Raw genomic sequence first — 56568 nt, forward strand, 5'->3', positions numbered from 1 at the left:
TAGAGCAGGTACATCTTGGCCCCGTGCAGCACGCCTTTGCGGCCCGCCCCGATGCTCAGGCTGTGCAGGCCCGAGGCTTGGCCGTGGCCGGCGGCCTCCACCCCAATCAGCCGGGGACGATTTTCCTGATAAGCAAAGGGCGCAAACACCCCAATGGCGTTGGAGCCCCCGCCCACGCAGGCCAGGATGACATCCGGGTTCTCGCGGCCCTCTTTCTCCAGGAGCTGGGCCTTAATCTCCTCCCCCACCACGCTCTGGAAGTCGCGGGCCATGGCGGGGTAGGGGTGCGGCCCCACCACCGAGCCGATGATGTAGAAGCTGTCGCGCACGTTGGTCACCCAGTCGCGGATGGCCTCGTTGGTGGCGTCCTTGAGGGTGCGGGTGCCGCTCTCCACGGGGCGTACCTCGGCCCCCAGGAGCTTCATGCGAAAGACGTTCAGGGCCTGCCGGCGCACATCCTCGGCCCCCTGGTAGACCACGCACTCCAGGCCCATCAGGGCTGCCACGGTGGCCACCGAGACGCCGTGCTGGCCCGCGCCGGTCTCGGCGATCACCCGCTTCTTGCCCATGCGCTTGCACAGTAGGGCCTGGCCCAGGGTGTTGTTGATCTTGTGGGCCCCGGTGTGGTTCAGGTCTTCGCGCTTGAGGTAGATCCTGGCCCCGCCCAGGTGCCGGGTCAGGTTCTCGGCGAAGTAGAGGGGGCTGGGCCGGCCCACGTACTCGCGCAGGTAGTAGGCGTACTCGGCCAGGAACTCGGGGTCTTGCTTGTAGTGCAGGTAGGCCTCGGTGAGCTCCTCCAGGGCCGGGATCAGGGTCTCGGGCACGTAGCGCCCGCCGAAGTCGCCGTAGCGGCCTCGAGCATCGGGTAGAGGGTAGCTGGGTAGCTGCATAGGTTCCTCACAAAAATTTTGGGTAGGGGTCAAAAGAAAAACTCGAGGTCGTGACCTCGAGGAAAGCCCAGACGCGTGGGAAAGACCCACCGCGCTCAGGCCCGGCGACGCCACCAGCGCTGGTGGTGCCACTTGTAGCTGCGGGGGGTGCGGGGTCGCATCTGCCCAAAGGGTAGCAAGCACCGGGGCTTCCGTCAAGGTTCCAAAGAGCGCTTTCTGCAAGCAGGTCGGGGTGTTAGAGTAGGTGCGCAATGGAACCTTACGAACACTATCTCGATTCACTCGCCAGGGTCGCCGTGCATGTGGGGCTGGGCCTCCAGGAAGGCCAGGAGCTGCTGATTACCGCGCCCATCGAGGCGGTACCGTTGGTGCGGAAGATCACCGAGTACGCCTACAAGGCCGGGAGCCCCCTGGTCAGCGTGCTCTACGACGACGAGGCCGCCCACCTACTGCGCTTCCAGCACGCCCCCGATGCTTCCTTCGACAAAGCGCCCCAGTGGCTCTATAACGGCATGGCCGAGGCCTTTCAGGCCGGGACGGCCCGCCTGCACATCGCCGGCAGCGACCCTAACCTGCTGGGGGGCCAGCCCCCCGAAAAGGTGGCCCGGGCCAGCCGGGCCCGCTCCCTGGCCTACCGGCGGGTGCTCGAGCTCATCACCACCCACCACATCAACTGGAGCATCGTGGCCTATCCGCACCCGGCCTGGGCCCGCGCAGTGTTTCCGGGGCTACCCGAGCAAGAGGCCGTACAAAAGCTATGGGAGGCCATTTTCAAGGCCTCGAGGCTCGATACCCCCGACCCCGTAGCCACCTGGAAAGCCCACAACCAGCGCCTGGCCGAGCGCGTGGCCTACCTGAACCAGAAGCGCTACCACGCCCTGCACTTCAAAGGCCCCGGCACCGACCTGCTGGTGGGCCTGGCCGAGGATCACCTCTGGGCCGGCGGGGCCGTGCAGGCCAAAAACGGCGCGGTCTGCAACCCCAACATCCCCACCGAGGAGGTGTTTACCGCCCCTCACAAAGACCGCGTCGAGGGCGTGGTGCGCAGCACCAAACCGCTTTCCTACCAGGGGAGCCTGCTCGAGGATATCGAGGTGCGCTTTGAGAAAGGCCGCGTGGTGGAGGCCACCGCCAAAAGCGGGGCCGACGTGCTGAACCGGGTGCTGCAAACCGACGAAGGAGCCCGCCGCCTGGGCGAGGTGGCCCTGGTGCCGCACTCCTCCCCCATCGCGCAAAGCGGCCTGCTGTTCTACAACACCCTCTTCGACGAGAACGCGGCCAGCCACATCGCCTTAGGCCAGGCCTACAGCGAGTGCATCCAGGGGGGTAGCCAGCTCAGCCCCGAAGCGCTCGAGGCCAAAGGGGCCAACCGCAGCCTGATTCACATCGACTGGATGATCGGCTCAGGGGAGATCGATGTGGACGGCATCACCGCCTCGGGGCAGGCCGAGCCGCTGATGCGCAAGGGCGAGTGGGTTTAGGCGCTGGTTTGCTCGAGGTAGCGCGCCCAGGCCGCCAAAGCGTGGGTTAGGGCATAACCCCGGTTAGTCAAAAAACGAATGGCGCGGGGCTTCTCACCCCTGTGGCGGCTGGGGTAGCGCTCCAACAGGGCCAGCGCCTCTTCGACCGGGTCTTTCTGGGCCGTTTGCACGGCCAACACCTGGTCTACAATCTCGCTCGAGACACCCTTAGACAAAAGGGCCCGGCGCAGCTTGGCCGCGCCCCACCGGCCCGAATACAACCGAACATAACCTTCGGCGTAGCTATGGTCATCGAGGTAACCCCGTTGCTTGAGGCGCCCAAGGGTTTCCTCCACCACTTCTGGCGGGGCTCTACGGGATAGTTTTTGGCGCAGGGCTGTCTCCGAGTAAGCCCGGGCGCCCAGCAACCGCAGCGCATACAAAAACAACCCATCGGGATTCTCTTGCTTCATCTGTTCGATTATGCCCCAAGCAGGGCGATAGCGGATTCGGTTGTTCGATAACGGAAGGGAGTGCGCTAGGATTCAAAAAGATAACCTCTGGAGTTTTTTGCTTTGACCGATGACTGTCAGCAGTGAAGGACTCAGGCCGATCGAAGGGGGTAGAAAAGCATTTTCGGTAGTAGCGTTTGGGCTTGTCAAAGTGAACGTATCACACTTGACGCTCGGGCGTGAACCCTAGACACTAGACTGAGCCATTTATGGCTCGCCAGGCTCCGTATGCGCGTCTTTGCCATCGCCGATATACATCTGTCCAAAGCCTTCCCCAAGCCGATGAACATCTTTGGGCCGGAATGGGATGGGCATCCCGAGGCTGTGTTCGAAGAGTGGCAAAAAGTAGTAGGTGAGGACGACCTGGTAATCGTGGCTGGGGATATCTCCTGGGCTATGAAGCTGCCCGAAGCCATGCTCGATTTAGCCGACCTGGCCAAGCTTCCGGGTATTAAGGTGCTTCTGCGCGGGAACCACGACTACTGGTGGCCCTCCATCAGCCGCCTGCGACAGGTGCTGCCCCCCCGCATGCACGCTTTGCAGCACGACTCGCTGGTCATCGGCAATCTAGCCATCGCCGGGAGCCGCGGCTGGGACACCCCCGGCAGCTATAACTTCACCCCAGAGGACGAGAAAATCTACAAGCGGGAAATAGAACGGCTGGGGCTTTCACTCAAAACCCTGCAGGGGCACGACTACCAGTACCTGGTGCTGGCCCTGCACTACCCCCCTTTCGGCCCCACCGGCGGCCCCACCGGCTTCACCGAGCTTATTGAACGCTACCGGCCCACCTGCGTGGTGTACGGACACCTGCACGGAGCCGACCCAGAAAAACTGCCCAAACACTGGAACGGCATTCCCCTGCACTTTGTTTCGGCCGACGTGGTACGGTTCAGACCCCAGCTCATCCTCGATACGCCTCATCAAACCCATACCCACCAGCCCACACGCTGAAAGCCGGCATCTGGAGTATCATCCAGGCATGATTACCGCGTTTGTCCTAATCCAGACCAGCCGTGAGTCCACCGCCGAAACCGCCGAGGCGGTGGCCGAGATCCCTGGGGTGGCCGAGGTGTACTCGGTGACGGGTGAGTGGGATCTAGTAGCGATTCTACGCTTCAAAGACTTCGAACAGCTCGACGACATCGTAACCCTGGGACTGCGCAAACTAAAAGGCATCGAACGCACCCAGACCCTCCTGGCCTTTAGAGCCTACTCGCGCAAGCTGCTCGAGCAAGGCTTCAATATCGGCGGCGAAGGTCTGTAGATATCCCATGTTCCGCTTCTTCATGCTGATCCAGCTCGGGCTTATGCTGGTCGGTTCTATCTGGATGGGGCTGGCCGGTTACCCCATCGTAAAGAACCCCGATCCTCTACGTGATAGCCTGGTTTTTCTGCTGCTTTTTTTGGGGCTGATGGGCCTCGAGCGGTTGTTCTCCCTACTTTTCCCCCAAAGCTTCCGGGCCGCCGAGGCCCTGCACGGCCAGCTCGGAACCTTGATGCGCGCCCAGGGTATGAATCATCATCAAGCCCTGCTGCTGGCTGTGGCTTCCGGGGTGGGCGAAGAGCTGTTTTTTCGGGGGGCCTTGCAGAACGCCCTGTGGGGCGGTTGGCTGGGGGTGTTCCTTCAAGCCCTGGTGTTCACCGCGCTGCACCCAGTGCCCGATCGCAGAGCCTGGAGCTATCCGCTGTTCATCTTTTTGGGCGGTCTGGGCTTCGGTACAGCCTATCTGCTCACCGGAAGCCTGATCCCTGGCATACTGGCGCATTATCTGCACAACGCCCGGGGCTTCTATCAACTGCTGGATCAGCCCAAGGCCGACGGTCAAATTTAGAGCAGCCCCTGGAGCCCTCAAGCCAGTGATAGGCGCTGCACACCATCGTACAAAACACAAAAACCACTATTCTGATATGCTTTTAGAGCTATGGCATACCAAAAAATCACGGTTCCCGCTGGCGAGAAAATTACCATCCAAGACGGCAAGCTGCAGGTACCCGACGAGCCCATCATCGGCTTTATTGAAGGCGACGGCACCGGCCCGGACATATGGCGAGCCGCGCAGCCGGTGCTGGATGCGGCGGTCGCCAAGGCCTATGGGGGCAGGCGCAAAATAGCCTGGGCCGAAATTTATGCTGGTGAGAAGGCCAACCAGGTCTATGGTGAACCCATCTGGCTACCGGAAGAAACCCTCGATTTCATCCGCGAATACCTGGTAGCCATCAAAGGCCCGCTCACCACGCCGGTCGGGGGCGGGATTCGCTCCATTAATGTGGCTTTGCGCCAGGAGCTCGACCTGTACGCTTGCGTACGCCCGGTGCAGTGGTTCGAAGGGGTGCCCAGCCCGGTGCGCCACCCCGAGCTGGTCAACATGGTGATTTTCCGGGAAAATACCGAGGACATCTACGCCGGCATCGAGTTTCCCAAGGACAGCCCCGAGGTTAAGCGGTTCCTCGAGTGGTTCGAGGCCGAGTTTCCCAAATCCTACGGCAAAATTCGTTTCCCCCAAACCGCTGGTATCGGTATCAAGCCGGTATCGGAGGAGGGCACCCACCGCCTGGTCGAGGCTGCTATCAACTACGCCATCGACAACGACCTACCCTCGGTCACCCTGGTGCACAAGGGCAACATTATGAAGTACACCGAAGGTGCCTTCCGCGACTGGGGGTATGCCCTGGCCAAGCGCAAGTTTGGTGCCGTAGACCTCGACGGAGGCCCCTGGCAAACCATCACCAACCCCAAGACGGGCCGGCAAATTATCATCAAGGACATGATTGCAGACAATTTCCTGCAGCAAATCCTGCTGCGGCCGGCCGAGTACAGCGTGATTGCCACCCTTAACCTCAACGGCGACTACATCTCCGACGCCCTGGCTGCCCAAGTAGGGGGCATTGGCATCGCGCCCGGCTCCAATGTCAACTATTACACCGGGCACGCGGTGTTTGAGGCCACCCACGGCACCGCCCCCAAGTACGCCGGAAAAGACCAGGTTAACCCCAGCTCGGTGATTCTCTCCGGCGAGATGATGCTGCGCTACATGGGCTGGACGGAAGCCGCCGACTTAATTATCCACGCCATGACCAAGACCATTGCGCAGGGCCGGGTTACCTACGACTTCCATCGCCTGATGGTGGCCGAAGGCCGCAACGCAACGCTGCTCAAATGCAGCGAGTTCGGTCAGGCCCTGATCGAAAATATGTAATACCAGATTCGGTTAGTTCGGCGCCGGAAGGCGGCGAACTAACCCGACCGAAGGGAGTGCTCTAGGATTCAAAAAGATAGCCTCTGGAGGTCTTTGCTTTGGATGACTATCTTTTTGAATCCGGTATAACATTCCCAAGGCTTTTCCACCTTTTTGGATCCCAGCGCACACCCTTTGGTTGGGTTAGTCCGGTGCCAAACGAATCCAACCTGCTACCGCCCAGGCCGCGCCCGCCGGATAGTCCGGTGGGCTTTGCGTTACAGCCACACCAAAAAGCACGCCCCGATGCTTTATAATGCCTCCATAAACACCTTTCGTCAGCGGCATTGTGGGGGGGTTCAATGGTACAGATTCTTTTGGTGCTGGGCCTGCTTTTAATGGTGTACAACACCTACACCGGCCTGCAGGTCAAGGGCCAGGCGCCGGGTGGCATCATCGGGGAGCGGCTGACCCAGCTCAATGCACTGGTTATCTTCTTTACACTGGGGTATCTGCTGGTGGGTATCCTGACCTGGAACCGCCCAGCTGATACCCTGCTGGCCATCATGGCTTTGATACTGCTCTTCGGGGCGATCTTTGTCTTCCTGGTGCTTCGGTTGGTGCAGGCCATATTGAAGGCGCTCGAGGGCTAATGCACTTCTATCGCCAGACCAGCAAGGCCCTGGACATCTTCCTCAGTCGGGAGGAGCGGTTGGTCTATACCCTCTGTCGAGAAGCGGTCAGCGATCTGGTTCTGGCCCAGCGCACCCAGCTCGCCCCGGAGACACTGCAACAATTGCTGGCCCACCTGCTCGAGCAAGGCCTGATTGAAGAGGTGGGCGCAAACCAGGAACCCGCCCGCCCGCCCGCAGATCCACCCGATCAGCTGGCCATAATCAAAGCCCGACTGCTCACCATCCTTCAGGAGGAGCTTGGGGAGCGGGCCTCCCAGTTTGCATTGGAGGTCGAGCGCAAAGAGGACATAAAGGTGCTGGAAGAGTGGAGCCGCAGGCTGGTGCTCAAACTCCGGCTCACCATGAGCCAGAAGGCCGCGGACGCGCTCGAGGCCCGTCTACAGTCGCTTTTTAGCTAGCCCTCACCGGCGCGTCTCAAAGCTCTAGATGCACCCCCTGCAGGCGGCGGGTCATCACCTGTGCATACTCGATCCAGTCGGCCAGGGCCTGGTTGACCGACTGGCGCATCAGGAACTCCCCAGGCGATAGGCGCCTTAAGAGCAGGAATGGTGGGTTGCTGAGGCTCTCGAGCACCCTTTGCAGGTGGTCGGCCTCGAGGTTCAGCTCCCGCGCCATGGGCATCAGGTCGGCCAGCAGAAAGACCTGCTGGGGTGAGTAATCGGCCAGCAAGGTAAGAACCGCAGAGAAGTGGCTGCGCTCCCGCAGCACGCCAGAAATTTCACGCTCAAGCGACTGAATGGCTTCCAGGTCGATGCGCCCCTCCCGCAGCAGCCGCTCGACGTCCAGCGGCCCCAGCGGAAAGGCGGCGCGCAGCTTGGTCAGGCGCTGCAAGGCCTCGGGCGAGACGTAGCCCAGACCGGAGGGCCGCAGGGCGGCGATCTCAGCCAAGGCCTCGGCTTTGGAAGACTCCCCGGCCACCATCGCCGCATACTGCACCCGCCCCTGCTGGCGGTAGGACAGAAGCTCTTTAGCTTCCATCTCGCCAAATTTGGCCAGGGCCAGCAAGAATGTTCGACGGCCCAGGGCCGCCCTAAACACCCAGGGTGCGGCGCTCGACTCGCGAGAAAAACCCAGGGCCTCGAGGTCGGCAGAAAACGCCGGCACCTCGCTGGAGAGTGGCTTGTGGGGGTAAATGAGCTCTCTGGGATAGGGCGTAACCCGTACCCGCTTTTCGGGCTTATCGGGTGAAGGCTCAGGGGGTTGGGGTTTCGGACGCTCGAGCTCGGTCGGGCGGGGCCGGGCCGGTCTGGCCGCCGTGGTCAGGGCTTCCAGCACAATCTCACTGCCCTCGAGGTGCAGCACGATTTTGTCGTTGACCCCCAGGCGGCGCTTCGCATAGTAAGGGGCCAGGCCCTCGAGGCGGTTCTGCGCCCAGTTGATGGGGGCCTCGTAGATTTCACCTTCTTCGTCTCGCAGGGCAATACGCTCTTTGCCCTGCAAAAAAACCCGCAGGGGCTGGGTTAGGCTCATGGTTCCGGTATTCAGGCAGGTGCTGGTGAGAACGTAACGCGCAATCATAAGGTTCCTAACGGGCCATGAAGGCTAGTTGGCTGGTCGGAGCGGGATGGCCTGCGGTGAGCATGTAGTACATTTCATGGGCCACCTGAAGGGTGGTCTCCACATCGCCCATCGCACGATGGCGGGCGGGAATGGGCCCCAGGTCGAAGGCCCAGGCCAGGGAGTCCAAGCCCCGCTTGGTCAGCCCCGGCAGGGCCTTACGGGCCCAGTGTATCGTGTCCACTACCGGATTATCCAGGCGATAACCCAGGCGTTGGAGGCGTGGCTGCAAAAAACCCAGGTCGAAACTTGCGTTCTGGATGATCAGGGTGGCATTATCCAGCAGCGGCCAGGCTTCCTCCAGCACCGTATAGATATCGGCGGCACCTTGCACATCCTGGTTACGAATGCCGGTCAGTCGGCTGATAAAAGGGGGAATCGGGGCCCCCGGATTGACCAGCCGCTCAAACACGGTGCGGCGGCCGTTCTCGAGGCGCACCAGCGCCAGCTCGATGATTTCGTGATCCTTGGGGGATAGGCCGGTGGTCTCGATATCCAGCACCACCACTGCTTCGCCCTGGGCCGGAAAACTGTATTTCCACTCCCACAGGCCCACCCCTCCGGGCGAGCGCTCAAAGCGTCCATCCAGCAGGTCGCTTATTAGTTCGTTGAGCCAGGCGCCTTTGGGCCAGCTCTGTAAAGCCAGCACCTGCTCAAGCAGCACCTGCTCGGGAAGATGAAAGCCGGCGCTGCGCAGGTGGCGGGCGAGTCGGGTCGAAAGGCGGTAGTGGGTTGGACTCATGAGCCGGGGCATCGGTAGGCACGAAACCTCGAGGGTGTGAAAAAGACCAGTTCAGGCGCTTGAAAAAAACTTTGAGTTCACGGGATAATCCGAGGTCTCGGAGGGAGTATACCGCAGTTTACACGGATATGACAGGGTTTGATAGACGTTAAAGCAATAACATTAAGCAGCCCCTCGAGGGCCTTATATAGCCGCGCGGGCGAAGGCTCGTTCAGTGGCCTGCTCAAAAGCGTTGGCTGCTACAAATATCTGCTCATCGTGCAGGGCCTTGCCAATAAGCTGCACCCCCACCGGCAGGTGGCCTTCAAAACCCGCTGGGATGCTCATGGCCGGCAGCCCAGCCAGGTTGACCGCCACGGTATCGATGTCGGCGAGGTACATCGAGAGGGGGTCGGTGGTTTTTTCGCCCAAGCGGAAGGCGGGAAATGGGCTGGTGGGGGTCAGTAGCAGGTCGGCCTGGCTAAAGGCCCGGTCGAAGTCGGCCTTGATCCGGGCCCGGGCCCGCAAGGCCTTGCCGTAGTAGGCCTCGTAGTAACCCGAGGAGAGCACAAAAGTGCCCATCAGAATACGCCGCTGCACCTCCGGGCCAAAGCCGTGTTCGCGGCTTTGCATCATGGTGGTGGTGCTGTCCTCGCCAGGCACCCGCAGGCCGTATAAAGTTCCGTCGTAGCGGGCAAGGTTTGAACTGATTTCCGCCGTGTTGACAATGTAGTAGGCAGCCAGGGCGTATTCCAGCGAGGGCAGGCTCACCTCCACAAACCGCACCCCCTGGGCTTCCATAACCGACCGGAAACGCTCGAGGGCTTCCAGCACACCCGGTGAGTTGCCCACGGCCAGGGCCTCTTTGACCAGGCCAATGGTGAGACCCCGGCTCGAGGCCTGCAAGGCGGCAGCAAACTGCGCCTGTATCTCCAGGCTGGTGCTATCCATAGGATCGTAGCCGCTTACCACATCGCTCAGCAAGGCCAGATCCTGCACCGTGCGGGCCATGGTACCCACCTGATCGAGGCTGCTGGCCGTGGCCACCACCCCGTAGCGTGAGATGCGGCCATAGGTGGGTTTGAAGCCATACACCCCACACAGCGCAGCCGGCTGGCGCACGCTTCCGCCGGTATCGGTTCCCAGCGCCAATGGAACCATGCCGGCGGCCACCGCAGCCGCCGAGCCCCCCGAGGTGCCCCCGGGAACCCGTTCGGTGTCCCAGGGGTTGCGGGTAGGGCCAAAGGCCGAGTACTCGGTGGAAGAACCCATGGCGAACTCATCCATGTTGGCCTTGGCTACCACCACCGCCCCGGCCTGGCGCAGTTTTTCCACCACGGTTGCGCTGTAAGGCGGCACAAAATCCGCTAGCATCCTGGAGCCGCAGGTCGTCGCCAGATCCTGGGTGCAGATGTTGTCCTTCAGTACAACTGGAACCCCAGCCAGGGGTAGGTGCTCACCGCGAGCCAGCCGCTGCTCCACCAGGGCGGCTTCTTGCTCGGCCTGGGGATTCAGGCGAATCAAAGCATGAAGCCGGGGCTCGAGCTGGGCAATCCGCTGCAAAGATGCAGATACCACCTCTTGCGGCGAAACCTGGCCCGACTGGATATTTTTCACAATTTCGTGCGCCAGCATACCGCCCCATGATAAAGCCCAGCCGGCCGATGTGGGATACCGCGCCTCAGGGGCCCACCAAAGACCGATCCAGGAAGTCCACGGTGCTCTGGGCCACCCGCTGCCACCCCTCTTCGGCCGGAATGCCGGCCGGCTGATCCCCCCGTTGGGGGCCGTAGGCCCCAAAACCGGCGTGGTTGAGGCCGGGAATGGTCTCAGTTTGGGTATTCTTAGGAAACTTGGCCAGACTGGCCTCGAGCTGCTCTTTTCGAATGACCGCGTCGCGCTCACCAAACAGGGCCAGGGTGGGCGTGGCCTTGTCCGAAAGGTCGTTTTGCGGATAGGCTGCCCACATCACCAGCGCCCTAACCTCCGGGTTGCTCTGGGCAAAGTTGGAGGCCACCACCCCCCCCAGGCTATGCCCGCCCACCGCCCAGGGGAGCTGGGGGGCCTCGGCCATGGCCTGGCGGGCCTTGCCCTGCTCGGTGACGGCCAGATTAAAGCGCACCCGCAGCAAAGCCACCCGATAACCTTTTTGTGCAATTTTACGCAGAGGCGGGGCATAGGCCTGGGGCTCAACCAACCCCCCAGGGTAAAAGGCCAGCCCCCCTTTGACCACCCCCTGGGGCATGAACACCCAACCATAGGGCCTGTCCTGCACCAGAACCTGGCTGTCCGAGACCAGGGCCTCGAGCGCCGCTTGCGCGGGCGGATAGGGGGCCAGGGCACGCCGGGTGTACCAAACCGTAGCAGAGGCAAAAAGCAGCAACCCACCCAAAAAAACCAGCCAAAAGACGCGTTGTTTGTTCATAATTCAGGCACCGGCTTCCTATATTTACCAGATTCGGTTAGTTCGGTGCCAAACCAACCCAACCAAAGGGATGCGCTTTCTTCACCGAGCATAGCGAGGGGTGTGCGCTAGGAGCCTCCGGATGACTATCTTTAGCCCCCTCGAGGCCGCAAATCCTTTAGTCTCCGATGGCCGGGCTGGCGGCGAGGCGCTGCTCCTGGCGCAGTTTTTCGTAGCGCCGCCGCTCGAACAGATAGAAGGCCGCCGGCACCACGTAGAGCGTCAGCAGCATGGAGACCGAAACCCCGCCCAGGATGATGATACCCAGCGGACGGCGGAACTCCGAGCCTTCACCCGCCGCGGCGATGAGGGGAATGGAGATCATCAGCACCGTGAGGGTGGTCATCAAGATGGGGCGCAGGCGCAGCCGCCCAGCCTCAACCAGTGCGTCATACAGCGACTTTTCACGGGCTTCACGCACCGCAAAGTCCAGGAGCAGGATGGCGTTCTTGGTAACCAGGCCGATCAAAATCACCACCCCCAGCACCGAAACCACATCCAGGCCGCTTCGGAAGAAGTACAGGAACCAGAAAGCCCCCACCAGGGCCAGCGGTACCGGGAGCAGCAGGTACAGGGGGTAGCGGAAGGTGTTGAACTGGCTCGAGATCACCAGGAAGTTGAGCAGCAAAGCCAGGCCAAAAGCAATGGGCGCACTGCGGGCCAGGTCCCCCACAAAAGCGGTAGAGCCCTGGGTTTCCAGCCGCACCCCATCGGTAAAGACCCCGGCTTTCTCCAGCTCCTGCTGCACCAGGTTGGCAAGCTGGAAGGTGCCGATCTCCGAGTCGGGCGCCCGGTTGGCGTTGATGCCAGCCGAGAAGGCCTGGTTGGTGCGCGAGAGCTGGGCAGGGGTCTGGCGGCTTTCAAACTGCCCCAGGCTGCCCATGGGCAGGGTGCTGCGCAGGGCGGGTGCCGCAACCGGCAATGAGAGCAGGCTGGACTGATCGGGGACAAAGCGGGGATCGGCCCGAACCACGATGGGAATATCGTCCCCGCCGGCGCGAAGGCTGCCCGCCTCGGTACCAGCATTGTAGATGCGCAGGGTCTGGGCCAGGTCGCTGGGGGTAAGGCCGGTGCCGACGAGTTTGTTGGGATCGGGGATCAGCACCCGCTCGGTTGCGGTCTCCTCCAGGCTGCTGCGCACATCTATCAGGTAAGGCAGCCTGCGCATGACCTCGAGCACCTGGCGGTTCTTCTCGGCCAGCAAGGTGGGGTTGGGTGCGGTCAGGGTAAACTGCAGATCGGCGGCCCCACCCGGCCCCCCCTCCGGCACCGTCACGCGCAGCTCGGCTTCGGGGCGATCTGCAAGCAGGCCCTGCAAGGCCTCCCGGTAGATGGGCAGCAGATCGTACACGTACGGCCGCTCGTCTCTATTCACCAGCTCCACCACAATACGGGCCCGCTCAGGGTTGCCGCCCCCGAGGATGTTTTGTGAGCTGCCCACCGTGTTGAGCACTGCCCGCACCTCGGAGCGCGCCTGCAACCAGGATTCCAGCCGCCGCGAAAGGGCGTCGGTTTCCGATAGAGCGGTGCCCTTGGGAAGCGCCAGATCGATGTTGATCTGCCCATTGTCGTTTTTCGGGGTGAAGTTGAAGGGAATTTTGGGGGCCACATAGCCGATGCTCAGGAAAAAGCCCAGCCCCACCAGCAGCACCAGGCCGCTCCGCTTAAGCGCCGCAGCCAGACTGCGCGCGTAGAACTCCCTTAAAGCCAGGAAAACCCCCTCCGACACCCCGTGCAAGCTGCCTGCAATGGCACCGGCCAGACCGAAAACCACCGAAAAAAGCCAGCGCAATGGAGCCAGCAAAAGGGTCAGGGGGGTTATCAGGATATTGAACCAGCGACGCGGGGCGCTCAGGTCGGGCTGGCGGTAGACGTGCAGCCGCAGCCCCCAGCGCAAATCCTCCCCCAGACCCAGCAACCGCTGGCCGAGCTGGCGCCAGGTGGGGGGTTCGGGATCGGGGAAGTAGGCCAGGCGCACCGTAAGGAAGAAGAGGGCCTCGAGCCAGCTCACCGCGATGGCTGCGGCCAGCACAATGCCGAACTGTCGGAAGAACTCGCCGATAATTCCCGGCAGAAAACTGATGGGCAAAAAAACCGCCAGGAGCGAAAGGGTGGCCGCCGAGACCGCCGACAGCACCTCGGTGGAGCCCTTGAGCACCGCCTGTAGGTTGTCGTAGCCCATGCGACGGTAGCGCTCGATGTTCTCCGATAGCACGATGGAGTCGTCTACTACGATGCCCACCGCCACAATAAGGGCCAGCAAGCTGATGATGTTGAAAGTAAAGCCCAGCAGGCCAAATACAATCAGCGCCCCCGACATGGTGATGGGGATGGCCAGCACCACACTGAAGACCGAGTTGAGCTTGCCCAGGAAGATCAGGGTGATAAAGGAGACGATGGCGGCTACCAGCAGCACCTCGCGGAAGGTGTCGTTGACGGTGTTTTCGATGAAGGTGGTGGTGTCGCCCACAATGCGGGCCTGATACCCCTGGGGCAGACGGGCCTCTTGCAGGGTGCGCTTGATACCCTGGGCCACCGCCACAGCGTTGGAGTCCGGGGTTTTGCGCACAGCCAGCGGAATCACAGGCTGACCGTTGAGCCGGGTCAGCCGGGTGGGCTCGGCCTGGGCATCCCGCACCACCCCCAGGTCGTTCACCTGGAGGCCGCGGGCCGGGTCAACCAGAATCCGACCGACATCCTCGGGGGTGGTGGGCGTGTTGCGCAGGGTGAAGAGCAGGCGCTGTCCCTGGTCGCTCTGGGTTCCAGCGGGAATGGCCAGGGCCGAAGCCTGAATGGCCGCCACCACCTGGCCCGGAGATAGGTTGTAGGCAGCCACCTTGTAAGGATCGAGCAGCACCTGTATCTGCCGATCAGGCGCGCCCTGCACCTGCACATCGGCCACCCCGGTGACCAGCTGCAAGCGGGGCTTTAGCACGTCGTTGGCATACTTAGCCACCTCCCGCAGATCACGCCCATCGGCCGATAGCGCGATAAAGAGAATCGGCGAAGCCGCAGGGTCGAAGCGCTGCACCACCGGGGCCTCAGCCTCGCGCGGCAACTGCCCACGCACCGCCGCCACACGTTGTGAGACATCGGTGGCCACCCGGTTGATGTCCTGGCCGAACTCAAAGGAAATCACCACCTGTGAGAAGCCCTCACCGGAGATGGAAGCCACCTGATCGAGTCCCGCCAGCGTGGAAACGGCATCCTCGATGGGGCGGCTGATCTGCTGCTCGACCTCTTCAGGCCCGGCCCCAGGGTAGGCGGTGGTCACGGCCACCACCGGAATTTCGAAACGGGGCAGCAGATCCACCCCCACCCGGCTGCCGGAGATGAGTCCAAAAAGCACCATCGCCAAAAAGACGGCGGTGGAGAAGACAAAGCGCCTGACAAAAAAGGCGATTACTGGATTAACCGGTTTGTCGTCGATCGGGCGTTCTGGCTGGCTCATACCCACCTCTGCGCTAAGCGACCCAGGGGCGCTTCGAAGCCCTTCACTGCACCACCTCTACCGCATCTCCATCGCTCAGACTCGAGGGCACCGGGAAGACCACCGGCTGGCTGCCCAGCCCATCCACCGCCACCTGGGTGCCGGTATCGCCCAACACCCGCACCGGGGTTCGCACAGCCTTGCCGTCCTGCACTACAAACACGAAAGTGTTGCGGCCTTCGGTGCGCAAAGCCCCAGCGGGCAGCAAAACGCCCTGGGCCAGGGTCAGGGTGTAGCGCACCTGGCCGCTGGCACCTGGCGGCAGCGCACCCTCAACCCGGGCGGTCAGCTCGACGAGCCGGTCGGTGCCAGGCACCTTGCTGCTTTTGATCAGGGTAGCGGGGTAGCTGCGTCCTGCGTAAATCAGTTCGACCTGGCGGCCCATCGGTAGGCTGGCGGCCTCCTCGGGGGGCAGGCGGAAGCTGGCCTCGAGCCTCGAGGTATCGGCCAGCCTGAAAGCCCGCTGACCGGCACTCACAAACTCGCCCGGGTTCACGAATATCTCGGCCACCACACCCGCAAAGGGGGCTTTCACCTCGGTATCGGCCACCGCCCGCCGGGCCTGGTTGAGCTGGTTCTGGGCCTGTTGCACCTGCAGCCGCAGCAAGGCCAGATCCTCGCTGGAAGCCCGCTGGGCACGGGCCAGGTTCTCACGGGCGTTGTCGAAGGCGGCCTTGGCCTGGTTGTAGGCAGCCTCGAGGCCAACAAGCTCCACCTGGGCAATGGCCCCAGCCTGGAAGAGCTGCTGGCCTTCCCGGTAGCGCCGCTCGGCCACCTGGAGGTTGGCCTGGGCCGATTCCAGGCTGGCCTGCAGGGGGGCCAGGGAGCCCGCGGTCGAGCGCTGGGCCCGCTCGAGGTTCACCTGGGCCTGCTGCAAGGCCAGCTCGGCGTTGCGCAGCGCGATCTGGGCATTGGCCGGGTCGAGGCGCAGCACCACCTGCCCCTGAGCCACCCGGCTGCCCTCACTTACCGCTATCTGCAAAACTTTACCCGAGGCCGTCGCGCCCACCTGGCTCTCACGGGCTGGGGAAAGGATGGCCCCGGTCGTGCGCACCGTGCTAAGCACCCCACGCGCCGGCTGCACCACCCGCACCTTGATGCTGCGGGCAACCGCTTCTTCGGCAGTAGGATTTTCGCTATTTGCCGCCCGGCGCGGGCCACACCCGGCCAGCAACAGCGCAGCCACCCCCAACCACAGCCAGATCTTGTTGCCAGGCCGGGCCATTAGCGACCTCCGGCCAGCAGGCTGTAGTAGGCCCGGAAGTAGTTCCCCAGGGCCTGCTGGGCGGCCAGCTCAGCCTGGATAAAGGAAAGCTCGGTCTGAAGGTAGGCCACCTGGCTGATCAGGCCCGCATCCAGGCGCTTTTTATCGTTGGCCAGGGTTTCGCGGGCGTTGGCCAGGGCCGACTGCTGCACCGATAGGGCGCGGGCTGCGGCCTGCAAGTTTTGCAAGAGCGAGTCGTACTGCAGGGCCAGGCCACGCTCAATTTCCCGGGCACCAGCCACCGCCTGCTCGGCCCGCGACCTGGCCGCATCAATCTCGGCCCGGGCCGCGTAGCTGGGGTCGAGCAGCTCAACCTGTAGCTGGGCCAGCTCAACCCGCTGACGGGCCTGCAGCACATCGGGGTTCTTGCCCAGAAGCCCCTGTACCACACTGGCCTCGGGCATGGCCGGGGGGTTGGGCAGAGGGGCCAGGGCCTCAAAAGCCCCCACCAGGCTCCTCAGCGAGGCCTGGGCCAGGGCCAGGCCGTTCTCAGCCCGGTTGAGGTTGCTGCGCGCCTCCTCCAGGCGGTTCTGGGCATTGCGCACATCCAGCGCCGTACCGGAGCCGTTGCGCTGGCGAATCTGGGCTACTTCCAGGCCGCGGGCCGCAACCTCGAGGGCCTTCTGGGCCAGGCGTACCTGCACCTGGGCCTCGAGCACCTGGGCATAGGCCCCCACAATGCTGCTCTGGGCCTGAACCACAGCGCGCTCGTAGCTGGCCTGGGCTAAAGCGGCGCGCTGTTCAGCCTGCACACGACTGGGGCGGGTTAGCAGGGGGTCGGACAGCACCCTTTGCAGGTTGGCAGTGGCATCGTCGAGTTCGGCCCTGGCCGCCACCACCGGGGCCTGCGCGGTGGCTTTAGCCAACGCCGCCTCGAGGGTCAGGGTCTGGGCCTGGGCCAGGGCTAGGGAGAACAGTAGGGTCAGCGGTGTAACAAAACGGGTGGCAACGGCCATTTTCATCGGTTCACCTCACTAAGGGGCAGGGCATAGAAACGGTAAATGTCCAAAATGCGCTGGGAGCGGTTCAACTCGGCCTGCTCGACCCCCAGCCGGGCCTGGGCCAGGGCCAGCTCGGCCTGCAACGAGGCCAGCGGGCTCGCGAGCCCCAACCGCTCGCGCTCGCGGGCTTCGGCCAAACTACGCTCGGCATCGGCGCGGGCCTGTAGGGCGTTGGCCAGGTTTTGCTCGGCGGTTTGCAGGGCCGAGCGCAGCAGGTCTTCCTGTAGTTTGCTGCTGCGACGGGCCGCCTCCAGGGCCTGCCGGGCCGCGTCTACCTGCTTCTGGGCGGCCTCGAGGGCATCCACCACCCCAAAGGCGATGTTGGCCGAGAGCCCAATCTGCAGAGTTCCCACAATCCGATCCTGCGGGGCGCTGCGGCCCGGCACCTGGTTGGTGTAGCTGAGCGAGGGCTGCAGGGTGCGGGAGTTAATCGAGATAGTTAGGGCATCGCTATCAGAGGTGTTGCGGGTGTAGCTGCCCTGCACCACCGGCAGCACCCCCCGCAGGGCCCGGTCGTAGGCGATCTGGGCGTTGGCAAGCTGCAGCTCAGCCTGCCGTACCTGGGGCGGGGTGCCCCCGCTGGGCACAGCCAGCCGGGGCGGGGCAGCGCTCTCCTGGCCGATCAGATCGAAGAGGGTTTGCTGGGCCAGGGCCAGGTTGCGCTCAGCCTCGGAGAGCTGGAGGGCCGCCTGCCGCAGGCTGGCCTCCGCCTGGCGCAGCTCGCTCTGGCTGGCGGCTCCACGGCTTGCGCGCAGCCGGGTGGCCTCGAGGCTGGCCTGGGCCAGCCGCACCCCCAGCCGGGCCACCTCGAGGCCCTGCTCGGCCAGGCGCACCCGCCAGGCCGCCTCCACCGCCTGGGCCTCGAGCTGGGTACGGGCCTGGCGCAACCCCAGGGCGGCCTGCTCAACCCCCAGGGCTGCCTGGTTGGCGGCATCCGATACATCGCCAAAAGGAAAGGGGGTAAAGGTCAGGCCCAGGGTAACCTGCCGGCCATCGGTGGGTAGAGTGGCGCACTGTGGGTTAAAGGGGTTGGGGCAGGTGGGCGCACCGGGGGGCGGTGTCACCTCAAAAAACGAGAGCCCGCCCTGAAGCTGAAAGCTTACCGGGCTCAGGGTGGCCCGAAGCTGGGCCTGGGCTGCCTCGAGGCCCAGGCGGGCTTGCAACAGCGAGGGGTGGTTTTCCAGCGGCGCAAAAAAACCCTGCGCCCATCCGGGGCCCACCCCTACCAACGCCGCCCCCATGAGAGCTAGCAGAAGTCTTTGTTTCCGGCCTGAGGGTTTACTCATAGTCCATCTCCTGCTCATGCTCCCAGGAAGCCAGGCCCTTGCCTGGGCTTAGATCGATGATCTTGCGGTAACTTTGGGTGATCATGGAAAGCTCCTCTGGGCTGAGCCGCCCAAATCGCTCACGTGAAAACGTCCGCCAGCGCTCGCGCATCTGCTCCAGAAAATCTTTCCCCGAATCGGTCAGCAGAATACGCACCTTGCGCTTGTCGCTGGCATCCAGCTCACGCCGCACCAGACCGCGCTCCTCCAGGCTCGCCAAAAGCTGGGACACCCCCGGCGGGGAGGCATCCATCACAAAGGCCAGGCTCGAGGGCTGGTCAATCCCCTCCGAGATGCACATCAGCGCAAAGGCTTGCATCAGGGAAACCCCCAGCCCCTCAAAGGCTTTCTGCTGGTCAAGCCGCATCTGCCACACCACATGGGTGGTCAGCCGCCAGAGCTCGTCCAGCTTTTCGTCTAAAATATTCATACCCATGAAATATTAGACCTACTAATAGGTCAGGAAAGCAGTCTTCGCTACAGTTTTCACAAAAGGCTCAAATTATTCGTCAGGACATGGTAAGCTACGGGCAAATGGGGGAAAAAATCTTCGAAGAGCGGGAGCTCATTTTGGAGCTCTTTCCTGGAACCTCCCCGGAGCTTTGGCCTCCGGGGGAAATCCTTTATTACCGGGATCAAGAGGCACGGGTGCATATCGAGGAAAACCCGCTGCACCTGATTCTAGAGCCCCTCGAGCCCACCGGTAGCACCACGCCCATTGTCTGCGCGGCCTGCCACCGCCATATCTCACGAAACGCTGCGCAGTTCTTCCGCTTTGGGGTGGGCCAGGATGCCCGACACTTCCGGTACGTGGCCCTCTGCCGGGACACGGAAAGCTGCTCGGGGATAGCACCGCCAGCGCGTTTGAGGGAAATCCTGCTGCGGGGTATACTACCTTAGCGCTAATGGAAGACCCCTTTTGGACGGGGTAAAAGCAACTTCATAAAGGCTCGGCCATCCGCCGGGCCTCTTCCAAAGCCGGGTTGGCTCATGTGCATCTCAGATCGGTAACGCAGCATCAATAGCGATTGTGAACAGGCGCAAAACGCCAAAATTCAAAAACCTTCAGGAGGCCGGATGGCACGCGAAGTTAAGTTGACAAAATCGGGATACGAACGACTGGTGGCTGAACTCGAGCAGGAACGGGCCCGGCTACAGGATGCCACACGCATATTGCAGGAGCTGATGGAGTCCTCCGACGATTACGACGACTCGGGCTTGGAGGACGCCAAGCGCGAGAAAGCTCGCATTGAAGCCCGCATCGATTCGCTCACCGACACCCTCTCCCGTGCGCAGATCATGGAAGAGGAGGGCACCAAGGTAAGCCAGGTAACGCTGGGGGCCATTGTGACCCTGAGATCGAAGGAGGGCGAGATCATGGAGGTGCAGGTGGTGGCCCCAGCCGAAGCCAGCGTGCTCGAGCGCCCCATGAAAATCTCCGACGAAAGCCCCATGGGCCGGGCCCTTTTGGGTCAGAAGGTGGGGGCCAGGGTGTTGCTGGAAACCCCCAAGGGCAAAAAAGAATTCAAAATAGAATCCATTCAGCACTAGCCATTCCAGGCTCGAGCCTCGGTAGTACCCGCTACTGGGGCTTTTTTTGCTGCGCTTTGCGAATTGGCCCGGTGCAGCTTAGACTCTAAAAGCTGGATGTGCGTATGCCTGAGTACAGCGAACAGACCCAACAACGCCTAGCCAACCTCGAGGCCCTCGAGCAAGCCGGCTTCGAGCGCTTTCCCTATCGCTTCCCTAAAACCCACGATGCCGCCCAGATTCTGGCCGCCCACGCCGGGGCCGCCCCCCAGCAGGAGTGGCCCGAGGAAGAGGTGCGCGTAGCGGGCCGCCTGATGACCTTCCGCCACATGGGTAAGGCCAGCTTTGCTCATCTGCAAGACCAGAGCGGGCGCATTCAACTCTACCTGGCCCGCGACATTACCGAGCGCTACGACCTGATCAAAAAGCTCGACATCGGCGATATTTTGGGGGTCGAAGGAACCGTTTTTACCACCAAAACCGGCGAGATAACCATCAAGGTTCGAAGGTTTGTACCCCTGGTCAAGTCGCTCCACCCCCTGCCCGACAAATGGCACGGCATCCGCGATGTGGAAACCCGCTACCGCCAGCGCTACCTCGACCTGATCCAAAACCCCGAGGTGCGGGAGGTGTTTCGCATCCGCAGCCGTATGGTGCGCTACATCCGCGATTTCTTCGACCAGCGGGGCTTTTTGGAGGTTGAAGGCCCCACCCTCCAGGCCATTGCCGGTGGCACCGAGGCCAAGCCCTTCAAAACCTTCCACAACGCGCTCGACCACGAGTTCAACCTGCGCATTGCCCTCGAGCTGCATCTCAAGCGCCTGCTGGTAGGCGGCTTTGAAAAGGTATATGAAATTGGCCGCAACTACCGCAACGAGGGCATCTCGGTCAAACACAACCCCGAGTTCACCATGCTGGAAGCTTACTGGGCCTATGCCGACTACACCGACATGATGGCCCTGGTTGAAGACCTGCTCTCGGGGCTGGTGCAGCACCTTTTTGGAACCACCCAGGTGCGCTACGGTGAGCACCAGATCGATTTTGCCAAGCCCTTCCGACGCATCGATTTTGTCACATCCCTCAAAGAACAAGCCGGCCTCGACTTCGACCCCACCGACCTCGAGCGCCTCCGTACCTGGGCCGATCAGAAGCACCCCGAGCTGCGCAGCGTACCCAGCTACAAGTTGCTGGACAAGCTGTTTGGGCACTATGTGGAGCACACCCTGATTCAGCCTACCTTTGTGGTGGATGTGCCCCTCGCTATCAGCCCCCTGGTCAAACGCCACCGCGACCCCAACAAACCCAACCTCACCGAGCGCGCCGACCTGTTTGTGGCAGGCTTCGAGCTCTCCCCTATTTACTCCGAGCTAAACGATGCCCTCGATCAGCGCGCCCGTTTCCAGGAACAAGCCAAGCGTCGCGAAGCCGGCGACGATGAAGAGCCCGAGATTGACGAGGATTTTCTGCTGGCCCTCGAGTACGGCATGCCCCCCGCCGCCGGGATGGGCCTGGGCATAGACCGGCTGGCTATGGTGCTCACCAATCAAGAAAGCATCCGCGATGTGATTCTCTTTCCCTTGCTCAAACCGCGCAAGGAAGCCCCCAACCCTGGCGAGTCTACAGACCAGGACTAACCCCCATTCGTTTCTGTCTGCACTCGAGCTCTCGCCCGAGTGCAACACATACGTAAAAAACCGCATAAAAGGATTCTTGCGAGTTTCAATCCTCACTCGAGCTCTCGCCCGAGTGCGACGCTGCCCACCTGCACCTTCACATAAGCCCCGGGCAAGGTTTCAATCCTCACTCGAGCTCTCGCCCGAGTGCGACATCATCCGCCAGGTAGGAACCAGCCCAATATCCGCGTTTCAATCCTCACTCGAGCTCTCGCCCGAGTGCGACTGATCCCTGGAGGACCATCACAACGGCGCCGGTCAAGTTTCAATCCTCACTCGAGCTCTCGCCCGAGTGCGACCGAGCACCTCCCGGACATCCGGGCGGTTGACGGTGTTTCAATCCTCACTCGAGCTCTCGCCCGAGTGCGACACCCTACGGGATATGCGGGGCGCTGGCAATGGATTGGCGTTTCAATCCTCACTCGAGCTCTCGCCCGAGTGCGACAAGCATCCTGACCCAACACATTGCTAATCAGGCGGTGTTTCAATCCTCACTCGAGCTCTCGCCCGAGTGCGACCTGTGGCTGTATCGGTTAGCGTCATCGCATCAGCCGTGTTTCAATCCTCACTCGAGCTCTCGCCCGAGTGCGACTTCTGGAGAGCAGGGACATAGCGGTCCAGGTGGACGTTTCAATCCTCACTCGAGCTTTCGCCCGAGTGCAACGCCTTTTTGCCTTCCGAGGATCATCCCTGTCCTTGGGTTTCAATCCTCACTCGAGCTTTCGCCCGAGTGCAACTGGAGAACAGCCTGGCGGCCTCTTGGGCCCCCTTGTTTCAATCCTCACTCGAGCTTTCGCCCGAGTGCAACGGGCTTCATTGCCCTGGAGGAGGTTGAAAGGGAGGTCCTAGTTTCAATCCTCACTCGAGCTTTCGCCCGAGTGCAACGATTGTAGTGTTGTTGTAAGAGTATATGTTGATAAGTTTCAATCCTCACTCGAGCTTTCGCCCGAGTGCAACTAAAAGAAATCTCTCCTGTTGGAGAGGTCGAGATTGTTTCAATCCTCACTCGAGCTTTCGCCCGAGTGCAACGTTGTAGCAGTCACGCCTATTAGTGAAGGTTATCAGTTTCAATCCTCACTCGAGCTTTCGCCCGAGTGCAACCCGCCTCCGAAAGGTTGGCGTAGGCAAAGGAGCAGTTTCAATCCTCACTCGAGCTTTCGCCCGAGTGCAACCTGCTGCGCAAGCCCCGGAGCTATGCCGAGGTCTACGTTTCAATCCTCACTCGAGCTTTCGCCCGAGTGCAACATTCCTTCATGCCGGCACCTCGTGCAATTCTCCGTTTCAATCCTCACTCGAGCTTTCGCCCGAGTGCAACGCGCAGTGACGGTAATAGTTCGCCCATCCACGAATGTTTCAATCCTCACTCGAGCTTTCGCCCGAGTGCAACGCCCCTGGGGCCCGCGGCCCCTTCGCCCCATCACGGTTTCAATCCTCACTCGAGCTTTCGCCCGAGTGCAACTAATATCTAAAACCTCAAAAACATCAATAGAATATTGTTTCAATCCTCACTCGAGCTTTCGCCCGAGTGCAACGGCCTCATTCTAGCGTGCGTGCAGGACGGGGCTCAAGAGGCCGTTTGCGCGAACCCCCCCAAAAAAGCTTCCGACGCAGGGTGGGGGAAGGTGGAGGGAAAGCGGGTTTTCAATGTCCCCTAGCCAGTTTCTCGGCTTGCGCGAACCCCCCTGGGTTTTGGCACTTGCTTGGGGTTCGCGCAAAGCAAGTGCCAGGGTGGCTTAGACCACCAGTGGATCGTCAAAATCAGTGTACCTGTCCTGACCGTGCACGCGCAAACAACGCTCGCGACCACCGGGCAGGGTGTAGATGCGCAGGCTGTCTTTGTCCGGGTCGATCACTTTGAGCAGCTTGGCCTCCATGTCTTCTAGCTGGGCCCGCGAGACGCGGCACTCGAAGACCGACATCTGCACCCGCTGACCGAAGTTTTTGCAAATCTTGGCAACACGGGCCAGGCGCGCCTGACCGTCTGCGGAGGTCACGTTTACGTCGTAGGTAACCAGAATATCCAGCCGTTCCATGCCTATCGCCCCACAAAAGGCAGGTACTGCGGAAGATCGCCCCGCAAATAGCGGGCCAGCAGGCGGGCCTGGATATGGGGTAGCAGGCCCACCGGTACGGGTTCTTTGAACAAAGGGTGTTGAACGGTCTCCAGCCGGCGCGTCTGGAAGGCCACAATCACCACCTTTCGGCCTTCCTCGTTCAGCAAAACGGCCCCACCGGGTCGCGTCTCGAAGTGCTCGGGGGCCAGCTGCTTGCGGTTCAAAAGCGACAGGGCCAGCCGGTCGGCCCACCAGGCCCGGAACTCCTCCATCAGGTCGAGGGCCAGGGCATTGCGCCCCGGGCGCAGGGCGTGCAAAAAGCCGGCCTGGGGGTCGAGCCCCACCCCCTCGAGGGCCGCGGTGCACTGGATGGTGAGCAGGGCGTACACGAAGCTGAGCAGGGCGTTCACCGGGTCGCGCGGCGGGCGCTTGTTGCGGCCGTCGAAGCGGAACTCGCCCGAGAGCAAAAGGTCGCCAAAGGCCGCAAAGTAGGCGCTGGCCGCGTTGCCCTCCAGGCCCCGCACCTCGTCCACCGAGCGGGCCTGCGGAAGCTGGCGCAGCGCGGCCTCGTGCTCGCGGAGGGCCAGGGCCAGGGCCTCGGTCTCGCCGCGTTCCCGCACCGCCCGCTGCAAAACCAGTCGGGCGTTTTTGAGCTTGCCCTCCACAAAGCGCTGGGCCAGGTAGAGGCTGCTCGAGGGGTTGTCCAGCGCGCGGTACTGGGCCTGCCGTAGCAGCACATTGCCCGAAACCGGGCCGGCAAGCCGCCCCTGGAAGCGGCCCGACTCGCTGAACCAGGTGACCTCGAGGCCCTCCTGGGCGCAGCGGTGCAGCAGGTAGGGCGAAACCAGCACATTGCCAAACAGCGCCAGGCCTCCCAGGTGGTGCAGGGGTACGTTGCGTAGGGTTACGTCTTCGTGCTCGATGCGCAGGGTATCGCCCTCGAGGCGCAGGTAGACGCCCTGGGTTTGTATGTAAAGGGTGTTCAATACCTCGCTGTTCATGATGTTTGTCGGGCTTGCCAGGTCTGCAGGGCCTGCGGCACCTCGGGCATGCACACCCCCAGCAGCGAGCAGTGTTTGCAGCGTTCATCGGCAGCGGGTGGGGGCAGCTGCTCCTGCTGCAAGAGTTTGCGCAGCGCACCGATGGTGGACAGGGTGGCCGCGCGCAGCTCGGGGGTAAAGGACACCACCCGGCGGCGCTGGCTCGACTTGCTAAAGAGCGCCCCCTCCTTCACGCTCTGGCCGAACATCTCCTCCAGGCACAAGGCCTGGGCGCAAAGCTGCACCTCGGCGGCTTTGCGGGCCAGCTCGCGGGGCCAGCGCTGGCCCAGCTTGTACTCCACCGGGTAGGGCACGCCCTCCACAAACTCCACCACATCGGCCCGGCCCGTAAGCCCCAGCCGCTCCGACCACAAAGGCAGGGCGCGCTCCACCCAGACCCCCTCGCGCAACAAACCCTGCGGAATGTCCACGTTCTCGTGGGCGTGCTTGCCGCGCAGGGTGAACTCGTTGTCCTCCCATTCGCCCTCCAGCAAAATCAGGGCCGCCCGGCGGGGGCAGTAGGTGTACTGGGCCAGGGCGCTCAGGGGCAGGGGCTCCTGCGGCTGGGAGGAAGCCGGGATTATCTCGGGGAATACATCGTCGAGTTCGTCCATGCAAATGCCTCCGCAACTGCGTGCGCTTATCTCGTGAGGCCCGCTACTCCTCCAGTAGCCGCTTTATCTCGGCGTGCTGGGGGTTCTTATCGGGGTTCCAAACCCTCCACTCTTGCAGGTGCTTGCGGATGGCCTCGAGGCTAGGCCGGCGCACGGGGGCTGGCTTACCCCGTAGCTCCTGGAGGAAAAAGTCCAGCTCGCCGCGCTCGTTAGCGGGCTTGATCTTTTCGATCCGGGCCTTGTAGCTCTGGTAGAGTTCCTCACCCAGATCCGCCTCGCTTTTGGGCCTGGGCGGCAGCTTTACCTCGAAGTACCCGTAGCCCGCATTGGTCTTGCCCCCCAGGCCCAGGTGTTCCAGGCCCCACTTCAGGATCTCGGCGGCGGCAAAAACCCAGCCCTCGGCGTGGCTCGAGGGGCTCGAGAGGGCCAGGCAAAACTTCGTTCCCGGCTTCACGCTCAGGAAGCCCACCGGGTTGGGGTCGTCGAAGTCGGTGGGCCATACTTCGCCGCTGCCGTAGTAGCCCTGGTGGTGCACGGTGATCACGTCTTTATGGAAGGGCTCAGTGCTGCTGGGATCCAGCCAGCCGTCCCAGTAGACCAGGTGCGCGGCGCTTGTGATGTCGCCAAAGAGGACTCGCTTTTGCTCTTTGATCTCTTCGGGAACCTCGGCACCGGGCCTGGTGCTTTTGCCCTCCATCAGGGCTTTTCGCTGATCTGCCCCGAGGCCGTGAAACTCGAAGAAAGCCCGCAGGGCCAGCCCCTTGAGGGCGCTGCCCGGCAGGTAGGGCACTCCGTAGGTGTGGTGGATGGCCAGGCCGTTCTCGATGGGGCTGGCGTTGCCCAGGCCGATGGCCAGGGGGGTGAGGGCGGTGGCCTCGAGGAAGAGCGCGTTGCTCAGGGCCGCTTTCCAGCGCTCAAAAGCGTTTTTGTAAACCTTTGCAATGGGCCTGGCAGCGATCGAGTCCAGCAGCGCCCGGGCCGCCTGCTTGCTGGCATCGTGCTGCTTGAGGTACCTGTACAGCGCCAGCCCGGCGTGATCGGGGGGCTCGAGGGGAAGTCTAGCGGCCCTCATCGTCCCCTCCCGCCTCAACCTTCAGGACGCTTCTAGCAAAGCGCTTGAAGTAGACCCAGGCCCCCAGCACCCGCCGGGTGTGGTGCATGTAGGCCGTGGTGGGGGCCTCATGTAGATACGCCAGCAGGTCGCCTTCTACCTCGAGGATGGCCCCGAGGTGCTCGAGCAGCTTCTGGTGGGCCCGGGCCCGCGGGCCTTCGCCGCTGGCCTTGTCGGCGCTAAAGGCCACCGCCTGGCACAGCCCGCTCTGCAGCACCATCACCGGGAAGCTGTGGCACAGGCCCCCGTAGATCCTCCTGAGCTCGGGGTCGGCCTGCTCCAGGCTGCTCACCAGCTCCAGGGCCCGCTTCATATCCTTCTGGCTGCGGGTCTGGGGCATGGCTATACCCCCCCCAGCACCCGCAGCAAACCGCGCCCCACGCTGGCCTCGCCCCCTATCTGAAGGTAGGGGCGCCGGTGCAGCTCGGCGAAGTGCGCCGCGTCTTTGGCGATGGCGAAGCAGGAGAAAACGGCCTCGGCGGGGACGGCCTCCTCGTACCACAAAGCCCCGCTGGCAACGGTTTTGCTTGCACTCTCGAGGCGCACCCGGGCGATGACCTCGAGGCCGGTCTGGCAAAAGTAGCTAAACACATCGTTGCTCACCAGGGCCAGGCGCTCCATCAGACCTTGCTCCTCTTTCCCAAACAGCAGCCCGCTAATGGCCTTGGCCAGCGCTTCCGAGGAGCCTTTTACCCTGAGGTCGATGTCCTCCAGAATCACCTGGTGGTTGTACTGGATGGCGCTCCCAGCCAGGACTTCCTCGCCGGTGATACTGGGCTGGGGCAGTTCCAGCGACAGGCCCAGGGCTTCGGCGTCGCGCCGCCAGCGCTGGAGCACCAGCGGGCAGGTGATGAGGGCGAAGGTTCCGGCATAGGAACGCACCGGCAGCAGCAGCAAACGGGCGTCGGTGAGGGTCAGCTCGCCCATCTGCTCCGGCGAACCAAACACCTTATTGGCCGCCTCGTCCGTGCGTCCATCGCGCAGCACCCCTTTGAGGCTGCTGGCGGGAATCAGCGGAAAGCCCGTGGCCGCCTCGCGGGCCACCGGCAGGTCAATCACCGAGCCCGAAACCTGCCCGGTGCCGGGATGCACCGGGGTCAGGGCCTGCAAGAAAAAAGCTTTAGTCTGCATAGCTTCCCACCCCCCATACAGCAAGTCCAAAGCCGTCCTTACGGTCTTGTTCGTTGTCCGAGACCGGGCGTAACCAGCTTTCCAGCACCGCGCTGGGATCGCCCTCCAGCAGCTCGAAGAAGTAGACGCTGCCCGCGGGCACCATCCAGCGCACCGGCTTGGGTCGGTTGTTCCGCAGGCTCCAGCCCGAGACCGGCTCCCGCCGTCCCACCGCCGCGGCCACCAGCTTGAGCCTGACCTTTGCCAGCCCCCGGGGCAGGTGTTGTTCACCCGGCTTTTTCAACCACCCCGGCCTCCAACCATCCTCAAACAGGGCCGGGGTGGCCAAGACCATGCGGATCAGCTGGCCCTTTTGCAGGCCGGCGAAAGCCTCCTTGAGGCTGGTGGGGCAGTCCCACCAGTAGCGCGAAAGCTCTTCGCGCACCCGCAGCGCCACCGGCCGCGACTCACCGCCCAGGAACCCCAGCAGCTGGGGGGTGTGCCCCTCGGGCAGGGAGGCCCTGGCCCGCAGGGTATAGGGGATGTACCGCCCATCCTGCACCTGCTCGAGGGCGCGGTAGCCCACGCTAAAGAGCTGACCTTCCTGGGCCTTGCCCTTGGAGGGATCCATGGCCACATGGATGCGTTGTTCGGCGGGCGGGCCCGCCACCCGCTCGGGCAGCACGGTCTCCCCCAGCAGCCAGCGCTCCATATCGCCCTGCCGCCAGAGGGTATAGCCGGTCTGGGGTTTGACATCCTCGCTCACCCGCAGCGGCATCAGGCCTTCCGGCAGGTTGCACCCACCCACGGGCCGGAAGGGCTGCAGGCGCATGACCCTATCCTGCTGGTCTTTTCTGTAGACAAGGGCATCGCGCGGCGCGGGCAGGATAATTTCCTCGCCGCAGGCCAGCAAAGGGCCATAAATGGGCAGACCGTGAAGGTTTTGTAGATACTGGTAATCTCTCCAATTAGCCTTCTGGGCAAAACCGACCTGGGCGCGCACAAAACCGGCCACCGTGCTGGGCAAGGGCAGGGGCAGGCTTTGCGCGGCCGTCTCGGTTCCATCGGCGGCGCTGAAGGGCCTTCCATCGCGCCAAAACTGGGGGGTGAGGGCTTGAATTTCCAAAACACGTTCAGGCACGGGCAACCTCCTTGGGGTGCTCGAGTTCAACACCGCTTAGAAAACGGGCCACAACCAGCTCTTTGGCGTAATCGAGCAGATCCTGGCGGGATTCGAACAGGGGCAGCCTCAGGCCTTTGCGCTCCTTACGCCCCAGAATGCGCTCGGCCTCGGCTTGCAGGTAAGCCACGTTCATATCGTCCTGCCACTCCCGGGCCAGCTCGAGCAGCTCGTAGGCCAGGCCCTGGGTGAGATCGCCCTGCTCGAACGACTGCAATAGCTCACCCCAGCGCAGCTTGTCCCAGGTGCGCACCACGGTGATGGGTGCTCCACCCCGGGTGTGCAGGGCCACCGCCAGAGCGTTGCGCCCACCATCCTTGGCCGCTTTTTCGGCGTCTCGAGCCCTCTGCAAAGACTGGGAGAGCGGTTCGCGGTAGTGCACCACCGCCACCCCTGCCGAGAGGGTTCCGCGCACCCGGTGTCGGAAGCCCTCGGAAAGGTCTTGCGCGCAGGCCACGGCCTGGTTCACCGGCAAAAAGGCCAGCACATCGTCGCCGCCGGAGTAGACCATAAAACCGCGGTACTTTCGAACGATCTGCCGGGCCTCGCGGGCGAAGTCGTCGAGTGTCTTGGAAAGCGCGCGGTGGGCCTCGGGGTTATCCTGCCGGCTGATCAGCTCGCCCATGCGGTCGCCGTCGGCCACCAGGATGGCGAAGTAGGGCTGGGGTTCTGTGATGCGGTCGTCGTCCTCGCCCCAGCGCTCCTGGGGCATAGCCTCGGGGTTTTTGGCCCGGCGGGCCATGGTGCGGGTGTCCACCACCACCCCGGACTGCCGCACGCCGTAGCAGCGTTTGAGCAGCGAGATCGCATCGAGATACTCGGTGGACTTGATCCTTAGGGGCTTGTAGCTGCCATCCTCCAGGCGGATGTTTACATCGCTCCACTCTTTGGGGTCGATAACCGCAGCCCTCGAGGGGTCGAGGGGCGACTTGGGTATGCCCTCGTCATTTTGCTGGGTAGGGGCAAAATCGCGTAGGGCCTTGCGCCCGGCCAACAGGCGCTCCACGGCCTGCCGGGCCTGGGGGTAGTTGTCTTCCAGCGGAACCCAGGCTGCGTAGAACTCGAGGAAGTGCTTGAGCTGTTCTTGGGCCCTCTGGTGATTGATCTGTTTCCTATATTCCTCTGGCAGTTTGTCGATGCTTTCCTGCCAAAGCTCCTCCAGCCGCTCTTGCGCCTTTTCTTTCGCGCCTTCGGCCAGCTTGGCAGGGTCAGTCTCCACCTCGGCCAGGATCTTGTTGGCACCATCGGCCTCCTTATCAGCCGGGAAGATCAGCCGGGCTTGCCGGTCGGCCAGATAGCGGGCCACCGTTCGGCTCAGCTCCTGCAAAATCTGCGAGCCCGCGTAGAGGTCGGCGGTGCGGCGGGCGGCGGCGATGAAGTCCTGTACGGGGCCAATCGAGATGGAAAGCAGGTAGGTCACAGGCGCACCTCCTGGGTAAAGCCCTGGATATGGGCCGCTTTGCGAACGGCCTCGAGGGGGTCGTCGGCCTCGAGGGCTTCTAGCACGGGGTCGGCCTCGGGGATATGAAGGGCAAGCTCCCGGCTGCCAATCTGGATGCGCTCAGGCAGGGGGGCTTTGAGCAACACCACCGCAGGGCGCACGCTGCCATCGGCAAAGGCCATGGGCTTCAGGATGACCGGGGAGGCCATGCGCCTGCCCTGTGGGTGTTTTGCATCAAGGGTACCGCTAAAGCTATTCCCCAGGCGCTGGTAAACGATGGGCAGGCCCAGGTACGGCTTCGCCAGGGCGATCTCCTGCTGCTTGGATCCCAGGGTCAGCAGGGTCTTGTGGTCGTTCCACTTGCCCCCGGCCATGGGGGTGTAGGCCATGGTTTCGCCCGTCCGGGGATCCTTCACAAAATGCCCCTTGCGCAGGCGGGCCCAGAAGCGGCCCAGCTCGCGCCAGGCGGTGTGGCCCTTGAAGGGGTCGGTATTGCTGGGCTTGCGGGGCTGGCCCAGGCGAACCACCGCACCGGCCAGGGTGGTGTGCGAGGGGTTCTCCACAGGGGGCTGGGCGAACCAGGCCCTGAGCTGCTCGGGGCTGGCCGGCAGCCAGGCCTGGGGCTCGTTCAGCACCTCGAGGGCCCCCACCCCCCGCCGGGTGCGAGCACCGATGCCGCCAAAAGCAATCCAGGCCCGAATAGCCCGGCGCAGGTGTTCTTTTTCTTCCTCCGACAGGTGGGGGATGAGCTCGAGGGTAAACTCCACCCACTTGAGCCCGCTGGCCTCCGGGAGGTTCTCCTTTTTATTGAAGTTGAAGGGGTGCAGAAAGAAGCGCTCCATCGGCCCGGTCTTTGCTGCACCCCTGTCCCCGACCAGATCGGAGGGCCTGACAAACTCGCCGGCCTTCTGCTCGAGGATGCGCAGCGCCACCCTCCCCTGCTTCTCCGCACTCCCCCAGATGGCCTCCTCGGCCTCGAAAAGCTTTTCCGAGCTGGCGTACTGCGCCCCCGCCGTAGCCCGCCACCAGAAGCGCAGCTGTCCGCGCACGCTGGCGGGGCGGATGGGGTTCGCGGCGTCCACCTCGCGGGGGGTGGCGCTGCCGCCGAACAGGGGGGTGATGGTGCGCAGCCTGAGCCTCCAGGTCTCCAGGGCCGGTGTTTTGAGCTGAAAGGATGTAGACGGAACCGTCCTGGGCATGGCTAGGCTCCCATCCAGGCATCCAGCCTGGCCTCGTCCCACTCGGAAAGCTCGAGCATCACCACCCCCCTGGGCAGTTGGGCGGGGTCGGCAGCGACTCGGTAGTCGGAGAAGCTGCGCGGGGGCCTGCTCTCGTCCACCCGCTCCACCGAGACCACCTGGCCGAGCTCGAGCAGCCGGTGGGCCGGGGCGCAGCCCAGCCTGGCCTGCCGCCGGTTCTGCTCGGCGTTGCCCGGGTCGCCGGTGCCCACGTGCTTGAACAGGTACAGCCGGCGGGTGGCCATATGGCCCTTGCTGGCGCTGCGGTCGTGCTCGAACATGTTCATGAGGGCCTCCACCAGAAGCTTCAGGTCGGCCTCGCTGAAGCCGGTCTGCTCGGCCAGGTGGGCGCTGATGAAGCCCTTGGCCATGTACAGCCCGTAGGCCACCTGGCTTTTGCGCCCCATGGTGCGCAGCTTGTCCTCGGGCTGCTCTTTTTCCCAGCGCAGGTAGTCCTCCAGGGTTTTGGCGTTTTTAACGTCCTCTGCCACCGCCCCACGGGTGATGCTGAACTCCGCCGGAAAGATGGGGTCAAGGCTGCGGGCAAAGGTGATCTGCACCGGCCCCCGCACCTGCCCGGCGTTGGCCCCGGTGCTCATCACCGCACCGAAGGTGCGCACATCGAAAAACTGCTGGCACATCCAGCGCCGCGCGGCCTCCACCTTGTCCTTGGTCTTGCCCCCGGTAAAGCCGCCCTCGGTGTTCATGTGGGCCTCGAAGATTGGACGGTTCAGGTTGGTGCCGTGCTGCACGAAGATATTGGCCCCTGCCAGCTGTGCGTAGTTGCGGATGCGCCGCTTCAGGGCCACATCGCTCACCAGGCCGTGCCCGTCCTCGGGGTCGACGCGGGGGGCGTTGCCGCTGTCGGGGTCGCCGTTGGGGTTGCCGTCCTTGACATCAAAAAACAGCAAAAACTCGTAGCGGTTCTGGATAGGGCTCATACCTCCTCCTTTTCCGATTTCTTGCGGCTGGCGGCCATCTGCTGGTAGTAGCCCAGGGCGAAGAGGCTCTGCTCCTCTAAGCTCAGGGTGCGGGGCAGGTTCTTGCCCAGGGCCTTCCAGACCTCGGCGAGCTGGGTGTTGAACCAGTAGGCCAGGCCCGGTGCGTCCTTGGCCATCTTGGCCAGGTGGTGCTGCGAGAGCCGGGTCAGGCGGCCCAGCACCAGCGAGGGGGTGCTGGAAGCCGCCCCGTAGTAGCGCTGGATCACCCCGGCGTTGATCTCCGACTCGCTGGCGGCCTCCTGGATCTGGGCCAGGATGCACATCAAACGGCCACAGTGGTAAGCCGGGCTGGGGTGGCTTAGGTCGAGTTCTGCGCTCATCCGGTAACCTCCTTTGCGGTTGTGGTAGGCCTTCAGAAGCCCCATGCGGGCGTAGAGGCGCCCCAGGGCAGCAGCATCGGGTTTCTGGGCCCTTAAGGCTTCGGTAAAAGCCCCGGTCATCACCTCGGCGGTGTGGGTCTCCATGATTTTGGCCACCGCTGCGTAAGGAATGGGCAGGCGGGGGTTGAGGGCGGCCCGCCAGAGGGGGGTCTGGAGCTGCTTGATGGGTTTGAGGTAATCGTCGAAGTTTTGCTCGGGGGTTTTGGGCCGCTGGAGGCTGAGGAAGAGCCGGTTGAGGCCGGGGGGGCTGGCCAGGCCCTGGCCGTCGCGCCGCACGATGGCGAGGTCGGAGAACCAGGCGGCCACCGCGGCGATGAAGTCCTCGAGCTGCCCCATCTGCCAGTCGCGCAGCATCACCCGGCCCGAGGCCGGGCTCATGGCCGCGGCAAAGAAGCGGGCGTTGTGCAGGTTGGGTGGGGCCTGGCCGGTTCGCAGGGCCTGCAAAACCTGGCGGGCGCGCTCGAGGGCCTGCAGCTCCTGGGCCTCGTTTGCAGCGGGCGCGAAGAGGTCTTTGAAAAAGTCGTCCTCCTCGGGGATCGGCTGGTCGTACCAGACCACCACCTTCATCTCGCCCAGGGTCTCGGCTTTTTCCAGCAAAGCGTCCAGCCCGGCCCGGTAGGCGTTGGCCGCGGTCTCCTCCACCGCTGCGTTTTCCCCCTGCGAGAGGCCATAGGACTCAAAGGCCTCCTTGTCGTAGGTGACCAGGGCGTGCCCGAAGGCGCTCCCGCCCAGCTTGGTCACCTTGGGGTGGGTGGAGGCCGGGGTCACCAGCGCACCGCTGGCGAACGAGGGCATGCGCCCTTCTGTGCCCGACTTGGGGAAAGCCTGGGCCCTGAAGCACCGCCACCAGTCGTGCCAGTCGGGAAAGTCCAGCACGCACCGGCCCTGCACCAGGAAGGAGACTTTGTCGGTGGGCTTAAGCTTTTCGGCCCCTTTTTTCTGGGCCTGGGCCTCGAGCCGCCCCAGGAACCGCTGCATCTCCTCGGGGTTGGACAAGGCCTGGGCGATGGGCTCTAGCAGCGGAACCTCCCTCGCCGCCAGCTCAATCAGCAGACGAAAAGTAACCTGCTTTTGCAGGTTTTTAGCGTGCTCCTCGGGCTTTTTGACCTGGCCCTGCCCGTCCCGCTCCGCCAGGCCAAACACCACCGCGCAGGTATCGGCCAGGAAGTGGGCGGCCTGCTCCACGGAGTGGCCCATGCTCTTGAGGGCATTTGGCATAGCAATCATCTCTGCAAAGAGCAGGTCGGGCGCGGTTTTGACCTGGCCATCCAACGGAATCAGCTCGGTGAAGGCCCCCTGGGGGCTCACCCCCACCAGCCAGCGGATTTCTTTGGTGGTAAAGCCCGGCTCGGACAGCAACCCCTTTTGCTGGGTGTACGAGACCAGTTGCGAGAGCATCACCCACCCCCTTTGCGAACCTGTGGGCTCTGGTAGGGGGGCACCTCGAGCACCCCCTGCACCACCTCGGCCTCGAACAGGCTGATGCTGGGCTTCTCGCCCCGGTCGGTGCGCAGGGGCCGGCCTGGGCGCGAGAGGTCGAAGACGTCGTAGAGCATCCAGCCGATTTTTTCGTTGTAGGGCACCGGGGCCGGGGCGGTCTCCCCATCCTCCACCAGCCGGAAGTAAGCGGTAAACTCGCGGCAGCCCAGGTAGGGCTGGTAGATGCACTGGCCGGCCCGGGCCCGCCGGAGAAAGCTCTGCTCGATTTTCTGCCGCAAAGCGGGGTCTTCGCGGTAGAGCACGGCCTGGGCGGTCAGGCGGTAGCGCACGTTTTTGAGGGCCATGGTCTGGCGCTGGGTGCGGCCCTTGGTGTCCTGGCCGGTATCCTCCCTGGTGGCGTCGGCGTACAGGGGCTCAAAGCTGCCGGGGTCTTTCATCCAGCCCTGGATGTTGCGCACGCTGGCCTTCTCCTTGACCTCGTTGCGCATCAGGCCGATGTAGCGCACCGGGCTCAGCACCTCGATGCGCTGCACCTGCCAGTACATCAGGGGCGTCTTGTCCTGGGGATCGAAGTCAAGGTAGATGGCGTCGAAGATCCCCCGCGCCGCGCTGGGGGTGATGATGGGGTAGCTGAAGCGCTCCACCTTGAACTCGGGCCGGGTAAAGCAGGCCAGCTCACCCCAGACTTCTAACCGGAAACTTCGCATCCAACCTCCTTTCAAACCACCAGCCCCGCGGCCCCTCCCTCCTGGGGTGTAAAACCCAGCCGGGCATCGTAGAGCGCGGGGTCGGCAGAGAGAAACCAGTCCGGAGCCTCGCCCCGCCCATAGCGCAAGAAGACCGTCTCCAGGAAGGGCGGGGGGCCACCAGGGGGCAGAAAGTAGGGCACGGTGTAGGGCCGGGCCCGGTGGATCCAGGCTGCGCCGATGCCGTGGTCGCGGGCCTCCTGCATCAGGGCCAGGGCCTCGTCGTTGTAGGGCACCACCACGTTGACCGCCGCCGACTCGATGATGCGGTAACGCCGGGCCAGCTCGGCGTAGTTTTGGGTTTGGATCAGGGCCTCTATATCGGGGTCGCTCACCTGCTGCAGCGCGTACAGGCTCTGATAGTAGCGGCGGAAGGTGGCAGGCTCGAGGGCCAGGGGCCCCTCGGCCTGCAGGGCGCGGGTAAGGGCGGCGGCCCGGGCGTAGGCCCGGTCGGGGTAGCCCTCGTCCTCGGGCAGGAAGACCACCAGCCGGCCCTGCGGGCGCAGGCCGTGCCGGTTGATGCGCCCGGCGGTCTGGGCGATGGCCTCCAGCGGCCCCAAAGCGCGGTAGCCCAGCGGGAAGTCCAGCTCCACCCCGGCCTCCACCACCTGGGTGGCGACCAGGCGGCAGGGCCGGCCCTCCTCCAGGCGGCGCTGAACCTCCTCCAGCACCGCCCGCCGGTGGGCCGGGCACAAAGCGGTGGAGAGGTGGTAGAGCCCCTCGAGGCCGCGCGCCTGGGCCTGGTGAAACAGGGCGTAGGCCTGGCGCTTGAGGTTGAGCACCGCCAGCGCCTGCCCCTCGGCCTCCAGCAAAGCGGCCAGCCGGGGCCAGGGGGTGGGCTCTTGCAACCACCACTCGAGGCTTACCCGCTGGCTCTGGAGAAAAAACCGCTCGGGCTCCGGCAGCATCTCCACCGGCTGCCAGCCCTGGGGCTCACCCTGCCGGATCTGCTCGTGCAGGGTGTCGAAGGCGGGCTGGGTGGCGGTGGCGAAGACCACCACCGCCCCGTACTTCTCGCTGGCTAGGTGGGCCAGGGTCTTGAGGGTGGGGACGGCCAGGTGGGTGGGGAGGGTCTGCACCTCGTCGAAAAGCAGGACGCTCCCGGCCAGGTTGTGCAGCTTGCGGCAGGCCCCCGGGCGGCTGGCGTGCAGACTCTCTAAAAGCTGCACGTGGGTGGTAAGGACGATGGGGGCCTCCCAGTTTTCCGCCAGCAGGCGGCGCTCGCGCTCCTCCAGGGCCTGCTCGTCGCTCAGCGCGGGAAGGGGCCGGTAGGCCAGGCTGTGGTCTTCCAGGATGTAATGGGGCCCGAAGTCCTGGAATAGCTCGCGGTAGACCCGGGCGGTCTGGTCGAGGATGGAAAGATAGGGCAGCACCACCACAATCCGGCGTATGCGGGGGTCGCGCACGGCCCGGCGCAGGGCGAAGCGCAGCATGGCCAGGGTTTTGCCCAGGCCGGTGGGGGCGGTGAGGGTATAGACCGAGGCGGCCTGTTCGGCCGCGCGGGCCGCGGCCTCGGCCACCAGGCGGCGCAGCTCGCGCGTTTTCTGGGGGATATGGGCTGCATTGCCAAGCCGGGCCAGGTGGGCCTCGAGGCGCTCCAGGGCTTCTCTGGCCCGCAATTCCGGAGGGGCAGGGCGGGCTTCGGCGCCTTTGATGTGGGCCTCGGTGTCCAGAAAATCGGCGTCCACCAAAGCCGAGAAGAGCATGCGGGTATCCAGCATGGAGGCCGCGCTGCTCGGGGGGGTGATGGGGGTGGAGTTGGGCGGGGGAAGCTCCAGGCCGTCCTCGCGCAGGCGGGCTTTGAGCAGCTCGAGGTCGCCCTCGCTCAGCCGCAGCTCAGAGGGAAAGCCCTTGCCATCGGGCCTGATCCGCAGGTCTTTCAGGCTCTCCTTTGCCCCGCTTTGCAGCCCGAGGTGGTGGCCCTGCACGGCCAGGGCCACCGCGGGCTGGCGGTACTCGAACAAGGCCAGGTGGGCCCCGGCCGACCAGTGGTCGAGGCCTTTTTCCTTGCCCTCGAGCCGGCGCTGGAACAGCTCGCCGTACTTGCCCAGGTCGTGCAGAAGCCCAGCCAGCCGGGCGTTCTCTTCCTCGCCAAAGGGCCGGGCGTGGGCCGCCGCCCGTTCGGCCACCTGACGCAGGTGTTCCCGCAGGGGCTGCCAGCGGGCGGGGTTGGGGTGGGTGTGGGCCCAGTAGGTCTGGGAGACCCGGCCGGACTGCCCGTACCGCTCGAGCACCGCCCGGGCCTCGGCCAGCCAGGCCCGCCGCAGGCTCTCCGGCTCCAGCACCTCCACCCGAGGCCCCCAGCTTTGAATCCATGGTAGCAGCTCGAGGGGGAATCCTTCGGTATCGGTGCCAACGGTAATTTGAACGAGAGTGCTGCCACCCTCGAGCTGCTCAAGGATCTGCAGGTTGGGGTACCCCCCCTCCCGGATGCGCTCGCTGGCCTCCGGGTCAAAGCGAAGCCGCACCTGCATGGGCGGTTCGCTGCGCACGATACCCCAGGCGTTGGAAAGGTACTGGCTGGGGTCGAAGTCGTCGGGAATGGTGTAGGTCTCCTCCAGCAGGCGGGGGCGCTGGATGCGCTCGAGCTTGTAGGTTTTGAGGTTCTCGAGGTAGTGCAGGCCCCGCCCGTACAGGCGGTCTTTGCCGATCACGTAAACCGCCATATTGGCCCTGGAGACCTCGATGAAGTAGGTTTCCAGCTCAACCCGGATGACCCGCGCCTGGGGCAGGCGGTACTCAAAGGCCACCACCCGCTGCTCAAGCCAGGCCTGGGTGAGGGTCTCGAGGTTGGCCCCGCTCAGGCTGGGGGGGCGCTGGTTCAGGGCCTCGGTGCTGCGCAGGGCAATGCTACGCAGGGGCTCCGGCAGGTGTTTGGATAGTTTCCGCAAGGCCTCCTGGTAGGCTTTGTTGCTCCCCGGCGCGTGGTGGGCCAGCATCCGCAAAGCCGCGTGGGTGACCACGGTCTCGGTAAGGCTCAGCCGCTCCCGCACCTCGACCCAGTACAGGCCCCGCAGCCGGTCGTGCCGGAACTCGAGCCCCAGCCGCTCGGCCAGCGCCTCGGCCTCGAGCAGGTAATCGAAGATGGCCCGCTCCCCCAGGCCCAGCTCTTTGCGCAGCTCGTGGGGCCGCCAGGCCCTCTGCTCGAGCAGCTCCAAAAGCCGGAGCAGCCTGTGCGCTTTGTTTTGATGGTACGTTGCTTCCATAGGCCAGCACCACGGCAGGGTTTGCTATCAGCCTAAGGCCCGCCGTCCAGCTCTCGTCCAGATGGATTTTTGTGCGCCTATTTCTTTAGAAAATATGAGTATATTTATATCAAGAGCAAGTGCGAAGAAAGCGCATCCCTTCGGTCGGGTTGGTTCGCCGCCTTCCCACACCGGGCTATCAGATAACGTTCCACTGCTGCCGGTATTCCTCAACCCAGTTGCTGTAGTAACCCGGCATGAACTCCAGCAACTGGCCCTGGGGGTCGAGGGGCGGCTCGGTTGGGAAAACCCACTCGCTTTCGGGGTCGAGGGCATATACCTTGCCCACACTACGCACGCTATCCTTCCAGCCCAGGGCCAGGCGCAGGGAATTGACCACCTCCCACAAGGCCTTGCGGGGGTTCTTGCCGGGGGTGGCGACCTGATCCAGCAAGACCTCGAGGCTGGCCGAACCGCCCTTGACCAGGAGAAACACCAGCAGCTCTCCAGCCTTGCTTACCGCAGGCAACGGTACAGCCCGACCGTTGACGCGCACCTCGAGCCGCCCATAGGGGTTCACCTCTACCCGGTAGGTCGCGCGCAAACCGGGCTGTGCGCCCTGTACAGCCTGCGCCAGCAGGGGGAAACAGCCCAGCTCTTCCCTGAACCAAAAGTGGTTGGTTTCCACAGAAGCCAGCCGGGCTTTGGCCTGGGCCAGGTCGCCCTTGCGCCGCAGCCACTCGGCCTCGAGGACGCCCAGTACAATTTTCTCCCGATCCCTTTGGGGAAGGGTACGAAGATAGGGCAGGTTTTGCTCGAAGTACTCCAGGTGGCCCAGCATCAGATGGGCCGCGGCAATGTCCAGCTCAATCCAACGCTCCTCAGGGTTGATCCGGTGGGCGTGCAACAGCTTGGCCAGCCCCTCCTCTACCCGGCCCATAAGCCGCAAGATATGACCCCAGCCCCACAGGGCCAGTTGGGTATCGTCGGCCTCGCCCCTGGCCTTGTAGGCTTCCTGGTAGGCTTGCAAGGCCCGCTGCAATTCGCCGAACATACGCCGCACAATCCCCAGCCCCAGCAAAGCCCGGCTACGAAAGCCACGGGCTGCTTTTTTCTGGCTTATATGGAGTGCTTCTAAAAAATGCCGCTCGGCCTTGTCAGGCTCATTATTGAGCAAAAGATAGCCAATGTTGCTGTGTGTCCAGGCCAGATAATAAGGATCGTTTTCCAGGTAGGTAAGGGCTTCGGCCCAGGTTGCATGTGCGGCTGCGTGCTGGCCGCCGGCGTAAAGGTGCCAGCCATAATCCAGCAGCATGCGCCCCAGGGCATTGCCCTGCAGATGTGTGCGGGCCTGCTCGAAGCAGTGCTGCCATCCGGCCTGCTTGAGCCGGTTCATGGCCATACCCAAGCAGCGGTAGTACAGGCCTCTATCGGGCACAGAGGCCTCGCACAGACCCTGGAGCACCTCTAAAGCCTGCTGGTTCTGGTTAAGCTGAAGAAGAGCCCAGGCCCGATAAAGATGCAGACCATCGGCCGGGACATTGGACTCGAACCAGGCCAGAATATCCTTTGGTTTTCGGGCTCGAGCCAGGGTTTGCAGGTAGATCCGCTGAAAGCCCAGCTCTTGCCGCAGAGGTTCTGACAGAGCCTCCAGCAGGCGCAAAAATCTCTCGGTTTGATGATAAGTCTGGTGCTGCTCGCTGGCATTTTGCAGCAGTTGTAGAGCGAGATCGACCCGGCCCTGCTTGGCCAGAGCTTCTATATTAGTCCCCAGCAGCCCCAGATCCCTCACGCATTTTTCATCATACTAAGCCATAGGTGGGCTGCCCAGTTCATTCTAGCCGCCAGCGCAACACTTGGGGCCGCCGTCAGCCTGCCACAACACCGGATCCGGTGAAAAGAGGGCCAGCCCGGCCAGCAGCAAAACCAATGCAACCAACCAGCCAACAACCTGTTTTTTCCCCAGAGCAGAGCGTGTCTTGTTCATGCCCCTAGCGTCGGGGCGGGGTATGCACAGTTTGTGCAGGCTGAGGTAATCTGATGCCTAGAGAACTGCGCGAACCCCAAGCAAGTGCCAAAACCCAGGGGGGTTCGCGCAAGCCGAGAAATCGGCCAGGGGACATTGAAAACGCACTTTCCCTTTACCTTGCCCCACCTTGCGTCGGAAGCCTTTTTGGGGGGGTTCGCGCAAACCGCCTCTGTGCTCGGCCGGATACATGTGAGACTCTGAGCGAAAGAGAATAGGGGGAACCGACTCTGGAAAGGAGGTTCCCCCAGATGCAGCTTACTACAGTTGGAAAACCCCTGCTCAAAGCCGCCAACCAAGCCAGCCAGCTCGAACAAGCAGGCGCCGGCGACCCCGTCGTGGCCGAGCGCCTGCGGAAGCTCAAACTGGTAGAGACCCTCAGAAAAAAGAAAGTTCCCTGGGACGAAGTCCAAAAGCTGGTAGGCATCAGCAAGGCCACCTACCACCGCTGGAAAAAAAGACTCGAAGAACAAGACCTTGCCGGCCTCAAACCCAAAAGCCGCAAACCCAGGAAGCTGCGCCGGAAGGTACACTGGAAACCCGATGTCCTCATACGCATAGAGCGGCTGCGCAAACAAAACCCCACCTGGGGCCGCTGGCGCATCGGGCAGAGACTGCACAGAGAGGGCTACACCCTAAGCGAACGCACGGTAGGACGCATCCTGAGCTACCTGGAGCGAAGCGGCCGGGTGGAGCCGGTGAGCGCTTTCCTGGCCAGAAACCGTAAGGCCCGTTTGCGCAGGAAGAGCCAGCGGCCCTATGCCCGGAGGAAGCCCGCGGAGTACACGGCGCTGCGGCCTGGGGATCTGGTACAGGTGGATACGCTGTGGGTGGATCTGGGGGACGGGACGGGTCTGCGGCAGTTTACGGCGGTGGACACGGTAAGCCGCTGGGGGACGGCGGGGGTGTACAGCCGGGCGAGTGCTAAGACGGCGCTGGATTTTCTGCAGCAGCTGGTGCGGCGATGTCCTTGTGTCATCCGTGCGATCCAGGTGGATGGGGGCAGCGAGTTCATGGCGGAGTTTGAGGAGGGTTGTCGGGTATTGGGGATAGAGCTTTTTGTTTTGCCGCCGAGGAGTCCGAAGCTGAACGGGATGGTAGAGCGGCTGCAGCGGACGTTTCGGGATGAGTTTTACACGCGGGCTTTACCGCTGGGGATAGAGGCTATTCAAGGGGAGCTGGAGGGTTATCTGGAGCACTACAACCTGCACCGGCCGCACATGGCCCTGGGGGGGTTGGCGCCGGTGGAGTACCTGGCTAAGCTACAGGAGGTGTCGGTTCCCCTGGAGTCTCAAATGTATTGACCGATTACAGCCTCTTGAAACCCGTCCAGCACGCACGCTAGGATGAGGCCGTCGCACTCGGGCGAGAGCTCGAGTGAGGATTGAAACAATGGAGTAGGGAATGCGCGGGGCCCCGAATGCATGGGTCGCACTCGGGCGAGAGCTCGAGTGAGGATTGAAACCTCGGCTACCTGGAGGTGGCCGGGTACAGGCACCCGTCGCACTCGGGCGAGAGCTCGAGTGAGGATTGAAACCTGCAAACGAAGGTGAAAGGGGTCTGCGGAGGCACCGTCGCACTCGGGCGAGAGCTCGAGTGAGGATTGAAACATGCGGCCTCATAAGGAATATGAGCAGTGGTTGCCGTCGCACTCGGGCGAGAGCTCGAGTGAGGATTGAAACCTGCAAACGAAGGTGAAAGGGGTCTGCGGAGGCACCGTCGCACTCGGGCGAGAGCTCGAGTGAGGATTGAAACATGCGGCCTCATAAGGAATATGAGCAGTGGTTGCCGTCGCACTCGGGCGAGAGCTCGAGTGAGGATTGAAACAGGCTTACCGTTGTCTGCATGGCCTCCCTTTCCCTAAGGTCGCACTCGGGCGAGAGCTCGAGTGAGGATTGAAACCCATGCCCTTTTGCCTTCTGTTGCCCCTAAACCCTTGTCGCACTCGGGCGAGAGCTCGAGTGAGGATTGAAACTATTTAGGGGAAAAGCTCTTGGGGGCCCCGGATAGGCAGTCGCACTCGGGCGAGAGCTCGAGTGAGGATTGAAACAAGCCCGGCAAGGAGGACACATGACCCAGGATATGCGTCGCACTCGGGCGAGAGCTCGAGTGAGGATTGAAACTCAACCCGCGTATTTACGCCCTGGTAGGACGGGTGGCGTCGCACTCGGGCGAGAGCTCGAGTGAGGATTGAAACACCTCTAGCCTTTGAGCCTCTACCCGCATCGCCAGGGTCGCACTCGGGCGAGAGCTCGAGTGAGGATTGAAACGCGCCAAGCGTCACCAGGCCTGCGGAACCCAGCCCGGTCGCACTCGGGCGAGAGCTCGAGTGAGGATTGAAACGCGCCAAGCGTCACCAGGCCTGCGGAACCCAGCCCGGTCGCACTCGGGCGAGAGCTCGAGTGAGGATTGAAACCGCCATAGCAAAGGAAGAAGATTGCCAGAAAGCCGTCGCACTCGGGCGAGAGCTCGAGTGAGGATTGAAACGTCCAGGATGATGCCAGCCTCATTCGGGAAAATGACGTCGCACTCGGGCGAGAGCTCGAGTGAGGATTGAAACATTTTGCGAGAACAGCACCGGCAAGCCTTTGCCATATGTCGCACTCGGGCGAGAGCTCGAGTGAGGATTGAAACCTCAAGGCCTGGATCCCGGTTGAAGCTATAGGCCGGTCGCACTCGGGCGAGAGCTCGAGTGAGGATTGAAACATTTTGCGAGAACAGCACCGGCAAGCCTTTGCCATATGTCGCACTCGGGCGAGAGCTCGAGTGAGGATTGAAACCTCAAGGCCTGGATCCCGGTTGAAGCTATAGGCCGGTCGCACTCGGGCGAGAGCTCGAGTGAGGATTGAAACTTGAGCTTCGCCATTTTGGCTAACCCTTTAGTTTTGTCGCACTCGGGCGAAAGCTCGAGTGAGGATTGAAACTTGAGCTTCGCCATTTTGGCTAACCCTTTAGTTTTGTCGCACTCGGGCGAAAGCTCGAGTGAGGATTGAAACAGCACGCCCCCTAACAGCAGCCACACCACGGCCTGGGTCGCACTCGGGCGAAAGCTCGAGTGAGGATTGAAACGGTTGCCATATCTACCATAGCTATTACATCTGCTGTCGCACTCAGGCGAAAGCTCGAGTGAGGATTGAAACCGCTTCAACAGCTTGTCCATTTCAGGGCCAGACGTCGCACTCGGGCGAGAGCTCGAGTGAGGATTGAAACTGATCCTCCATCCAGGTTTTTAGCAGTTTCTCGGTTGTCGCACTCGGGCGAGAGCTCGAGTGAGGATTGAAACTACTACGAAATTTCAAATATCCGTCATTCCCCTCTCATCAAAAAGCCCAATAGGATTAGAGCCATGCGCTTATGCATAGCCCTTCTGGTTGCTCTGGGCCTGGCCTGGGCTCAGAATACCCCCGCACAGACAAACCCCTATGCAATTGCTCGCATCGTTGCGTTGGGTCAAGAACGTGCAACGGTGCGTATTGGTAATCAGGTGGCGGAAGCTGAGATGCCCACAGACGGAATCGACTTTCGCGTTGGGCAGTTGGTAGTGGTCTATCAGGCTGACGGAAAAACCTATCTTACAGAACCCTACCGCTTGCATTATCTGTGGGCTTTACTTGGATTGTTTGTGCTTTTCACCATTGCACTAGGACGCGGTAAAGGCTTGCGAGGGCTGCTTGGCACAGCAGCCAGCATGGGCGTTCTGGCCTACGTTGTGGTGCCTCAAATTGCCGCAGGCAGCAACCCTTTACTGGTTACCTTCCTGGGTGCGTTCGGCATTTTGGCGCTATCCATCTACTTTGTACATGGGATTAACCGCAAAACCTCCGCAGCGCTGATAGGCACTACGCTGGCGGCACTGGTGGCCCTGGTGCTCGCAAGCCTCCTAACCGAATGGATGCAATTTACAGGCCTCACCTCAGAAGAGGCCTTTTTGGCCCGATTCCAGCTAGGGGGGAATCTGGATCTGGTCTCGTTGTACCTGGCTGGGGTGGTGGTGGGAGCTTTGGGCGCCCTCAACGATGTGACGGTCACACAGGCTGCCGTTGTGCAGGCCCTGGTGCAGGCCAACCCACGTTACGGCGTGCGGGAGCTTTACTCGAGGGGCATGGCGGTGGGTTTCGATCACATTGGCAGCCTGGTCAATACCCTGGTTCTGGCCTATGCGGCCGGCAGCCTTCCACTGCTGTTGCTGATCGGTCAGAGCGATGTTCCCCTGGCTATTCTTCTCAACAACGAAACCTTTGCTGCGGAAATCGTGACCATGCTGGTGGGTTCGCTGGCCTTGGTGCTCGCTGTTCCCCTCACCACCCTGGTGGCGGCATGGCTGCTACGGGGGCGCAAACTCGACTACATTGAGCGCAGGTGGCCTGGGGCCTAATGTTGCACACCCCCCTCACCGTGCACGTGGCCATGCTCGAGTTCCTCGGGTGTTGCGTGCCGCACGCTATGGATAATCAGGTGGTACTCCAGGGTCTTCCCTGCCAGTGGTGGGTTGGCATCGAGCGTGACCCGCTCTCCATCGATGTGCACCACGCGGTACAGCATCAGGCGACCATCGGGGCTTTCTCCGGTATAGCCAGCGCCCAGCCGGGGGGGCTCGGGCAGATCGGCAGCCGGAACAACCGTGCATAAGTCTGGGTTATAAGGCTCTGGAGGCAGGAAAATCTGATAGCTTCCCGGCTTCTTGCCCAGGAGATTGGCCTCGAGGCCCGGGGGCAGCTCGGGTGCGTGGCCCATCAGGATGGTTTTGGGCTGCCCATCGGTGCCCTCGAGCTTGCGTCCGTCCACCCACAGTTGGTATTCCAGTTTCACAACGCTTGTGCTGCCTATTTGCATGGCCCTTCTCCTAATCAGCACTACAGAAAGTTGTCTGGGGCTATCATATCCCACAACGAAGCGCTACAATCCCGTTGGATGCGGTGTATTTTTACTCTGATTCTGATTGTAGCCTTGCTCCCTCTGGGCTTGGCCCAACCTCGAGTGGGCCTCGAGGCGGGCCTGACACGCCTGGTGTTTAGCCTGCCCGGTCAGGCCCGGTTCAGTCTCAGCCGTACAGGTTATGAGATAACCATCCGCTTCCAGGGCACCCCACCCCGCAGCTTGCGAGCCTTGCTGAACACACCCCAGGTGGTGGGCTACCGAGCCACCCCCAGTCCGGGTGGCTCGGTTTATGTGGTAACCCTCAAACCCGGCACAAGCCACCGAGCCCTGGAGCTGGCCGATCCCCGGCGTTTGGTGCTCGAGGTGCGCAGCAACACCCAGCCCCGTCCCAGCACCAGCGCACCCACCCCGGTGGTGGTGCTCGACCCCGGCCACGGGGGGATTGATCCCGGGGCCATAGGGCTTGTGCGTGAAGAAGAGGTGGTGCTCGACGTGGCCCTCCGCACCAAGCGGCTGCTGGAAACCCGGGGCATCCGGGTTCTCCTCACCCGCAGCACAGACCAGCACCTGTCGACCAACAAGGCCACCGACCTGGGGCTGCGGGCTGCCATGGCCGACAGCAAGCGCACCCTGTTTATCTCCATTCACGCCAACGCATCCAAGCGGGCCGCCCAGGGCATCGAGGTGTACTATTTCGGCGAGACCATCGATCAACGGCTTTTGTCCAAGGCCATCTTGGAAAACGGCGGGGGCTCCCTTGGGCAGCGCCTGACCCAGGAAGCCCGCAGTGTGGCCCAGCGGCTCATGCGCGACCTGCTGGCCCAGGCCAACCTCAAGTTTTCCGAGCAGCTGGCCCTCAAAACCCTGCAGGCCATGGTGCGCGAGACCGGTGCGGTGAGTCGTGGGGTGCAGACCGCCCCTTTCTACGTCATTCGCAATGCCCGCATCCCTGCCATCCTGGTGGAAATCGGTTTTGTCAACCACCCCAGCGAGGGAAAAAAGCTGGCCACAAGCGCCTATCGGGCCCAGCTTGCCAGGGGATTGGCAGAGGGTGTTATGGCATTTTTGAACAACGGGAACGCCCAGCGCTAAACAGGGTAGAACAGCCATCCGCACTCACCCAGCATCCCCCGGCAGCACCCAGCGCTCCCAAGAGGCCCGGTCGCGCCGCAGCATAGGGGGCAGGTTTTCTATGAGCATCCTCCGGTAAGCAGGCCCGGCGTAGCGCAAAATCCAGGCCTCGTAACCCAGCACAAAAGACCGCAGCACCTCGAGGCCCCAGGCCCGATCCACCGGTCGAGCTTGCTCGGGCAGAAGCGGCATGGACTGGTCATCCTCGAGCAGAAAAAAGCCTTCGACCGGCCGCTTATACACCAGCACACCCTGGGAAACACCCAGCCAGGCCGTGCTCGAGTGAAGCCCCACCGTCCCCTTGCGGTAGAGGCTTGAGCCTTTGCCACTGGCATTGGGGTATCTCCTAAACCCAAAGGCCTCGAGGTGGCCCGCCAGCACATCCTGGCCCCATAACCAGAACTGCACATTGAGGGGATTGGGCCGCATACCTTTACTTGAAGGCCGTGCAGATGGCCTGGCCGTTGGCCTGGATCAGCTTGAGATAGGAGTTGACCGTGCTGTCAAAAGCATCGGAGTAGATGCGAACAACACGGGCTCCGGTCGCCTCGGCTAAAGAACGGGCCTGGCTTTGCGAAAACTGGGGCTCGACAAATATCACCCGCACGCCTTCTTTTTTCATTGCCTGGGCCAGCCGGGCCAGGCTGGCCGGGCCTCGTTCCTGGCCGACAAAGTCGGCGATGCTGCCCAGGCTTTTGAGGCGGTAGTAACGGTTAAAGTAGCTGAGCGACTCGTGCTGAGAAACCAGCTTGCGCCGGGCCTGGGGAATAGCCGCCAAGCAGCGCTCTACCTCGGCGTCAACCTGGCGAATCCGCTGAATATAGCGGGCCGCGTTCTGGGTATAGAGGGCCCGCCCGGCGGGATCCAGCGTTACCAGGGCATCGCGTATCCTTTCCACGTACCTTATCCCATAGGTGGGGTCGAGCCACAGGTGGGGGTCGTAAGCGCCGTGTTCATGAGCATGCCCAGCTTCCTGATGGGGCTCATTTTCGGCCACCGCGATTAGGTTCGGCATCCCCTCGGCCAGCTTAATCACGCGGGCGCCGGTCGGAAGCTGGGCCTCGAGCTTCTCTAAAAACGGCTCGAGGAAAAGGCCATTGGCAAACAAAACCTTAGAACCAGCGATGGCCCGCACCACCGAGGGGCGGGGCTCAAAGCTATGGGGATCGCTGCCATCGGGCACCACCTGCACAACCGAGACCCGGCTGCCCCCCACATTCCGCACCATATCGGCCAAAAAACCGGTGGTCGCAGAGACTGAAAGGGTATTGGCCTGGGCCATACCAAGACCCAAGACCAGCATAAATCCTGTCCAGAAGATACTTCGCATGAGCAACCTCCTCGCGCCTTCAGGGGGCAGCCTCCCACCCCTCCCAAGCAAAAGACGCGTTTTTACCATCCGCCTTTCAGGGCCTTCCCAGCATTTCACACAGATAGTCCCAAGTTAAGCCGCAGGGCTCTGGTACACTGCATTCATAATGATAACTCATTATCATTCTGTCAAGAGACCCATCTGCTATGCTGAAGAACATGGAGCGCTCCACACGCCAGCGGCAGGCCATCCGTCAGGTGATGCAAGAGCTTAATCGACCGCTCTCTCCGTCCGAGGTGCTCGAGGCGGCCCGGCACAAAGTACCCGGCCTGGGCATTGCGACCGTCTATCGCACCCTGAAGGGTTTGGTCGAGGAGGGCAGCGCGATTCCGGTTGAACTCCCCGGTGAGGCCCCGCGCTACGAGCTATCTGGCAAAAAACACCACCATCATTTCCATTGCACCTACTGTGGCAAGGTATTTGAACTCGAGGGCTGTCCCGGCGATTTTTCGTTTATGGCCCCCCAGGGCTTCAAAACCGAGCGCCACGAAATTGTGCTGTATGGCCGGTGCACCCAGTGCCTTAATCCCCACCCCTAGCCCGCCGCTACAAGGCTTTGAGCAGGGCCTCGAGCGTCTTAGCTTTTATTTCGCCGATGTGACGGTTCACCAGCGTACCCTCGGCATTGTAGAACAGGGTCACCGGCAGGCCTTGAATGCGCAGGGGGTCGCTGAGTGTGGCTTCGGGATCCAGCAGCACGTTGGGGATTTGTAGCTTGAGCTCCCGCTGGAAAGCCCTTACAGCCTCTGGGCCATCGCTGATGTTGAGAAAGATAAACTGAATCTCGGGATGGGCGCGGGCCGCCTCCACCAAGAGCGGCATCTCGCGCCGGCAGGGGCCACACCAGGTAGCCCAGGCGTTGAGCACGATGGGCTTACCTTTGAAGTCGGCCAGTTGAACGGCCGGGCCGTCTAGTTGCTGCAGGGTCGCAGAGGGTAAAACCTCCACTGCGGGGGACGGCTTTGGTTGTAACAGCAGCCAGCCCACCAGTCCGATCAGGGGTAAAACGAGCCAGATCCAGCGACGCATCCAGATCAGCATATGAAATCTGATCGGTGCCTGGCAGGGCGCAGCCCACAGTGCTCTGGCAACTCAAGGCCATTGCTCAACCGAGGTTGCGCACCCAAAACCAGTACCCGCCCAGACCCAGCAGCCACAAAAGCGCCCAGGGCCAAAAGCGCAGCCGCTTTTTCGGCTTGTGGGCAGGGGTTTGGAAAGCCCGTCGGATGGCCCGGGCCTCGGCCTCGCTAAACGGCGGCCGCTCCAAACCCTGGTCTTTGTGGGGCGCTGCTGGCGAAGTCCGGGCTTTGGGGGTTGTTCGGGCAATTTCACACTGCTCGGCCAGCTGCCGTAGCTCGAGGCTCGGCGGAAACAGCTGCAGCGCGTGGTTCAGCACTTCCTGGGCCTTGTGGTAATCCTGTGCATGCAACAAGGCGCGAACATACAATGCGAGCAGCTCGAGGTTATCCGGGGCCTCTTGCAACCCTTCCTCGGCGCACTTGGCCGCGCGTCTGGCCTCTCCCAGCAGCAAAAAAGCCTCGGCCCGCACCCGCCAGTAGTCCGGCCAGCCCAAGTCCACCCAGGAAACTTTGTCGAGCACCCGCAAAGCCTGCACAGCCTCTCCCCTTTCCAGGTGCCTGAGGGCCAGTTCAATCCCCCTGGCGGCATCGAGCTGGGCCATCGTCTTGCACACCCCCCAAGGCCCACCCTAGCAAGAGCGCCGGGCCCCACCGGTGATTTTTGCACTCGAGCGGGGCCCGGCCTGCCATCGATTTAGTTTCTTAGGGGCTTGCCGGTTTTGAGGGTGTGGGCGATGCGCTCCTGGGTTTTCTTGGTACCAAGGAGTTTGAGGAAGCCCTCGCGTTCCAGATCCAGGATGTCCTGCTCGGTCACCTCGCGGGCCGGCCCATCACCGCCGCACAAGACATAGGCCACGGCCTTGCCCACCACCACGTCGTGCTCGCTGGCCTGTTTGGCCTCGTGGAACTGCCACAGGGCGTAGTGCAGGTTGCCCAGCGCCTCCTTGCCCAGGGCCCGCACCTTCATGGGGGGTTGTGGCACGAAGTCGGGGGCCATGAAGAGCACCCGCCGCTTGGCGTCGGCGATCAGGCGGTCGCGGTTCATGCTGATGCCGTCGCTCTGGCGCAAAAAGCCCATGTTGCGGGCCTCGAGGGCGCTCGTGGAGGTCTGGGCCAGCATGATCATCTGGAAAGCCCGCTTAACCCCTTCGAACAGGTCGATCTCGGGCCCATAGGCCGAGAGCTCCTGGGTAAAGCGGAAGAGCATCTCCTTGGTGCCGCCCCCACCGGGCAGCAGGCCCACCCCGGTCTCGACCAGGCCCATGTAAAGCTCGGCGTGGGCCTGGATGGCGCTGCTGTGCAGGCTGAACTCGGCCCCGCCGCCCAGGGTCAGGCCGAAGGGCGCGGCCACCACCGGGAAGGGCGAACGGCGCAGGCGCATGGAGGTCTGCTGGAAGCGGCGGGTGGCGAGCTCGAGGTCGTCCCAGGCCCCTTCCTGGGCGGCCATCAGCACCAAAGCCAGGTTGGCCCCGGCGCTGAAGGTGCGTGGGTCTTCGTGCCCAATCACCAGGCCCGCATAGCCGTTGGCCTCTACCCAGTCCAGGGCTTTGTGCAGCCCTGAGATGGAGCCATCCCCCCAGGTGCCCATCTTGGCCCGGTTCTCGAAGAGCGCCACCCCATCGCCCAGGTCGAGCAGGGCGTACTCCTTGCCTTCCAGCAGGGTCTTGCCCGCGCTTTTCAGGGGGGCCAGGCGGATCACCCCTTCCTCTGCCGGGATGGGGTGGTACTGTCCATCGAAGCCCAGGTAGTGCCCATCCTTGTAGAAGCTGCCCTGGGCTTTTTTGAGGAGTTCGGGCTCGGGCAGGCCCAGCTCGGCAAAGCCTTTACGCAGGTAGTCCAGGCCCACCGCGTCCATGTTCTTGAAGGGGCCCTGCTCCCAGGCGAAGCCCCACTCCAGCGCCCGGTCTACCGAGACGATGTCGTAGGCGATCTCCTGGGCCTTCTCGAGGGCATAGTGGGCGTTGTACAAAAACAGCTTGCGGGCAAAAGCCCCGTACTTGCCGGGCAGGTCGCCCACCCGCTTCAAGCGCTCGTTCAAAGGCAGATCCTTGATGGCGGCGATTTCATCCAGGCGCAGCTTCTGCTGGGGCTTGTACTCGCCGCTGGTGTAGTCGTAGGTGTAGATATCCTTGCCCACCTTTTTGTAGAAACCAGCCCCGGTTTTCTCACCCAGGTGGCCCTGCTGGATGAGGTTCTCCACCCAGTCGGGCATGCGGAAGTCCTCACCGGTGGTGTGCGAAAGCTCGGTGGAGACCAGTTTGAGCACATCCAGACCGGAAATATCGCCGGTGCGGAAAGTGGCGCTCTTAGGGCGGCCCACCAGCGGGCCGGTGAGGGCGTCCACCTCGTCGATGGTGAGGCCCTCCGACATCATCAGGCGCATGGCCTGGGCCATTCCGAAGACGCCCAGCCGGTTGGCAATAAAGCCGGGGGCGTCCTTGCAGATGACCGTGCCCTTGCCCAGAATGCGCTCGCCAAAGCGCCGCATGGCCTCCAGCACCGCCGGGTCGGTCTCGGGGGTGGGAATCAGCTCCAAAAGGTGCAAGTAGCGCACCGGAGCGAAGAAGTGCGTACCCAGAAAGCGCTTGCGGAAGGCCTCGCCCCGGCCCTCCAGCAGGGTTTTCATGGGGATACCGGAGGTGTTGGAGCTCACGATGGCCTGGGTGCCCAGGGCCTCGAGCCGGGCAAACAGGGCCTGCTTGGGCTCCGGCTTCTCGATGATAACCTCCACGATCCAGTCGCAGTCTTTGAGTTTTTCCAGCTCCTCGGTGGTGCCCAGCTCGATTAAGGAGGCCCGGCTTTTGTCCATGAAGCTGGCCGGCTTGCTTTTGAGCTGGCGCTCGAGGCCTTTTTTGACCAGCTCGAGCTTGTCTTCCTGGCCGGGAATGTCCAGCATCACCACCGGCACCCCCGCCGAGGCCGCTAGCGCAGCAATCGCACCGCCCATGGTACCCGAACCCACCACACCGATTTTCTTGATGCGCATTGTTTCCTCCAAAAGCTATAGCTTTTTATACCGAGTCAAAGTTTATAACAACTCCGCCGCCCGGTCTAGCTTTGGCCTGACGAACCAGGCCGCCCTGAAGCAACCGGCCCCCGCATTAGCCGCAAAAAATGCCTGCGCAACTGCACCATCCCTTGCACCAGACCCCGCCCGAAACCAGTACCGGACTGCACAAAAGGCCTGTCCCACGATGACCCATTCTGTTTTTCACAAGGCGCTACGATGCCCCGGTCAAACCTCCCGATGGCGCATCTTGAAAGCCAGGTTTTGCGCTAGATAAGGCCAACCAGCCCCCAAGGGGGTTTGGAAAAAGCAAACCATCATGGCAAAAAAGGCGTTTTTTAATCCCGTCCTTGTCGCAAGCACCCTCTTCTAGAAGAACCGTGCAGGACAGCATTTTTGCGGTATGCGGCTGCAAACAAAAAGCCCCGTAAGGGGATCTCAAAAAAAGCCGAAAATAGGAGACAGGAAGGTGGAATCGCGGCCTGCTATTTCCTAAGTACAATACCGCGTCACATTGACACTTCCGGCAAACCCTACTTAGACTACAGGCACAAACGTAGCTTGCGGAGGTTTATAGCAGTGAAAAAGATCTTGCTGTTAGGGCTGACCCTAGTATTAAGCATGGGGCTCGCACAAAAGCCCAAGGTGGTCATCGGCACGGGGAGCACCGGAGGGGTTTTCTTCTACTACGGCACGGCTTTGGCGGATATTTACAACAAAGCCGGGGTAGCGGAGTTCCAGCCCGTCCAGACCGGGGGATCTTACGACAACCTCCTCTTGCTAAGAGACCGGACAGACCCCAGGGCCAACACCTACTACTGCGCCCTCACCACCACCGACTCCGCCTATGTGGCCTACACCGGGGAGGAGCCCCGCTTTAGGGCCAAGCCTGCCAAGGAGCAGCGGGTGCTTTTCTACATGTATCCCTCCTTCATCCACGTGGTCACCAGCGAGAAAAGCGGCATCAAGGTTCTTCAGGATCTGAAGGGCAAAAGGGTCTCCACCGGCCAGCCCGGCTCCAGCACGGAGAACCTGGCCCTGCTGGTTCTCCAGGCTGCAGGGGTGAAACCTGAGAGCTTCTCCAAGCGCGAGCGCCTCCCCGTGGCCGAGGGGGCCAAGGCCCTGGCCGAAGGTACCCTGGATGCCTTCTTCTGGGTGGGTGGGCTGCCCACCGGCTCCATCGTGGAGCTCGGCCAGAGCCTAGCCCGCAAGGGAGACCAGGTCTACCTGATCCCCATCGACCCCAAGAGCACCACCGCCCAGGTGGCCCTGAAGCGCTTCCCAGGTCTTCTCGACCCCACGGTGGTGCCCAAGAGCGTCTACGGCACCCGCACGGATGCGCCCGGCCTGAACACCGGGAACATCCTGGTCTGCCCGGAAAGCCTGCCCCAGGAGGTGGCCCAGGCCATGATGAAAGTCACCTTTGACCAGATCCAGACCCTAAGAAGCGCAGTGGCCGCCGCCAAAGACACCTCCGCAGCCAACACCGCCAAGCTCCACGGTAAGTTCGCCATCCCCTTCCACCCCGGGGCCGAGCGGTACCTGAAGGAAGTAGGGGCTGTGAAGTAAGCAAGGTGTACCGAAGGGCCTGGGCGCTGCCCAGGCTTTATCTGTGAGATCCAAGATGGCTGAGATCCATACCTCTTTACCCCCCAGCCCTTTGGGGCGGCTTACCCGCCTGCTCCTCATCCTGGGCTCCCTGTATAGCCTCTACCTGGTCCTCCACCCTTTCACCCCCCTGGCCCAGGCCCACATCAACCTGCTGGACATTGTGCAGCTGCAAAGGAGCACCCACGTCCTCTTCCTGCTCCTGGGGGCCTATCTGGTCAGCTACTTCGCTCCCCCCAGGAAGGCCACCCCAGGGGCCTGGGTCTTTGTGCTCTTTAGCCTGGTGCCCCTCTGGGCCTTCCTCTTCCCCCAGCCCCCGGCCATGGCGCTGCCCCTCGAGGTGCGCCTCTTTGGGCTTCTGGTCTGGGGGGTGGCGGTGCTCCCCGCGGTGGTGCCGGCCCTCCAGCGGCCCACCGCCCTTCTGGGGGCCCTGCTAGCCCTTCTACCTGCCTTGTACCAGGCCCGCTACTTTGAGGAGCTGGTCTACCGGGCGGTCATCCCCGAGGCCTGGGATGCGGGGATGAGCCTCGCGCTCATCCTCCTTCTGCTGGGGGTGGTTCACCGCCTCCTGGGGCCGGTGATGCCGGTTTTGGTGCTGTTTTTCTTCAGTTACAACCTCCACGCCCAGGCCTTCCCCGGCCCCTTCCGGGGTACCCCCCAGCCCATAGACCTCCTCCTGGGCAAAACCTTCAACGAGACGGAGGCCGGCATCTACGGCCTCATCACCGGGGTTTCGGCCAAGTACCTGGTCTACTTCACCCTGCTTTCGGGGATGATCACCGCTTTGGGCCTGGGCCGGGTGGTGGCCAACCTGGCCCTGGCCCTGGTGGGCAAAAGCCCGGCCACCCCAGGCCGGGTCACCGGGCTGGCCGGCACCTTCATGGGGATGTTCTCGGGCTCAGGGGCGGCGGACACCCAGTTTGTCTCCACCCTGAGCAAGCCCCTTTACGAACGGGCCGGCTACGACCGGCTGGTGGCCGCGGGGATCGCCGCTACCGCAGGGACCATCGCCCTCATCATGCCCCCCATCATGGGCAGCATCGCCTTCATCATGGTGGAGATCCTGCAGATCCCCTACCTGAAGGTGATGGTGATGGCCCTGGGGCCGGCTCTTCTTTATCTTCTGGCCATCCTGGCCTTCAACGAGTTCTACACCCGCAAGGCCGGCCTCGAGCCGGTAGCGGCGGAGCTGGGGATGAGGCGGCGGGCGTATATCCTGCGCTATAGCCCCATCTTCCTCCCCATCCTCCTCATCGTCATCCTCCTCTACCTCGGCTACGAGGTGCGCACCGCGGCCAGCCTGGCCCTCCTGGGCTTTATCCTCCTGGCCTACCTGGATCCCACCTTGAGGCCCAGGGGCATAGCCCCCATCTTCCGGGGCCTGGAGGAAGGCTTTAGAAGCCTCCTGCCCATCGGCACGGCGGTGACCGCGGCCAACCTCATCTTCGCCATGATGGTCATCTCCGGCCTGCCCTCCAAGTTCAGCCAGCTCTTGCAGCAGGTCTCTGGGGAAAGCCTTCTTTTGGCTACCTTCATCACTGCCATCTTCAGCCTGATCCTGGGCATGGGGGTGCCCCCCACCGCCACCTATGTGCTCACCTCGGCCCTTACCGCCCCCGCCATCATCGCCTTAGCCCAGCAGAACGGCATCCCCGGTCAGGCCGCGGTCTACGCCACCCATATGTTCCTCTTCTACTACGCGGTTCTGGCGGACGTAACCCCACCCGTGGCCCTCTCCGCCTACGCCGCGGCCAGCGTCTTCGGCACCCATCCCCTGCCCACCGGGGTTTACGCCGCCCGGGTGGCTTTGTCCAAGTACCTCATCGGCTTTTTCTTCCTCCTGTCCTATTCGGGCACGGCCCTGCTCATCCTGCCGGTGCTGGAGACCGCCCCCCCAGGGGAGGCCTGGCCCATCATCCTGGAGCGCTTCCTGGCGGTGGCCATGGGGATCATCTACCTGTCGGCCTCGGCCGCCGGGTATACCCGCCGGCCCTTGGGGCGCCTCGAGGCCTGGGCTTTGGGAGTCCTGGCCCTTCTTCTCTTCGTTCCCCATGGGGCCATCAACCTGGCGGCCTTCCTCCTGGGCCTGCCCTTCTTCCTGAAAAGCTTGACACCAAAGGGAAAAAAAGTTTAGGGTAAGTCCAAAGGAGAGCACCATGAGATACTGGTTTCTGGCCTTTCTGGCTTTCTTTGGCCTGGCCCTCGCCCAGAAGCCCCGGGTGGTTGTGGCTACCGGAGGGGTGGGTGGGGTCTACTTCTACTACGGCACCACCCTGGCCGAGATCTGGAACAAAGCAGGGGTGGCGGAGGCCCAGGCCACCCAGACCGCGGCCTCCATCGACAACCTCCTCCTCCTGGAAAACCGCACCGGCGGGGGCACCTACTACTGTGCAACCGTCCTGCCCGACTCCGCCTACCTGGCCTACACCGGAGGCCACGACCGTTTCAAGGACAGGCCCGCTAAAAACGTGCGCATCCTCTTTGCCATGTACCCCAACTACCTCCACATCGTCAGCCGGGAGGGTGCGGGCATCCGGGTGGTGCAGGATCTGAAGGGGAAGAGGGTCTCCACGGGGGCCCCGGGCTCGGGCACCGAGGTGGAGGCCCTCCTTCTTCTCCAGGCCGCGGGCCTTTCGCCCAGGGACTTCGCCAAACAGGAGCGCCTGGGCGCCCAGGAAAGCGCCAACGCCCTTTCCGAAGGGACCATCGACGCTTTCTTCTGGTCCGGGGGCCTGCCCACCGGGGCCATTACCGAGCTTTCCGCCGCCTTAGCCCGCAAGGGGCAGCGGATCTACCTACTTCCTCTCGACCCCAGGAGCACCGTGGTTCAGACCTTCCAGAAGCGCTTCCCCGGCCTGGCCGGCCCGGGGGTCATCCCCAAGGCGGTCTACGGGGCTCGGATCGACACCCCCAGCCTGGCCTTCTGGAACCTCTTCGTCTGCCCGGCCAGCCTCCCCGAGGAAGCGGCCTACGCCCTGACCAAGGCCACCTTTGAGGGCCTCGAGGCCCTGCGCGCCGCGGTGGCCTCCGCCCGCGACACCACCCTGCAAAACGCCGTGCGCTTCGTGGGGGGCACCATCCCCTACCATGAGGGGGCCCTGCGCTACTTCAGGGAGGCAGGGGCTCTAAGGTAATGCTCAAAGCCCGGCCCTGGCTCATCCTCCTG

Annotated in this window: 48 protein-coding genes, 1 pseudogene and 2 CRISPR repeat arrays (2 of these 51 cut by a window edge); of the genes and pseudogenes, 18 read left to right on the forward strand and 31 right to left on the reverse strand. The window is 62.9% G+C overall.

Annotated elements, in window-relative coordinates; genetic code table 11:
• Nucleotides 1–890: the 5' portion of a tryptophan synthase subunit beta gene (gene trpB / locus MTAI_RS07410; protein WP_027886815.1), read on the reverse strand. The gene continues 322 nt to the left of window position 1, outside the view; only the first 890 of its 1212 coding nucleotides appear in the window; it begins with the start codon at nt 888–890; its stop codon lies beyond the left edge, outside the window.
• A 251-nt stretch (nt 891–1141) separates the two neighbouring features.
• Between trpB and MTAI_RS07415 the strand changes: the two genes are divergently transcribed.
• A complete protein-coding gene (locus MTAI_RS07415; protein ID WP_027886814.1) occupies nt 1142–2371 on the forward strand; it encodes an aminopeptidase in 1230 nt (409 codons plus the stop codon).
• Here MTAI_RS07415 and recX read toward each other — a convergent pair.
• Nucleotides 2368–2823, reverse strand: coding sequence for a recombination regulator RecX (gene recX / locus MTAI_RS07420; RefSeq protein WP_027886813.1), 456 nt, complete (start codon nt 2821–2823; stop codon nt 2368–2370). The two genes, MTAI_RS07415 and recX, sit on opposite strands and share 4 nt — an antisense overlap.
• Nucleotides 2824–3090: 267 nt before the next feature.
• Between recX and MTAI_RS07425 the strand changes: the two genes are divergently transcribed.
• The 6 genes from MTAI_RS07425 to MTAI_RS07450 all read left to right on the forward strand — a co-directional run bounded on the left by MTAI_RS07425 (nt 3091) and on the right by MTAI_RS07450 (nt 7134).
• On the forward strand, nt 3091–3816 hold the full coding sequence (locus MTAI_RS07425) for a metallophosphoesterase (RefSeq protein WP_027886812.1): 726 nt from the start codon (nt 3091–3093) through the stop codon (nt 3814–3816).
• Nucleotides 3817–3844: 28 nt separating this feature from the next.
• Complete coding sequence (locus tag MTAI_RS07430; RefSeq protein WP_027878428.1) at nt 3845–4129, forward strand: Lrp/AsnC ligand binding domain-containing protein; 285 nt, start codon at nt 3845–3847, stop codon at nt 4127–4129.
• A gap of 7 nt (nt 4130–4136) precedes the next feature.
• Nucleotides 4137–4697, forward strand: coding sequence for a CPBP family intramembrane glutamic endopeptidase (locus tag MTAI_RS07435; protein ID WP_027886811.1), 561 nt, complete (start codon nt 4137–4139; stop codon nt 4695–4697).
• A 90-nt stretch (nt 4698–4787) separates the two neighbouring features.
• Nucleotides 4788–6062 (forward strand): NADP-dependent isocitrate dehydrogenase, encoded by a 1275-nt coding sequence (gene icd, locus MTAI_RS07440; protein ID WP_027886810.1) that lies wholly within the window; start codon nt 4788–4790, stop codon nt 6060–6062.
• A gap of 341 nt (nt 6063–6403) precedes the next feature.
• Nucleotides 6404–6694: a hypothetical protein gene (locus MTAI_RS07445; protein ID WP_027886809.1), complete on the forward strand. Its 291-nt coding sequence runs from the start codon at nt 6404–6406 to the stop codon at nt 6692–6694.
• Nucleotides 6694–7134, forward strand: coding sequence for a hypothetical protein (locus MTAI_RS07450; RefSeq protein ID WP_027886808.1), 441 nt, complete (start codon nt 6694–6696; stop codon nt 7132–7134). Before MTAI_RS07445 ends, MTAI_RS07450 begins: the two co-directional genes overlap by 1 nt.
• Before the next feature lie 16 nt (nt 7135–7150).
• On the opposite strand, the gene MTAI_RS07455 is transcribed toward MTAI_RS07450, so the two are convergent.
• The 9 genes from MTAI_RS07455 to MTAI_RS07495 all read right to left on the reverse strand — a co-directional run bounded on the left by MTAI_RS07455 (nt 7151) and on the right by MTAI_RS07495 (nt 18988).
• Complete coding sequence (locus MTAI_RS07455) at nt 7151–8254, reverse strand: hypothetical protein (protein WP_027886807.1); 1104 nt, start codon at nt 8252–8254, stop codon at nt 7151–7153.
• Between the two features lie 7 nt (nt 8255–8261).
• Nucleotides 8262–9047 carry a 3'-5' exonuclease gene (locus MTAI_RS07460; RefSeq protein ID WP_081698351.1) on the reverse strand — a complete coding sequence of 262 codons (786 nt, stop codon included), beginning with the start codon at nt 9045–9047 and terminating at the stop codon, nt 8262–8264.
• Between the two features lie 171 nt (nt 9048–9218).
• Nucleotides 9219–10649, reverse strand: a complete 1431-nt coding sequence (gatA, locus tag MTAI_RS07465) for an Asp-tRNA(Asn)/Glu-tRNA(Gln) amidotransferase subunit GatA (protein ID WP_027886805.1) — start codon at nt 10647–10649, stop codon at nt 9219–9221.
• 46 nt (nt 10650–10695) lie between these two features.
• Entirely contained in the window at nt 10696–11439 is a 744-nt protein-coding gene (locus tag MTAI_RS07470; RefSeq protein WP_027886804.1) for an alpha/beta family hydrolase, read from the reverse strand.
• Nucleotides 11440–11596: 157 nt separating this feature from the next.
• Nucleotides 11597–14929, reverse strand: a complete 3333-nt coding sequence (locus MTAI_RS07475; RefSeq protein WP_043982529.1) for an efflux RND transporter permease subunit — start codon at nt 14927–14929, stop codon at nt 11597–11599.
• Between the two features lie 43 nt (nt 14930–14972).
• A complete protein-coding gene (locus MTAI_RS07480; protein WP_027886802.1) occupies nt 14973–16193 on the reverse strand; it encodes an efflux RND transporter periplasmic adaptor subunit in 1221 nt (406 codons plus the stop codon).
• Entirely contained in the window at nt 16193–17194 is a 1002-nt protein-coding gene (locus MTAI_RS07485; protein ID WP_027886801.1) for a TolC family protein, read from the reverse strand. The genes MTAI_RS07480 and MTAI_RS07485 overlap by 1 nt, the downstream gene beginning before the upstream one ends.
• On the reverse strand, nt 17191–18519 hold the full coding sequence (locus tag MTAI_RS07490; RefSeq protein WP_051349790.1) for a TolC family protein: 1329 nt from the start codon (nt 18517–18519) through the stop codon (nt 17191–17193). The genes MTAI_RS07485 and MTAI_RS07490 overlap by 4 nt, the downstream gene beginning before the upstream one ends.
• Entirely contained in the window at nt 18512–18988 is a 477-nt protein-coding gene (locus MTAI_RS07495) for a MarR family winged helix-turn-helix transcriptional regulator (protein ID WP_223299568.1), read from the reverse strand. Before MTAI_RS07495 ends, MTAI_RS07490 begins: the two co-directional genes overlap by 8 nt.
• Nucleotides 18989–19092: 104 nt before the next feature.
• Here MTAI_RS07495 and MTAI_RS07500 point away from each other — a divergent pair, with 104 nt between their 5' ends.
• From MTAI_RS07500 to lysS, 3 genes are all read left to right on the forward strand, one after another.
• Complete coding sequence (locus MTAI_RS07500; RefSeq protein ID WP_027886798.1) at nt 19093–19458, forward strand: hypothetical protein; 366 nt, start codon at nt 19093–19095, stop codon at nt 19456–19458.
• Between the two features lie 177 nt (nt 19459–19635).
• Nucleotides 19636–20109 (forward strand): GreA/GreB family elongation factor, encoded by a 474-nt coding sequence (locus MTAI_RS07505; protein WP_027886797.1) that lies wholly within the window; start codon nt 19636–19638, stop codon nt 20107–20109.
• A gap of 104 nt (nt 20110–20213) precedes the next feature.
• Nucleotides 20214–21722 (forward strand): lysine--tRNA ligase, encoded by a 1509-nt coding sequence (gene lysS / locus MTAI_RS07510; protein WP_027886796.1) that lies wholly within the window; start codon nt 20214–20216, stop codon nt 21720–21722.
• A 9-nt stretch (nt 21723–21731) separates the two neighbouring features.
• Nucleotides 21732–23293: direct repeats of the CRISPR family, unit length 37 nt; unit sequence GTTTCAATCCTCACTCGAGCTCTCGCCCGAGTGCGAC.
• A gap of 201 nt (nt 23294–23494) precedes the next feature.
• On the opposite strand, the gene cas2 is transcribed toward lysS, so the two are convergent.
• The 14 genes from cas2 to MTAI_RS07580 form a co-directional block, all read right to left on the reverse strand.
• A complete protein-coding gene (gene cas2, locus MTAI_RS07515; RefSeq protein WP_013013740.1) occupies nt 23495–23794 on the reverse strand; it encodes a CRISPR-associated endonuclease Cas2 in 300 nt (99 codons plus the stop codon).
• Nucleotides 23795–23796: 2 nt separating this feature from the next.
• Nucleotides 23797–24816, reverse strand: coding sequence for a type I-C CRISPR-associated endonuclease Cas1c (gene cas1c / locus MTAI_RS07520; protein WP_187388516.1), 1020 nt, complete (start codon nt 24814–24816; stop codon nt 23797–23799).
• A complete protein-coding gene (gene cas4 / locus MTAI_RS07525) occupies nt 24813–25469 on the reverse strand; it encodes a CRISPR-associated protein Cas4 (protein ID WP_027888782.1) in 657 nt (218 codons plus the stop codon). Before cas4 ends, cas1c begins: the two co-directional genes overlap by 4 nt.
• A 43-nt stretch (nt 25470–25512) precedes the next feature.
• The gene (cmr6, locus tag MTAI_RS07530; protein ID WP_027888783.1) at nt 25513–26541 is read right to left on the reverse strand and encodes a type III-B CRISPR module RAMP protein Cmr6; all 1029 of its coding nucleotides are present in this window, start codon (nt 26539–26541) and stop codon (nt 25513–25515) included.
• Complete coding sequence (gene cmr5 / locus MTAI_RS07535; RefSeq protein ID WP_027888784.1) at nt 26528–26920, reverse strand: type III-B CRISPR module-associated protein Cmr5; 393 nt, start codon at nt 26918–26920, stop codon at nt 26528–26530. The genes cmr6 and cmr5 overlap by 14 nt, the downstream gene beginning before the upstream one ends.
• A gap of 2 nt (nt 26921–26922) precedes the next feature.
• Nucleotides 26923–27711 (reverse strand): type III-B CRISPR module RAMP protein Cmr4, encoded by a 789-nt coding sequence (gene cmr4 / locus MTAI_RS07540; RefSeq protein WP_027888785.1) that lies wholly within the window; start codon nt 27709–27711, stop codon nt 26923–26925.
• On the reverse strand, nt 27701–28831 hold the full coding sequence (locus MTAI_RS07545; RefSeq protein WP_027888786.1) for a type III-B CRISPR module-associated protein Cmr3: 1131 nt from the start codon (nt 28829–28831) through the stop codon (nt 27701–27703). Before MTAI_RS07545 ends, cmr4 begins: the two co-directional genes overlap by 11 nt.
• The gene (gene cas10 / locus MTAI_RS07550; protein ID WP_027888787.1) at nt 28824–30290 is read right to left on the reverse strand and encodes a type III-B CRISPR-associated protein Cas10/Cmr2; all 1467 of its coding nucleotides are present in this window, start codon (nt 30288–30290) and stop codon (nt 28824–28826) included. Before cas10 ends, MTAI_RS07545 begins: the two co-directional genes overlap by 8 nt.
• Nucleotides 30287–31510, reverse strand: a complete 1224-nt coding sequence (gene cmr1, locus MTAI_RS07555; protein ID WP_027888788.1) for a type III-B CRISPR module RAMP protein Cmr1 — start codon at nt 31508–31510, stop codon at nt 30287–30289. The genes cas10 and cmr1 overlap by 4 nt, the downstream gene beginning before the upstream one ends.
• 2 nt (nt 31511–31512) lie before the next feature.
• Nucleotides 31513–32490 carry a type I-C CRISPR-associated protein Cas7/Csd2 gene (gene cas7c / locus MTAI_RS07560; protein ID WP_027888789.1) on the reverse strand — a complete coding sequence of 326 codons (978 nt, stop codon included), beginning with the start codon at nt 32488–32490 and terminating at the stop codon, nt 31513–31515.
• Nucleotides 32487–34328: a type I-C CRISPR-associated protein Cas8c/Csd1 gene (gene cas8c, locus MTAI_RS07565; protein WP_027888790.1), complete on the reverse strand. Its 1842-nt coding sequence runs from the start codon at nt 34326–34328 to the stop codon at nt 32487–32489. The genes cas7c and cas8c overlap by 4 nt, the downstream gene beginning before the upstream one ends.
• Entirely contained in the window at nt 34328–35077 is a 750-nt protein-coding gene (cas5c, locus tag MTAI_RS07570; RefSeq protein WP_027888791.1) for a type I-C CRISPR-associated protein Cas5c, read from the reverse strand. The genes cas8c and cas5c overlap by 1 nt, the downstream gene beginning before the upstream one ends.
• 11 nt (nt 35078–35088) lie before the next feature.
• Nucleotides 35089–38322 (reverse strand): CRISPR-associated endonuclease Cas3'', encoded by a 3234-nt coding sequence (locus MTAI_RS07575; protein WP_043983151.1) that lies wholly within the window; start codon nt 38320–38322, stop codon nt 35089–35091.
• Nucleotides 38323–38500: 178 nt separating this feature from the next.
• A complete protein-coding gene (locus tag MTAI_RS07580) occupies nt 38501–40093 on the reverse strand; it encodes a tetratricopeptide repeat protein (RefSeq protein WP_043983149.1) in 1593 nt (530 codons plus the stop codon).
• Nucleotides 40094–40578: 485 nt separating this feature from the next.
• Here MTAI_RS07580 and MTAI_RS07585 point away from each other — a divergent pair.
• Together MTAI_RS07585 and MTAI_RS07590 are read left to right on the forward strand one after the other, a co-directional pair.
• A pseudogene (locus MTAI_RS07585) lies at nt 40579–41672 on the forward strand (integrase core domain-containing protein).
• A gap of 9 nt (nt 41673–41681) precedes the next feature.
• A CRISPR array of direct repeats spans nt 41682–43610; the repeat unit is 37 nt; unit sequence GTCGCACTCGGGCGAGAGCTCGAGTGAGGATTGAAAC.
• Nucleotides 43611–43673: 63 nt separating this feature from the next.
• Nucleotides 43674–44702 (forward strand): YibE/F family protein, encoded by a 1029-nt coding sequence (locus MTAI_RS07590; RefSeq protein WP_027888303.1) that lies wholly within the window; start codon nt 43674–43676, stop codon nt 44700–44702.
• Here MTAI_RS07590 and MTAI_RS07595 read toward each other — a convergent pair.
• Nucleotides 44699–45136, reverse strand: a complete 438-nt coding sequence (locus MTAI_RS07595; RefSeq protein ID WP_223299785.1) for an FKBP-type peptidyl-prolyl cis-trans isomerase — start codon at nt 45134–45136, stop codon at nt 44699–44701. The genes MTAI_RS07590 and MTAI_RS07595 overlap by 4 nt on opposite strands.
• A gap of 102 nt (nt 45137–45238) precedes the next feature.
• Between MTAI_RS07595 and MTAI_RS07600 the strand changes: the two genes are divergently transcribed.
• A complete protein-coding gene (locus MTAI_RS07600) occupies nt 45239–46297 on the forward strand; it encodes an N-acetylmuramoyl-L-alanine amidase family protein (protein WP_027888301.1) in 1059 nt (352 codons plus the stop codon).
• A 24-nt stretch (nt 46298–46321) separates the two neighbouring features.
• Here the strand turns inward: MTAI_RS07600 and MTAI_RS15290 are convergent, their stop codons facing one another.
• Together MTAI_RS15290 and MTAI_RS07610 are read right to left on the reverse strand one after the other, a co-directional pair.
• Nucleotides 46322–46765 carry a hypothetical protein gene (locus MTAI_RS15290; protein WP_223299786.1) on the reverse strand — a complete coding sequence of 148 codons (444 nt, stop codon included), beginning with the start codon at nt 46763–46765 and terminating at the stop codon, nt 46322–46324.
• A gap of 4 nt (nt 46766–46769) precedes the next feature.
• Nucleotides 46770–47666, reverse strand: coding sequence for a metal ABC transporter substrate-binding protein (locus tag MTAI_RS07610; protein ID WP_027888299.1), 897 nt, complete (start codon nt 47664–47666; stop codon nt 46770–46772).
• A gap of 200 nt (nt 47667–47866) precedes the next feature.
• Here MTAI_RS07610 and MTAI_RS07615 point away from each other — a divergent pair, with 200 nt between their 5' ends.
• Nucleotides 47867–48247: a Fur family transcriptional regulator gene (locus MTAI_RS07615; RefSeq protein WP_027888298.1), complete on the forward strand. Its 381-nt coding sequence runs from the start codon at nt 47867–47869 to the stop codon at nt 48245–48247.
• 7 nt (nt 48248–48254) lie between these two features.
• On the opposite strand, the gene MTAI_RS07620 is transcribed toward MTAI_RS07615, so the two are convergent.
• The 3 genes from MTAI_RS07620 to MTAI_RS07630 all read right to left on the reverse strand — a co-directional run bounded on the left by MTAI_RS07620 (nt 48255) and on the right by MTAI_RS07630 (nt 51773).
• Nucleotides 48255–48737 (reverse strand): TlpA family protein disulfide reductase, encoded by a 483-nt coding sequence (locus MTAI_RS07620; RefSeq protein ID WP_245453100.1) that lies wholly within the window; start codon nt 48735–48737, stop codon nt 48255–48257.
• Between the two features lie 76 nt (nt 48738–48813).
• On the reverse strand, nt 48814–49389 hold the full coding sequence (locus MTAI_RS07625) for a tetratricopeptide repeat protein (RefSeq protein ID WP_223299788.1): 576 nt from the start codon (nt 49387–49389) through the stop codon (nt 48814–48816).
• A gap of 92 nt (nt 49390–49481) precedes the next feature.
• On the reverse strand, nt 49482–51773 hold the full coding sequence (locus MTAI_RS07630) for a 3-hydroxyacyl-CoA dehydrogenase/enoyl-CoA hydratase family protein (protein WP_027888297.1): 2292 nt from the start codon (nt 51771–51773) through the stop codon (nt 49482–49484).
• Nucleotides 51774–52373: 600 nt separating this feature from the next.
• On the opposite strand from MTAI_RS07630, the gene MTAI_RS07635 reads away from it, so the two are divergent.
• The 4 genes in view from MTAI_RS07635 to MTAI_RS07650 are tightly spaced (at most 55 nt apart) and all read left to right on the forward strand, a layout consistent with a single transcriptional unit that may run on beyond the window.
• On the forward strand, nt 52374–53363 hold the full coding sequence (locus MTAI_RS07635; protein ID WP_027888296.1) for a TAXI family TRAP transporter solute-binding subunit: 990 nt from the start codon (nt 52374–52376) through the stop codon (nt 53361–53363).
• A gap of 55 nt (nt 53364–53418) precedes the next feature.
• Nucleotides 53419–55536, forward strand: a complete 2118-nt coding sequence (locus MTAI_RS07640) for a TRAP transporter permease (RefSeq protein ID WP_027888295.1) — start codon at nt 53419–53421, stop codon at nt 55534–55536.
• 22 nt (nt 55537–55558) lie between these two features.
• Complete coding sequence (locus MTAI_RS07645) at nt 55559–56536, forward strand: TAXI family TRAP transporter solute-binding subunit (RefSeq protein WP_027888294.1); 978 nt, start codon at nt 55559–55561, stop codon at nt 56534–56536.
• Nucleotides 56536–56568, forward strand: the 5' end (the start) of a protein-coding gene (locus MTAI_RS07650) for a hypothetical protein (RefSeq protein WP_027888293.1). It continues 360 nt past the right edge of the window; the window shows 33 of its 393 coding nt (coding positions 1–33); its start codon is at nt 56536–56538; its stop codon lies beyond the right edge, outside the window. Before MTAI_RS07645 ends, MTAI_RS07650 begins: the two co-directional genes overlap by 1 nt.

The organism is Meiothermus taiwanensis WR-220 (genome assembly GCF_003568585.1).
In the GTDB taxonomy this organism is placed as follows: Bacteria; Deinococcota; Deinococci; order Deinococcales; family Thermaceae; genus Meiothermus; species Meiothermus taiwanensis.

Excerpts from the sequence above, each read along its gene's own strand:
- MTAI_RS07415 (WP_027886814.1), top strand. The coding sequence starts at position 1,142 with ATGGAACCTTACGAACACTATCTCGATTCACTCGCCAGGGTCGCCGTG.
- recX (WP_027886813.1), bottom strand. The coding sequence starts at position 2,823 with ATGAAGCAAGAGAATCCCGATGGGTTGTTTTTGTATGCGCTGCGGTTG.
- MTAI_RS07425 (WP_027886812.1), top strand. The coding sequence starts at position 3,091 with ATGCGCGTCTTTGCCATCGCCGATATACATCTGTCCAAAGCCTTCCCC.
- MTAI_RS07430 (WP_027878428.1), top strand. The coding sequence starts at position 3,845 with ATGATTACCGCGTTTGTCCTAATCCAGACCAGCCGTGAGTCCACCGCC.
- MTAI_RS07435 (WP_027886811.1), top strand. The coding sequence starts at position 4,137 with ATGTTCCGCTTCTTCATGCTGATCCAGCTCGGGCTTATGCTGGTCGGT.
- icd (WP_027886810.1), top strand. The coding sequence starts at position 4,788 with ATGGCATACCAAAAAATCACGGTTCCCGCTGGCGAGAAAATTACCATC.
- MTAI_RS07445 (WP_027886809.1), top strand. The coding sequence starts at position 6,404 with ATGGTACAGATTCTTTTGGTGCTGGGCCTGCTTTTAATGGTGTACAAC.
- MTAI_RS07450 (WP_027886808.1), top strand. The coding sequence starts at position 6,694 with ATGCACTTCTATCGCCAGACCAGCAAGGCCCTGGACATCTTCCTCAGT.
- MTAI_RS07455 (WP_027886807.1), bottom strand. The coding sequence starts at position 8,254 with ATGATTGCGCGTTACGTTCTCACCAGCACCTGCCTGAATACCGGAACC.
- MTAI_RS07460 (WP_081698351.1), bottom strand. The coding sequence starts at position 9,047 with ATGCCCCGGCTCATGAGTCCAACCCACTACCGCCTTTCGACCCGACTC.
- gatA (WP_027886805.1), bottom strand. The coding sequence starts at position 10,649 with ATGCTGGCGCACGAAATTGTGAAAAATATCCAGTCGGGCCAGGTTTCG.
- MTAI_RS07470 (WP_027886804.1), bottom strand. The coding sequence starts at position 11,439 with ATGAACAAACAACGCGTCTTTTGGCTGGTTTTTTTGGGTGGGTTGCTG.
- MTAI_RS07475 (WP_043982529.1), bottom strand. The coding sequence starts at position 14,929 with ATGAGCCAGCCAGAACGCCCGATCGACGACAAACCGGTTAATCCAGTA.
- MTAI_RS07480 (WP_027886802.1), bottom strand. The coding sequence starts at position 16,193 with ATGGCCCGGCCTGGCAACAAGATCTGGCTGTGGTTGGGGGTGGCTGCG.
- MTAI_RS07485 (WP_027886801.1), bottom strand. The coding sequence starts at position 17,194 with ATGAAAATGGCCGTTGCCACCCGTTTTGTTACACCGCTGACCCTACTG.
- MTAI_RS07490 (WP_051349790.1), bottom strand. The coding sequence starts at position 18,519 with ATGAGTAAACCCTCAGGCCGGAAACAAAGACTTCTGCTAGCTCTCATG.
- MTAI_RS07495 (WP_223299568.1), bottom strand. The coding sequence starts at position 18,988 with ATGAATATTTTAGACGAAAAGCTGGACGAGCTCTGGCGGCTGACCACC.
- MTAI_RS07500 (WP_027886798.1), top strand. The coding sequence starts at position 19,093 with ATGGGGGAAAAAATCTTCGAAGAGCGGGAGCTCATTTTGGAGCTCTTT.
- MTAI_RS07505 (WP_027886797.1), top strand. The coding sequence starts at position 19,636 with ATGGCACGCGAAGTTAAGTTGACAAAATCGGGATACGAACGACTGGTG.
- lysS (WP_027886796.1), top strand. The coding sequence starts at position 20,214 with ATGCCTGAGTACAGCGAACAGACCCAACAACGCCTAGCCAACCTCGAG.
- cas2 (WP_013013740.1), bottom strand. The coding sequence starts at position 23,794 with ATGGAACGGCTGGATATTCTGGTTACCTACGACGTAAACGTGACCTCC.
- cas1c (WP_187388516.1), bottom strand. The coding sequence starts at position 24,816 with ATGAACAGCGAGGTATTGAACACCCTTTACATACAAACCCAGGGCGTC.
- cas4 (WP_027888782.1), bottom strand. The coding sequence starts at position 25,469 with ATGGACGAACTCGACGATGTATTCCCCGAGATAATCCCGGCTTCCTCC.
- cmr6 (WP_027888783.1), bottom strand. The coding sequence starts at position 26,541 with ATGAGGGCCGCTAGACTTCCCCTCGAGCCCCCCGATCACGCCGGGCTG.
- cmr5 (WP_027888784.1), bottom strand. The coding sequence starts at position 26,920 with ATGCCCCAGACCCGCAGCCAGAAGGATATGAAGCGGGCCCTGGAGCTG.
- cmr4 (WP_027888785.1), bottom strand. The coding sequence starts at position 27,711 with ATGCAGACTAAAGCTTTTTTCTTGCAGGCCCTGACCCCGGTGCATCCC.
- cmr1 (WP_027888788.1), bottom strand. The coding sequence starts at position 31,510 with ATGCCCAGGACGGTTCCGTCTACATCCTTTCAGCTCAAAACACCGGCC.
- cas7c (WP_027888789.1), bottom strand. The coding sequence starts at position 32,490 with ATGAGCCCTATCCAGAACCGCTACGAGTTTTTGCTGTTTTTTGATGTC.
- cas8c (WP_027888790.1), bottom strand. The coding sequence starts at position 34,328 with ATGCTCTCGCAACTGGTCTCGTACACCCAGCAAAAGGGGTTGCTGTCC.
- cas5c (WP_027888791.1), bottom strand. The coding sequence starts at position 35,077 with ATGCGAAGTTTCCGGTTAGAAGTCTGGGGTGAGCTGGCCTGCTTTACC.
- MTAI_RS07575 (WP_043983151.1), bottom strand. The coding sequence starts at position 38,322 with ATGGAAGCAACGTACCATCAAAACAAAGCGCACAGGCTGCTCCGGCTT.
- MTAI_RS07590 (WP_027888303.1), top strand. The coding sequence starts at position 43,674 with ATGCGCTTATGCATAGCCCTTCTGGTTGCTCTGGGCCTGGCCTGGGCT.
- MTAI_RS07600 (WP_027888301.1), top strand. The coding sequence starts at position 45,239 with ATGCGGTGTATTTTTACTCTGATTCTGATTGTAGCCTTGCTCCCTCTG.
- MTAI_RS15290 (WP_223299786.1), bottom strand. The coding sequence starts at position 46,765 with ATGCGGCCCAATCCCCTCAATGTGCAGTTCTGGTTATGGGGCCAGGAT.
- MTAI_RS07610 (WP_027888299.1), bottom strand. The coding sequence starts at position 47,666 with ATGCGAAGTATCTTCTGGACAGGATTTATGCTGGTCTTGGGTCTTGGT.
- MTAI_RS07615 (WP_027888298.1), top strand. The coding sequence starts at position 47,867 with ATGGAGCGCTCCACACGCCAGCGGCAGGCCATCCGTCAGGTGATGCAA.
- MTAI_RS07620 (WP_245453100.1), bottom strand. The coding sequence starts at position 48,737 with ATGCGTCGCTGGATCTGGCTCGTTTTACCCCTGATCGGACTGGTGGGC.
- MTAI_RS07625 (WP_223299788.1), bottom strand. The coding sequence starts at position 49,389 with ATGGCCCAGCTCGATGCCGCCAGGGGGATTGAACTGGCCCTCAGGCAC.
- MTAI_RS07630 (WP_027888297.1), bottom strand. The coding sequence starts at position 51,773 with ATGCGCATCAAGAAAATCGGTGTGGTGGGTTCGGGTACCATGGGCGGT.
- MTAI_RS07640 (WP_027888295.1), top strand. The coding sequence starts at position 53,419 with ATGGCTGAGATCCATACCTCTTTACCCCCCAGCCCTTTGGGGCGGCTT.
- MTAI_RS07645 (WP_027888294.1), top strand. The coding sequence starts at position 55,559 with ATGAGATACTGGTTTCTGGCCTTTCTGGCTTTCTTTGGCCTGGCCCTC.